This window comes from Mycobacterium persicum (genome assembly GCF_002086915.1).
Lineage (GTDB): Bacteria > Actinomycetota > Actinomycetes > Mycobacteriales > Mycobacteriaceae > Mycobacterium > Mycobacterium persicum.
Genome location: NZ_MWQA01000001.1, coordinates 2657152 through 2713763, shown reverse-complemented (window position 1 = coordinate 2713763; position 56612 = coordinate 2657152). Strand labels below are relative to the sequence as shown.

Below are 56612 nucleotides of genomic sequence, written 5' to 3'. Positions count from 1 at the left end.
CCGCGTACCACGACCGGGTCGTCATGCTGGTCGGGCCACGCGGCCGCGATGCGGCCGAACTGCTGGTCGGCGTCGACGAGATCGTGGAATGGCAGGCGCCTTGGGTGGATTTCGACTCGCCCGAGCTGACCGCCGCCCACGCGGAAGGGTTGGTCAAGCAGCTGCGCGACATCGCGCCGGCACGCTTGTACATCTTCACGTCGTTCCACCAGTCGCCGCTGCCGCTGGCGTTGCTGGCCAAGATGGCGTCGGTGCCCTGGGTCGGCGCGATCAGCACCGACTACCCCGGCGCGCTGCTGGATCTGCGATACCAGGCGCCCAGCGGAGTCCCCGAGCCGGAGCGGGCGCTGTCGCTGACCGCCGCGGCCGGTTGTCCGCTGCCACCCGGCGACGACGGCGCGCTGCGGATCCGGGCGCTCGATCCGCTGCCGAGCCGGCTGTCGACCCGGATCGGCCGGGACCCGTTCGTGGCATTCCATCCCGGCGCCGCCGTGCCGGCGCGGCAACCGAGCCAGGACCGCAGCGCGGCCATGGTGGCGGCGCTGGCCGGCGCCGGCTACCGCGTGGTCGTCACAGGTGGTCCCGGCGAGGCCGCGCTGGCCGCCGCGGTGGCCGGCGATGCGGCCGTCGACCTGGGCGGCCGGACCAGCCTGGCGGAATTGGCGGCGGTGTTCGCGGCGGCGCGCGTGGTCGTGGCGCCCAACACCGGGCCGGCGCACCTAGCCGCCGCCGTCGGAACCCCGGTGGTGTCGTTGTTCGCGCCCGTCGTCCCGGCCGCACAGTGGCGTCCCTACGGCCGGCGGGTCAGTGTGCTCGGCGACCAGTCCGCGCCGTGTCGCGCCAGCCGGGCCCGGGTCTGCTCGGTGCCCGGCCATCCCTGCCTGGACGGAATCAAAGACGCCGAACTGCTGGCTGCGGTGCGGTGGAGAGGAGGACCGCCATGATCGAAGTGCACTTCGACGCGTTGCGGGATGCGGTCGGCCGGACCAGTGCGCAGGCGCCGCGCCTGCGCAGGTGGGGCCGGCAGCTGGCGGGGGTGCTGAGCGGCGGCGGCCGGCTACTGGCATGCGGCAACGGCGGCAGCGCCGCCGAGGCCCAGCACCTGACGGCCGAACTCGTCGGACGGTTTCGCGACGAGCGGATCCCGTTGTCGGCCATAGCCTTACACGCGGACACCTCGGCGCTGACGGCCATCGCCAACGACTACGGCGAAGAGGAGGTGTTCGCCCGGGGAGTGCGTGCCCACGGCCGGCGGGGCGACGTGCTGGTGGCGCTGTCGACCAGCGGCAGCAGCCGAAATGTGCTGGCAGCCGTCAAGGCCGCACACGACCTCGACATGCTCACCTGGGGCCTGACCGGGCCGGCCCCCAACGTGCTGGCGTCGATGTGCCATGACGCGGTCACCGTGGACGCCCCGACGACGGCGACCGTGCAGGAGATCCACCTGCTGTTGGTACATGCGCTATGCATGGCGGTCGACGACGTGCTGCTGAGTTCGGAGAGAGCATGAAACCGCTTGTGATCATTGGTGATTCGATGCTCGACATCGATATAGACGGGTCGGCCACCAGGCTGAGCCCGGAGGCCCCGGTCCCGGTGGTCGACGCCGGGCAGCTGAGGCAACGGCCGGGCGGGGCCGGGCTGGCCGCCCTGCTGGCGGCGCGCACCGAAACGGGAGTGGTGCTGGTCACCGGGATCGTCGACGATGACGCCGGCCGGCAGTTGCAGGGCCTGCTGGCCGCTGCCGGGGTGCGGGTGCTGGGGCTGCCGATGCGCGGAACCACCGTGACCAAGACCAGGATTCGGGCGCGGGGACAGTCGCTGCTGCGCCTCGACGGCGGCGACGGTTCCCCGGTCAGCCGGCCGCTGGCCGACGAGGTCACCGAGGCGCTGGCCGGTGCCGGAGCGATCTGTGTGGCCGACTACGGCGGCGGTGTCACCGCGCTGCCGGAGATACGAGGAGTGCTGAGCCGGCTGGCACCGCGGATCCCGGTGGTCTGGGACCCGCATCCGCGTGGCGCCGCACCGGTGCCGGGATGTGTCCTGGTGACTCCGAATCAGCAAGAGGCACAGCACTTCTGCGGCGACAGCAGGGCCGGAGAACTGCTCCGCAGCAGATGGTGTGCGCAACTGGTGTGCATCACCCACGGCGAGCACGGCGCCTGGGTGTACGGAGCCGACGGCGACGCCGAGCACGTCAGGGTCCCGCAGCCGGCAGCGGCCGCCGGCGATGTCTGTGGAGCGGGCGATCGCTTCGCCGTCGCCGCGGCCACCGCCTTGGGAGCCGGGGCGGGGCCGATCGCCGCCGTGGTCGCCGCCGTCGCCGACGCCGCCCGCTTCGTGGCCACCGGCGGTGCGGCCGCGGTATCGACCCCCGTCCCGCGCGCTGTGTTGCCAACCGGCGCCCGGATCGAAGACCCCGCCGGCCTGGATCCGGCGGCGCTGGCCGAGCGGTTGCGCCGGGACGGCCGCACCGTGGTGGCCACCGGCGGCTGCTTCGACCTGCTGCACACCGGGCACATCAGGTTGCTGCGGCAGGCCCGCGAACTCGGTGACGCCCTGATCGTCCTGGTCAACTCCGACAAGTCGGTGCGCGCGCTGAAAGGCGACGGGCGTCCGGTGATGCGCGACGTCGACCGGGCGCGGGTACTGGGCGCCCTGGCCTGCGTCGACGCGGTGGCGATCTTCGACGAGCCGACTCCGGAGCGGCTGCTGGAAAACCTGCGTCCCGACATCTGGGTCAAGGGCGGCGACTATGCGCCGGCCGACCTCCCCGAAGCCGCCGTGGTGCGCCGCCACGGCGGTGAGGTGGTGATCCTGCCCACCGTGGCCGGCTACTCCTCGTCCCGGTTAATCGCCGCCGCGAGTTCGGGCGCTGGCCGTAACGAAAGGACCTGACATGACCGACGTGACGAATCCCCTTGGAGCCGTGCTGATCTCGGGAGGTTCCTCCGGACTGGGCGCGGCCACCGTCGCCGCGGTGGCTCGTCGCGGCGGCACGCCGCTGGTCATCGACAAGAAACCCCCGGCGGCCGACGTGCCGTACGCGGCCGCCGACCTGGCCGACACCGGCGCGGTCGCGGCGGCCGTCGAGTCACTGGCCGACCGGGTGGGCGGCCGGATCGCCGGGGTGTTCACCGCGGCCGGCATCGACTCCTGCGGCACCCTCGGGCAGGTACCCGCCAAGGAGTGGGAACAGGTGATCGCGGTCAACCTGGTCGGCACCGCGGCCGTCGTCCGCGCCACACTTCCCTACGTCAGGGCCAGCCACGGCCGCATCGTCACCTGTGCCTCCACCCTGGGCATCAAAGCGGTCAGTGACGCCACCGCCTACTGCGCCTCCAAGTTCGGTGTCGTCGGGTTCACCCGGGCCTTGGCGGCCGAACTGGCCGGGCAGGTCGGGGTGACGCTGCTGATTCCCGGCGGCATGTACACGCCGTTCTTCGACGGCCGCACCGAACAGTACAAGCCGCCGGCCGACGCCAAGCTCAACAAACCCGAAGACGTCGCGGCGACGGTGGTTTTCGCGTTATCCCAGCCACCCGGGTGTGAAGTGCGCGAGCTCGTGGTCTGCTCATCCACGGAGTCCTCGTGGCCGTAGCGTCGCCGGGCGCCACGGTCGTGGTGCTGCGGGCCCTCGGCCTCGGAGACCTGCTGACGGCGGTGCCCGCGCTGCGCGGGCTGCGCCGGCACTATCCCGGCGCCCGGATCACCCTCGCGGCGCCCGACGGCTATCGGGACCTGGCGCTGCTTACCGGTGCCGTCGACGACGTGTTGCCGACGGCGGGCCTGGGGGATGTGCGTCCGTTGCCGAAACCGCCCGCGCTGGCGGTCAATCTGCACGGCAGCGGGCCGGAAAGCATCGACCACCTCCTGAGATGGCGACCCGAGGCGGTGATCACCCATCGGCACCGTCGTCATCCCGAGCTGGCGGGACCGCCCTGGCGACGCGGCGCGCACGAGGTGGACCGCTGGTGCTCGCTGCTGCAATGGGCTGGAATCGCTTGTGAGCCAAGCGATGTGACCGTCCAGCGGCCACCGATCAGACACGGCCCCACCGGTGCGGTGGTGATCCATCCGGGGGCCTCGGCGGCGGCGAGACGGTGGCCGGCGGGGCGCTTCGCGGCCGTGGCCGCGGCACTGGCCGGCGACGGTCACCCCGTCGTGGTCACCGGATCGGCCGGCGAATCCGACCTGGCGCACGACGTCGCCCGGCGCGCGGGCCTGCCGTCGAACGCCGTCCTGGCCGGGGCGCTGGACCTGCCGAGGCTGGCCGCGCTGGTCGCCGACAGCCGGCTGGTGATCTGCGGCGACACCGGCGTCGGGCACCTGGCCGCCGCGACCGGCACCGCGTCCGTGGTGCTCTTCGGGCCCACCGCTCCAGCCCGCTGGGGTCCGCGTGGACCCGCGCCGCACGTCGCGCTGTGGGCCGGCGGCCTCGGCGATCCGCACGGTGACATGCCCGACCCGGGGCTGTTGCGCATCGATGTGGCCACGGTGCTCGAGGCCGGCCGGCGACTGCTGAAGGCGGCCGCATGAGTGCCCCGCCGCGAGTCGGCGTGGTCGGGGTCGGCTACGTCGGTCTGACCACCGCGGTCTGCATGGCCGCACGCGGGTTACCCACGATCGCCGTCGACATCGACGACGACAAGGTGCGGAAACTCTCGGCAGGAACACCGGTGATCGACGAACCCGAATTGCCGAAGTTACTGCGGGCCGGGCTTTCTCGTCGGTTGTTGAGCTTCAGCGCGAGTTTCGAAGTATTGGCCGACCGCGACGTCGTCTTCGTCTGCGCACCGACGCCAAGCGCTGGCGACGGACAGGCGGATCTGGGCGCGGTGCACTCGGTGGTCGACCGGCTCGCAGCTGTCCTTCGATGCGGCGCCATCGTCGCGCTGAAGTCGACGGTGCCCGTCGGGACTACCTCGACAGTGGCTAATCGACTGCGCGGCACCGGTATTCGAGTCGTATCGACACCGGAGTTCTTGCGCGAGGGACATGCCGTGCACGATTTCCGGAATCCGGACCGGCTGGTCATCGGCACCCTGGACGACGTTGCGGCGCAACGTGTTCGGGAGACATACGGCCCGGAGACCGAGCCGGTGTTGCGGATGACGCCGGAGAGCGCCGAGCTGGCCAAGTACGCCAGCAACGCCTTTCTGGCGGTGAAACTTTCCTACGCGAACTCGCTGGCGGCGCTGTGCACTCGGGTCGGCGCCGATATCGAGGACGTCACCGGCTGCATGGGCGCCGACCCCCGGATCGGAGCCGAATTCCTGCGGCCGGGCCCCGGGTGGGGGGGCTCATGTCTGCCCAAGGACACCGCGGCGCTGGTGCACACCGCACGCGGTCACGGCGTGTCCTTGGCCGAAGTCGAGGCGGCCCGGGTCACCAACGCCGTGCAGGCCGACCGGATTGCCGGCGCCCTGCGCCGCGCGCTGGGCCGTCCGTTGTCCGGCTGCCGGATCACCGCACTCGGATTGACCTTCAAGGCCAGGACCAGCGACACCCGGGATTCTCCCGCGTTGACAGCGTGCGCCGAGCTGGCCCGGGCGGGCGCACAGGTGATGGCTTACGACCCGCAGCTGGCCAACATCGACCCGGTGATCCTGCAACGGGCCGAGGTCACCGCCGTCGACGAACCTTACCGGGCCGCCAAGGCGGCCGACGGCATCCTGGTACTCACCGAGTGGCCGCAATTTCGCGATCTGGACTGGTATTCCATTGCCCGGGAGGCGCCCGCGGCCGTCGTCCTGGACACCAGAAACCTGCTGGATCCAGCAGGAATCCGCGCCGCCGGGCTGAGGTATCTGGGAAACGGCACGCCGCGGGGGTTCTGAACCGATGTTTAACTTTAACCGCGGTTTCACCGGGTAGGACCTGGGCTGGGGGATGCCGGCGCTCGGGACCGGCAAGCGTGGAGGACGTGTCATTGACTGATAACAGGGTCATACCCATTCGCCCGGCCGCACACAGTAGTGACCCACACTGGCGTGACCGAAGACCGCACCAGCGCGGCGAAAACTCGCCCGGCGGGTTGGCCCTGGTCACCGGTGCCAGCAGCGGCGTGGGTTTCGCCTTTGCGAGCCAGTTCGCCCGGCGCGGATACGACCTCATCGTCGTCGACTCCGTCGATGAGATCCACACGGCGGCGGACGCTCTCAGCGGTCTGGGCACCAACGTTCAGCCGATCCAGGTCGACGCGCGGCTCGCCGAGCGGCCCGACATGTTGTACCGGCGGGTGCGGGCGGCGCGGCAACCCGTGGTGGCGGCCGCGCTGAACTCACCGGTCGACGGCTATGACCCCGACGACAGCTTGGAAAACGTGCTGCAGGAGATGGTGGCCGGCATCGGGCAGACCATGAGACTGGCTCGGCTGCTGGCCGAGGAGATGGTTGTGCACGGCCGCGGCGGCATCATCTTGACCGTGTCGCCGGCCAGAGCCGCATCGCCCCACCCGGCTCGCTGGGATCACTCGGACCACTATGTGGCGCTGTACCGGGCCAGCGCGGCTTTTCTCAGAGACTTCGCCCAGACGCTGCAAGGCGAGTTGGGCCAGAGCGGGGTGCGGGTTACCACGATGCTGCCGGAACCGGTTGGCGCCGGCAGTTCCCGGATGCACCGCGCACTGGCCAGGGTGGATGTGGCTCTCGACCACCTCAGCCAGCTGGCCGGCGCCGCGTGGCATCCGCGGATCCTGGCGGAACTGGCGCGCCGGCTAATCCGCGATGACGCGAAATGGCTGGTACGCCAGATCATCTCGCCGTCGGGGGACGCGGTGTGACGCGGTGGGTGCTGTGGGGTGATGGGGCACATTGGGCGCACCCACCGCGTCACCGGGTGGAACGGGCAGCCGTGAGTCAGTTGCCGAAGCCGCCGCCCGGAGACGCGACGGTCATGGGTCCGCCGGGACCTGCGCCCAGGCGGCTGGCGGCGAAGTCGACGCCCTTGCCGATCATGCCGCCGTCGTCGGCGTAGGTGTTGTGCGCGGCGAAGTTCATGCCGTCGGAGCACACCGGGTCTTCGGGGGCGCAGACCTTGATGGTCTTGCCCTGGTAGGCCGGGCCGATGGTGACCGGCGGCTCACCGAGGAAGTTCATGGCCCGAACGTTGGGTGGTCCGAACAGCACGACGGCGGCGACGTGGTTGGCGACGTCGGGTGCCAGCGGTTTGGGCACGGTCGCCGGGTCGACGCCGTCCGGCACCGCCGGGGACGTGACGAAGCCCATCACCGCCGCGCCCTGAGAGTAACCGCCGAGCACCATTTTGGTGTTGGGGCAGCTGCCGGCGGTGGAGACGACGTGTGCGCCGGCGTCGCGGACGCCGTCGACGCCGGTGTCCCACTGGTCGCTGGCGGGGTAGTTGACCGCGTAGACGCCCATCGAGCGGGCGACCAGACGGGAGCGCAGGCCGTCGACGAAGGCCTGTCCGGTAGGGCCGACACCGGGTGGTTCGCCGGTGCCGCGGGCGAACACCACCTCGACGTCGGGGCACGATTGGGCGGAGGCGGTGGGGATGGCAGTAGCCGGCAGGACGGTAGCGCTGAGGACCCCTGCGGCGGCTGCCGCGGGACCGACGAGACGGACAATACGAGAGGCATTCATGCCGCAGGAAGTGCCCACCCATCCGCATACCCAAACCCTGAATTTTTCGGCGCCTCGGATCGGCCCCGAATCGACCCGGCCGTCGTCACTTCCGGCGGTTGAAACCCTGCGGGCCGGGGTACCCGCAACCCGGTTTGGTCGGTAGGGCGCGGCTTGGCCCGGCACCTGAGCGAGCGAACACCAATCCTGCGATGAAAGGAGCCGGGAATGGGCACCCAGAACAATCGGGACAATCGTTGGAAGCGTCGATTAACCGTCGCCGCAGTCACGGCCGCCGCGCTGCCGTGGCTGGTGGGTGTGGTCGGGGGCGAACCGAAGGCGCGGGCGGCCGCGCCGGAGTTTCTGCAAGTGCCGTCGGCGGGCATGGGCCACAACATCACCGTGGAGTTCCAATCCGGCGGAGCCCCGGCCGTTTATCTGCTCGACGGCCTGCGCGCCCGCGACGACCGCAGCGGCTGGGACATCGAGACCAACGCCTTCGACGAATATGCGGGTTCCGGCATATCGGTGGTGGCGCCGGTCGGCGGGCGGTCCAGCTTCTACTCCGACTGGTACGGATCGGCCAACGGCCAGACCTACAAGTGGGAAACCTTCTTGACCAGCGAATTGCCCGCTTACCTGGCGAGCAGGGGGGTGCGGTCGACCCGCAACGCCGTGGTCGGCGTCTCGATGTCCGGGTCGTCGGCGATGATCTTGGCGGCCTATCACCCGCAGCAGTTCGCCTATGCCGCCTCGCTGTCGGCCTATATGACGCCGTCCAGCGGAAACGGCCCGACGCTGATCGGATTGGCGATGAACAACGAAGGCGGGTTCAACCCGCAAGATATGTGGGGACCGACGGGCGGTCCCGGGTGGCAGCGCAACGACCCCACCGTGCAGGCCGGACGATTGGCCGCCAACAACACCCGGCTGTGGGTCTACAGCGGTAATGGCACCCCCTCCGAAATCGGCCAGGGCAGTATCCCGGGACAGGTCATCGAACAGGTGGTGCTGCAAAGCAATTTCGCGTTCAAAGATGCCTATACCGCTGCCGGCGGCCACAACGCCGTGTTCAACCTCGACAACAACGGCGTGCACAGCTGGGGCTACTGGGGAGCCCAGCTGGCGGCGATGAAGCCGGACATGCAGCGGACGCTGGGCGCCAGTGGCGGCGGGCAGACGTGACGCTCTCAGCCGCGTAGGCCGAGCCGGCCGGCCAGCATCAGGAATGCGGCCGCGAAATCGTTGTCGTCGGTGGCCTTCTCGAGGTGGTCCCAGTCCAGCTGTTCGCGCACCGCGCGGGCGGCCGGTATCAGGTCGGCGAAGTTGCAGTGATGTTCGGTCATGGCGCGCAACTTCTGGGTGAAGACCGTCGTGGGCGGCAATACCGGCATCGAAATGGCAAGCACCACACGCTCTTCGGCGCCGTCGAGGTCCGCCGGCCGCACCGGCTCACCGTTGACCCGGTGTAGCACGTCGACAACCCACTCGCCGTTGCGCGCCTTGAGCAGCCAGTCTTCCGGTGGGCGTTCGATACAGAAACCGGCGTCGGCGAGCGTGGCGGCCGCAGCCGCCACGTCGGCCTCGGCGACCACGATGTCGACGTCGTGACTGGGTTCCGGTGCGCCATAAGCCCATAACGCGTAGCTGCCGGCCAACGCGAAGTGCGGCCCGTGTTCCTTGAGGGCTGACGCGGCGTGGCGTAACGATTCCCGCAGCCCCGGGTACTCGGCACCGCCGGTGCGGCTGGTGGGCTCAGTCATTGTGGGTAGTGCATACCCTGCCGGAGTCGTCGGCAACCCGGCCGACCGTGACTGCCGGGGACTATCGGGCAGCCGTTTAATCACCCGCCGAAATCGGGTATCAGCAACGTATGTCACCCATAGCGCCGAGTTGCTACGCACGGGCCGCGGTGGTGACTTTCGTTCGCGACGGGCGGGTGCGCCCGTGACGGCTGGGCTGGTGGAGCATTGGCTGGAGTCGGGGCGGCTGGACTTGCCGCTGCCGGCCTCGGGGCGCACCGCCGAACGCTGGCAGCGCCTGGCGCAGTTGGCCGAGGAGGACATCGCGGCGGCCCGCATCGCCGAAGCCCATGTCGACGCCGGCGCCATTCTCAACGAGTTGGGCGGTAAGCCGCCGCAACCAGGTCAGCTGTGGGGCGTGTGGGTGGCCGAGTCCGCCGACGCGGTGCTGCGGGCCAGCCGCATCGCCGGCGACGAATATGTCCTCAACGGCATTAAGCTGTGGTGTTCGGGCGCCGGGTTCTGCACGCACGCGCTGGTTACCGCGGTGCTGGACGATGGCAAGCGGGGCCTGTTCGCGGTGACCGTCACCGACCCCGTCGTCAAACCCTTGCCGAGCACCTGGTGGAACCCCGGGATGGCCGGCAGCGACACCCGATCGGTGCAGTTCAGCAACGTCCATGCGATGGCGGTGGGGGAACCCGACGCCTACCCGAACCGGCCCGGTTTCTGGCACGCCGCGATCGGAGTGGCGGCGTGCTGGCTGGGCGGCGCCCGCCGGGTCGCCGACCCCTTGTACCGCTGCGCCGGAAGCCAGTCGGCCGACGCCTACGCGCTGGCGCATCTCGGCGCGGTCGACGCCGCGCTCGCCGCCGGAGAAGCGGTCCTGGCCAGCGCCGCGGAGCGGATCGACAGTGATCCGTTTGACCGGTCCGACACCGCGCAATTGCTGGCTCGTCGTGCCCGCGCCATCGTGGAACACGCGGTTGACGAGGCCATCACCCGGACTGGCCGCGCCCTGGGGCCGGGACCGCTGTGTGAGGACGGTCGCCATGCGCAGCGGGTCGCCGACCTGACCATCTACATCCGACAAAGCCACGCCGAGCGGGACCTTGCCGAACTAGGGCGCCTGGCCGGGCGACAACATTGCGGGCCGCGGCACCGGGCAAAGGCGCCCGAGCCGCGGCCATGCCGTTAGCCGACCGGTAGCCATGCGGGTGGCGACCTTCAACATCCTGCACGGCCGCACGGTCGGCGACGGGGTGGCGGTGCAGCGGTTGTGCGACTGCGTGCGCCGTCTCGACCCCGACGTGTTGGCGTTGCAGGAAGTGGACTGCGACCAGCCGCGATCGGGCCGGGCCGACCTCACCGCGGCGGCCGCCGAAGCCATGGGCGCGGTGGCGCATCGGTTTGTGGCCGCGATCTCGGGCACGCCCGGTGCGACGTGGATGGCCGCAACCGGCGATGAACAACCTGGGACCGCGGCGTACGGCATCGCGCTGCTGTCGCGCTTTCCTGCGGCCAGCTGGCAGGTGGTGCGATTGCCCCGCATTCCGGCGCGCTTCCCGATGTATCTGCCCGGGCCGGACAAGGTGATGATCGTTGACGAGGAGCCGCGGGCGGCCGTCATCGCTCGCCTGCATACGCCCTTGGGGCCGATCACGGTGGCCAATACCCACTTGTCGTTCGTGCCCGGCTGGAACCGGTGGCAGCTACGCCGCCTGGTTCACGACGTGCGCGGCTTCCCCGGACCGCGGCTGCTGACCGGGGACCTCAACCTGACTCCGGCCGCGGTGCGCCGATGGTCGCGGATGCGGCCGTTGGCAACGGCCGCGACGTTTCCGGCGTCCGCCCCCGACCGGCAACTCGACCACATCCTGACCGACGATCCCGGTCTTCGTGCCGGCGCGGCGGCGGCCGAGCTGATGCCGATCTCGGATCATCGGGCGCTGCTGGTGGACCTGGACCGGGCCTCGAAAACGGTGTTGCTCTAGTCAACGCGGGTCCCTGCGCCCGCCGCAATCACATCGTTCACATCGGGCCCAGGCCTAGGCGGTGCTCAGTTTGCCCACCTCATAGCGACAACTTTGGTGTGACGCCGCACCGATTTTGTCGCTCACAGTGGTCGTGGGGCTGCGTACCGGTGTGGGCAGATGGAAACCGCGTGCCGGTGCGGGTGGGTCGGCGGCTGGCGGGTACGACTGTGCGGTGGTGCCGCCGACCGTGCCGTCACGGCGGCCGATCGCGGGCGGTTACCGCCCTCCGTACACTCTCAAAGCCGTCATTGCACACTCGACACGGCAGTGCCGAAAACAGAGCCACGGTATGCGCAGGCGGCCAAGGCCGCGCAAGAGGACATCGTTGCCCAGCAGCTTCTACAGCCCCGACGGGTCACTCCTCTTGACTGCGCGCCTCCGCGCCGGTTTCTCCGCTGCCGAAGTCGTCGTCGGCGGAGCCGCGTCCGACGTAGCTGCCCTCGGCGTCGCGGCCGGCTCGCGACTTGGCGACATGTGGGTCGAACTCCACGTCGGACTCGGTTTTCTCGGACTGACGTCGTGTCATCTGGTTACCTCTCGGCTAATAGCTAAGCTAGAGCGCCCGCATTCCCCGGTTGGGCCGATCGCAAACGCTCACCGCAGACAGCGCTCCGCGGGCAGCAACGTGGCGCTCATGTTGCGTTCCATCATCTTCAGCGCGGCGGCGCCGAGCTCCTCGTCGATGTGCGCGACGGCATCGGCCGGGACCACGACGTCGTAGTGGCGCAGGTAGCCGTCGAGCGCGCTATAGAGGATGCACTGCTCAGTGACTTGACCGGCAAGCACGATGCGCCGGGTCTTCAGCCGATCCAGCAGATACTCCAGTGCGGTGGCATAGAACACGCTGTGGCGCACCTTGGTGATGATTCGGCAGCCGGCCTTCGGCACCAGCGGTTTGACCAGGTCAGGACGCTCGCCATCCAGCGCGGCCGAAATGATGGCACGATGGTCGGCGGTGAAGTCGCCGTGGTTGTCGTTGACATAGATCAGATCGACGCCGCGGTTGTGTTCGGCGTCGCCCACCAGCCCCACGAGCGGATCGATGATGGCCGCGACGTTGGTCGCCAGCTGTTCGGCGTCGGGATGGCGGTAGTCGTTGAACATGTCGATGACCAGCAAGGCGGTATCACTCACCGACCAGTGATACCCCGGTATGTGGCCGGCCACCCGGTTTGAGGGCCACAGGACGCTGGGTAGTCATTGGCAGCGACCTCACAGCCATCCGGCAGAACGATTACAGATTAGACGATGTGGAAATAGTTTCCATAGGCTATGGTGGTGGCCACACCGATATAGCTGGGGAGTTGAGCATGCTTGACACCGAAAGTAGCGCCGTTTGTGCTGGCCGCACGCCGCGGTCGATGGCCGGCGAGCGCGGCGCCAACGTGCCCGGTTTGGTGGCCGCGGGCATCTGGGCAGTCGGACTCGTCGCCGGCCTGGTGCTGCTGGCAACTGGGCATGAGGTGGTGGCCGCGGTGATCCTGGTGGTGGCCGTCATGTCGCCCTGGTTCGGGCTGGCAGTCTCACGCAGCCGAATCCCGGCTTATGGATCCGGGGAGCCCCAAACCATGCCCAACGGCTGGCACGGGATGGAAATCCCGGCCCGCTGAGTCGGCCTCTTTGGAGAGTTGACTATCGATCGACGCGCCTTGCAAGCGTCGGCAATTTCTTTCTGTTGACAGGTGTGGCCGATATCCGAATGGGGTATTGACTCTGCCACGGGGTGACCACAGCAGGTGAAACCCGGTCACTGCGCAGGAAGGAACGCACCATGCCGACCGCTAGCGATTACGATGCACGCCGTGTGTCCGACGCCGAGACCGCGGACGGTTCGGTTCTGCGCGAACTGACACCAGTCCTGCCCAAATTGTCCACTGCCGTCGCCGACGACGATCCGAACGAGGCGCCATTCTTCGAACTGCCGGGTGCGGATCTTTCCGGTGAAGAACTATCGGTAGCGGTGATTCCCCAGCGTGCCGACGAATTCACATGCTCACGTTGTTTCCTGGTGCAGCACCGCAGCCGGTTGCGCAGTTCGGCCGGCGAGCTTCCGGTGTGCGCCGACTGTGTGTGACCGGCTCGGCCGGTCTTGACCTGGCCGGCGGCGCCGTGTTGTGTCGTGGGCGTGGCTGCTTCACCAGATTTGGAGCCCGATTCGGAGCGTGATTTGGCCGGCCCACCGGACGTGAACCGCCGGCCACCGGGGCTGCCGGCCCCGCGCCCGTTTCGTACGGCTTGTGCGGCGGCGTATGCGGTTGCCTATCTGGTGGGCGGGGAACGCCGGATGCTGCGGCTGATCCGCCGCTACGGCCCGATCATGACGATGCCGATCCTCACCTTGGGAGACGTCGCGATCGTGTCCGATCCGGCGCTGGTGAAAGAGGTTTTCACCGCTCCCGCCGACGTCCTGCTCGGCGGCGAGGGCGTGGGCCCCGCGGCGGCGATCTACGGGTCCGGGTCGATGTTTGTGCAGGAGGAGCCGGAGCATCTGCGGCGCCGCAAACTCCTGACACCCCCGTTACATGGAACCGCCCTCAACGGTTACGTGCCGATCATCGAAGACTCCACCGGCGCGGCTATGCGCAGTTGGCCCGTCGACCGTCCGTTCGCGCTGCTGCCGGCGGCGCGGGCGCTGATGCTGGACGTGATCGTCAAGGTGGTTTTCGGTGTGCGCGATCCCGACGAGGTGCGGCGATTGGGCCGGCCGTTCGAACGTCTGCTGAACCTCGGTGTCTCGGAGCAGTTGACGGTTCGCTACGCACTTCGGCGCTTGGGCACATTACGCGTGTGGCCATCGCGGGCCCGGGCCTTTCGGGAGATCGACGACGTCGTCATGCCGCTGATCGCCCGACGGCGCGACGACCCGAGCTTGACCGAGCAACGCGACATCCTGGCATTGCTGATGTGCGCGCGCGGCGAGGATGGTAAAGGATTGTCCGACAACGAGATTCGCGACGATTTGATCACCTTGATGCTGGCCGGCCACGAAACCACCGCGACCACGCTGGCCTGGGTATTCGATCTCTTGCTGCACCATCCCGAGGCGCTGCGGCGAGTGCGAGACGAAGCCGTCAGCGGTGCGGACGCGTTCACCACGGCGGTGATCAACGAGACGTTGCGGATACGGCCGCCCGCGCCAGTCACGGCACGCGTTGCCGCCCAACCATTTCGCATCGGCGACTACCTCGTGGATGCCGGGACGCGCATCGTCGTCCACATCATCGCCATCAACCGCAATCCCGATGTCTATGACCATCCCAACGAGTTCCGGCCCGACCGATTCCTCGGGGTGCACCCGCAAACCTACGCCTGGGTGCCGTTCGGTGGTGGCGTGAAACGTTGTCTGGGAGCGGCTTTTTCGATTCGAGAGCTGGTCACCGTGGTGCACCTACTGTTGCGCGAGGGCGACTTCAGTGCCGTCGACGACCTGCCCGAGCGCATCGTGCGCCGCTCCATCATGCTGGCGCCCCGCCATGGAACCAGAGTGCGGTTCCGGCCACGGCTCCAAGAATCCGTTGAGAATCTTCCAAGCGCTGGCTCGGATGCTCGTCGGCAGTGACACGCGGCGACGAAGGGATACAGCCGAGATGACAACCACCCGCCCACTGTCGGTTGCCGGCGCCGCGCCGGAGCGTGCCACCAACGGCTATGCGTCGGCGGCGTTCGCGTTCAGCGTCGTGGGGGCGCTGGTGTTGAGCGTCGTTTGCGCCGTCACCGCATTGGTTCAGATCAAGAATCCCGAAGAGGGCCGGGGACTGGCGATCGCCGGGCTGGCGATCTCCGCGGGCTGGGTCGCGCTACTGTTCGCGCTGGCCCATGCGCACGTCATCTAAACGGTATCGGCATCTTTGGAAAAGGGGGAAGCGATGCAGGTCGTGGTGATTGGTGGCACGGGCATCCTGGGGTCGCAAGTGGTCGAGAAGCTGCGGGAACACGGTCACCAGACGGTGGCGGCATCGCCCAGCACCGGTGTCAACACGCTGACCGGAGCGGGCCTCGCCGACGCTCTGAGCGGGGCCGACGTCGTTGTCGACGTGTCGAACTCACCCTCCTTCGACGACGATCCGGTGATGGAGTTCTTCACGAAGTCGACCACCAACCTGGTGGCCGCCGCGCGGGCGGCCGGCGTCGGGCACTACGTCGCGGTGTCGATCGTCGGCTGCGATCAGCTGCCCGACAGCGGTTACCTGCGGGCGAAGGTCGCCCAGGAGAAGCTCATCGAAGAAGCGCGGCTGCCCTACTCGATCGTGCGGGCCACCCAGTTCGCGGAGTTCACCGACGCCATCGTGGCGTCGATGACGGTCGGCGACGAAGTGCGCGTCCCGGACGCGCTGATCCAGCCGATCGCCGCCGCCGACCTCGCGGCTGCGGTGGCCAGGGTGGCGGAAGGCAAGCCGCTGGGTGGCATCGAGAATGTCGGCGGGCCGGAGAAGATCTCGTTCGAGCAGATGGCCCTCGACGTCCTGGCGCGCCAAGGCCAAGCCAAGACTGTCGTCGTCGATCCCGATGTCGGTTACTTCGGAACACCGCTCGCCACGAATAGCCTGGTTACCGCATAGGCGCCGGAACGCCGTTGTCGAGTCGGGGTGGCGGGATTTGAACCCACGGCCTCTTCGTCCCGAACGAAGCGCGCTACCAAGCTGCGCCACACCCCGCTTGAAGCCACGACAGCCTATCGCACCCGCCCGTCGACTCGCCAAACCGCCGGCTCAGGGTCCCAGGTGCAGGAGCGTTCGAACTCGACCAAGGCCCGGGCCGGACCGCTCGGATCGAGCCCCTGCGCACCGACCCAGTCGTCGTCGAAGTAGGTGTCGGCGTAGCGGTCGCCGCTGTCGGCGAGCAGGGTGACCACCGAGCCGCTGCCGCCGTCGGCGACCATCTCGGCGAGCAAGCCGAACGCTCCCCACAGGTTGGTGCCCGTGGACGGCCCCACCCGGCGTCCCAGCACGCTACTGACGTGGCGGGCGGCCGCGATCGACGCGGCGTCGGGGACCGACACCATGCGGTCGACCACGCTGGGCAGAAACGACGGCTCGACCCGCGGCCGGCCGATGCCCTCGATCCGCGACGACGCGGACATCACGACGTCGGACCGACCTTCGGCGTATGCGGGGAAGAACGCCGAATTTTCCGGGTCCACGACACACAACCGGGTCGCGTGCCGCCGATAGCGGATGTAGCGCCCGATCGTCGCGCAGGTTCCGCCGGTTCCGGCACCGACCACGATCCAGTCCGGGACGGGGTGCTTCTCCTCGAGCATCTGCGCGAAGATCGACTCGGCGATGTTGTTGTTGCCGCGCCAGTCGGTGGCGCGCTCGGCATTGGTGAACTGGTCCAAATAATGACCGCCGGTTTCGGCTGCGACGCGTTCCGCCTCGGCGTAGACCTGACTGGAATTCTCCACGAAATGGCAACGGCCGCCTTGCGATTCGATGAGTGCTACCTTGGCGGCGCTGGTCGCCGCCGGCATCACCGCGACGAACGGCAGGCCCAGCAGCGACGCGAAGTAGGCCTCCGATACCGCTGTCGAACCCGACGACGCCTCGACCACCGTGGTGTTCTCCCCGATCCAGCCGTTGCACAGCGCATACAGAAACAACGACCGCGCCAGCCGGTGTTTGAGGCTGCCGGTGATGTGTGTGGTCTCGTCCTTCAGATACAGCGCGACGTCAGCATCGGCGCACCAGGCCGACGGCAGGGGGTAGCGCAGCAGGTGGGTGTCGGCGCTGCGCCGGGCATCAGCCTCGATCAGCCTGATCGCGTTGTCTGTCCAATCGCGGGACAGGCTGCGGACGGCGATGCGGGTCCGGTCGTTCAACGCACCGAGACCTTGGGCTGCGAACGGCCCAGGTTCCTGTTCGAGTCCCGGCCGCCCATGGGGCTGGCGATCAATGTCAACAGGGTCGCTTCCGGCCGGCAGCAGAACCGCGCCGGCGCGAACGGCGAAGTCCCGATGCCGGCGGAGACATGCAGCCGCATGGTCGCGCCCCACTGGGATGCCCCTTTGGCCCGCGTCCGGTCCAGCCCACAGTTGGTGACCAGGGCCCCGTAGAACGGCAGGCACAGCTGTCCGCCGTGGGTGTGGCCGGCCATCACCAGCTGATAGCCGTCGGCGGCGAAGCGGTCCAGCACCCGAGGCTCCGGTGAGTGGGTCAGTCCCAGCCGCAGGTTGGCGACCGGGCTCGCCGGGCCCGCGATCGTGTCATAGCGGTCCCGATCGATGTGGGGGTCGTCCACGCCGGCTGCGGTGATATGCAGCCCCGCCACCTCGAATTCGCGACGGTTATGGGTGAGGTCGAGCCAGCCGCGCTCGGTGAACGCCGCTCGCAGATCCTGCCACGGCAGCGGTTCGCCGTGGACGCGGTGGCCCGGGTTGATCAGGTAATTGGCCGGGTTCTTCAGGCGCGGCCCGAAGTAGTCGTTGCTACCGAAGACGAAGACGCCCGGCCGGTGCAGCAGGTCGCCCAGGGCCTGCACCACTGCCGGCACCGCCTTGGGATGCGCCAGATTGTCGCCGGTGTTGACCACCAGGTCGGGTTCCCAGCTGGACAGCTCGCGCAGCCAGGCCTGTTTACGGCGCTGGCCGGGCAGCATATGCAGGTCGCTGATATGTAGGACCCGCAGCGGTGTGGACCCAGGACTCAGCACGGGCATGGTGATCTCGCGCAGCACGAACGCGTTGCGTTCGATGAGCGCCGCGTAACCGATCCCGGCGACGATCGAGCCGAGCGCGACGGCACCGGTGCGTAACAGGACGGGCGAAACAGCCATGCAGGCAGCCTACTGCCGGTCGCCGACTGATCGCTTGTGTCTAGCGCAACAACCCTACGGAGGCGGCGGCGGAGCCAGCAGTGGAATGGTGATCGGCGGCAGCCCGGGGATCTCGATAACCTGCGAACCGATCGGAGCCGGCGGCCCGTCCTCCGGCGGCGGCGGCGGTGGCGGCGGGATGCCGTTACTGATTTGGATCGTGACGATCGAACCCGGAATGGTCTGGCCGCTGGGCGAGGTTCCGACCACTTCGCCGTACTTGGCGCTGCTGTTGACCGAGTTGGGTTGGTCGGCGACCTGGAAACCGGCGTCCCGTAGGCGCTGGCGCGCCTGGTCCACATCCAGCCCGGCCACGCTCGGCACCCGGGAGGCCGCCGATCCTTCGACATACCGCGGATCGGTGGGCGGCAGGTGCACCTCGCCGAAGTTGTTGGCGATCGGCTTCATGGCGGTGAACCACGTCCGGGCCGGCTCGTTGCCGCCGTAGAGGTCACCGTTGCCGCAATGGCGCAGTGGGCCGGAACACAGATCCGTCGGCGACGTCGAGTCGTCGTAGATGTAGTTCGCCGCCGCGTAGCGATTGGTGAAACCCACGAACCCGGCGGAGCGGTGCGCCTCGGTGGTGCCGGTCTTACCCGACATCGGCAGGTCCCAGCCCGCGGCGCCGGCCGAGCCGGCTGCCGTGCCGCTACCCACGGCGTCCTTGCTCATCGCGTTGGCCAGGGTGTTGGCCAGACCCTCGGGCACCACTTGTTCGCAGGTCTCGGTGGTGACGGAAACCTGGTTGCCGTTGCGGTCGATCAGCTTGTCGATCGGGTTCGGCGGGCACCACACGCCGCCGGAGGCCAGCGTGGCCGCGACGTTGGACAGTTCCAGTGCGTTGACCTCGATCGGACCCAGGGTGAACGACCCGATGTTCTGGCGTTTGACGAAGTCGGCCAGGCTCTCGTTGCTGTCGGGGTTGTAGTCACGCGCGGTGCCGGGATTGGCGTAGGACCGCAGGCCGAGCTTGATGGCCATGTCGACCGTGCGGCTCACCCCGACCTGCGAGATCAGCTTGGCAAAGGCGGTGTTGGGGGAGGTGGCCAGCGCGTCGGTCACGTTCATCGATCCGCGGTAATTGCCGGCGTTGATCACGCACCAGGTGTCCTTGGGACAGCCTTTGGCTCCGCCGCTGCCCAGCCCTTTGGCCTGGAATCGGGGTGGCACGTCGAGTTGGGCGTTGATGCCCATACCCATGTCGAGCGCTGCGGCCGTGGTGAAGATCTTGAAAATGGAACCCGCGCCATCCCCGACGAGTGAGAACGGCTGGGGCCGCATGGTTTCACCGGCTTCGGTGTCCAGGCCGTACTTGCGGTTGCTGGCCATCGCCAGCACCTTGTGTGAATCCTTGCCCGGTGCGATGACGCTCATCACGCTGGAGATGCCGGCCAGGTTCGGGGGAGCGAATTTGTCGACCGCCGCCTTGACCGGGACCTGGACGTCGGGGTCCAGTGTGGTGCGGATGAGGTAGCCGCCCTTGGCCAGCTGGTCCTTGCTGATCCCGGCGCGGGACAGGTACTCCTGGACGTAGTCGCAGAAGAAGGCACGGTCACCGGCGGCAATGCAGCCGCGGGGCAATTCGTTGGGTTGCGGCAACACTCCCAGCGGCTGCGCCTTGGCGGCACGCAATGCGTCGGCCTCTTGCGGGATGTTCTCGATCATGGTGTCGAGGACCAGGTTGCGCCGGGCCAGCGCGCCCTCGGGGTTGGTGTAGGGATTCAGCGCGCTGGTCGATTGCACCATGCCCGCCAGCAGCGCTGCCTGTTGCCAGTTCAGATCCGAGGCGTTGATGCCGAAGTACGTCTGCGCCGCGTCCTGCACACCGAAGGAGTTGTTGCCGAACGACACCAGGTTCAGGTACCGGGTCAGAATCTCGGGTTTGGTGAAGGTCTTGTCCAGGGTGAGCGCCATCCGGATCTCGCGCAGCTTGCGCGCCGGAGTGGTCTCGACGGCTGCCCGCTTCTCGGCGTCGGTTTGGGCGGTGACCAAGAGTTGGTAGTTCTTGACGTACTGCTGCTCGATGGTGGAACCGCCGCGAGTGTCGAGATCCCCGGAGGCATAGCCGGCGAGTCCGGTGAGGGTGCCTTTCCAGTCGACGCCGTTGTGGTCGGCGAAGCGCTTGTCCTCGATGGAGACGATCGCCAACTTCATGGTGTTGGCGATCTTGTCGGAAGGCACCTCGAACCGGCGCTGCGAGTACAGCCACGCGATGGTGTTGCCCTTGGCGTCGACCATGGTCGACACGGCCGGAACCTCGCCCTGAAGGAGCTGAGCCGAGCCGTTCGCCACTACCTCAGAAGCGCGATTGGACATCAGCCCCAGCCCGCCTGCGAAGGGGAACATCAGTGCCGTGGCCACGACGCTGGCCAACACACAACAGCCCGCGAGCTTGAGCAGGGTAAGCGCCACCGGGGGGCGATCGGACATGCGTACTACAGTAGCGGCCCCTTGTCACGCCCCCGCGCCGTGAGACTGAAAAAAATTCTTAGGAAAGCGGTGACGGCGGCGCCCGCGCCGCCCCGGCGCTTATTTTGCGCGTGCGTCACAGGTCAGGGACCTAATCGGGGACCGAGGGGGTGCTTTTCCCCCGGCCGATCGCCAGAAGTCGGGACGCGCGTCCCAAAAAAAGCGTTATCAGACTGTTGCGCAATTGCCACCTGACCACCTAACTTATAAGCGCAGTGAGATTCAGGTAACACCGATGTGCACAGTGTGTCTTAGGTCGCAACATCGGCTGGTACCCGAGGAGGGCGGTCGCGGCTAGCGGCCGGGAGGAAGGGATCAGCTCGTGTCAGGAACACGTCCGGCCGCTCGAAGGACAAACCTCACGTCGGCGCAAAACCTCCTCCGCAGCGCCGATGCGGAGGAACGGATCAACTGGGTGTCAAAAGCGCTGTGCAGGGCGACGGACCCGGACGAACTCTTCGTCCGTGGCGCCGCGCAGCGCAAAGCCGCGGTGATCTGCCGTCACTGTCCGGTAATGCAGGAATGCGCGGCCGACGCACTTGACAACAAGGTCGAGTTCGGGGTGTGGGGCGGCATGACCGAGCGTCAGCGCCGAGCACTGCTCAAGCAGCATCCTGAGGTGGTCTCGTGGTCGGACTACCTCGACAAGCGCAAGCGTCGCAGCGTCGGTTAAGGCTCTCGGATAGGGGGTGCAGGCGAGCCGGCCGGCCCCTTGTTCCCCATTACGATTTTGTTACTGAGTCGGCGTCCCTGGCTCTAATTGTCTTGTGCCCAATAGGAACTGGCGCGTGCGTAATAGCGCGGTTTTCTCACTGTAGCGTTGTTCGGCGCGGTGGGGGCCGGTTTCGCGAATCTGCTGGGAGTCGTAGGCGTCGACTGTGAGTCGTAGGCGTCCAGTGTGCGGCAGGGGCGGAAATATCCGGCTCAGACTCAACTGGCCGCGCCCCGGATTCACGGTCGACGCCCTCGGCACACACTCGATGCCGCGGGCCGGCTTCTCAGCGGCCTGTGGCGCGGGCCGCTTCGTCGCCGACGGGAGCGATCTGGTCGGCGAGCGCACGCAGCGCATCCAGGTCGGAGACGTCGAACGGCAGCGACGGGACCCCGACGACGGGCACGTGTGGATTGGCCCCGGTGAACCGGGACAGCAGCCGGATCTCTCGCTTGGCCGTCTGCCCGCGGTCGGCATGGATCCGCAGCACCGCTGCCGCCAGCGACGCCACCTCCGACTCGCCGTGCTGCTCCTCCAACGTTTCGGTCGCGTCGATGGCCCGCTCGACGGGTAACGCGCACAGCATCGGGTGAGTGCGGTTCAACACCAGCCCCGCCAGCGGCATGCCTTCTTCGGTCAGCCGGTCGACGAAGAACGACGCCTCACGCAGCGCATCGGGCTCGGCCGCAGACACCACCACGAACTGGGTACCGCGCCGTTTGAGCAACGCATAAGTTCGGTCGGCCTTCTCCCGGAAACCCCCGAATGTGGCGTCCAGCGATTGCACGAATGCGGCGGCATCGCTCAGCATCTTCGAACCGAGCACCGTAGACATCGCCTTCATAGCCAAACCCATAACACCCGTCACCAGCCGGCCGATACCTCTGCCCGGCGCCAGTAGCAGCCGCCACAACCGGCTATCCATGAAGCTGCCCAAGCGTTTTGGCGCGTCCAGGAAGTCCAGCGCGTTGCGCGACGGCGGGGTGTCCACCACGACCAGATCCCAGCGATCCTGCGCCAGGAGCTGGCCCAGCTTCTCCATGGCCATGTACTCCTGGGTGCCGGCAAGTGATGTGGCGACGGTCTGGTAGAACTGGTTGTCCAGAATCGATTGTGCGCGTTCGGATCCGGAGTATTGGACCACCATCTCGTCGAAGGTGCGCCGCATGTCGAGCATCATCCCGTGCAACTCGCCGGGCACCTCCGGGGCCAATGGCACCCGTTGCGGTGTGTTACCCAGGTCGTCGATACCCAGGGCCTGGGCCAGCCGCTTGGCCGGGTCGATCGTCAGGACGACGACGGTGCGGCCATATTCGGCTGCGCGCAAGGCAATTGCCGCGGCAGTTGTGGTCTTGCCCACACCGCCGGCTCCGCAGCATACGATAACCCGATTGGACGTATCGGCCAGGATCGCGGCCATATCAAGGGTTTTCGGTACAGTGCTCATCGAACTCCCTGCTGCGCAAGCGATTCCGAAAGCTCATACAAGCTGCCCAAGTCGACACCATCGGAAATCGTCGGTAATTCCAGCCGCGGAACATGCAAGGCGTCAAGTTGCTGCGCGGTTTCGGCGCGTGCACTGATTCGGCTGGCGTGCTGGATCGTCTCAGTCAGCAGACCGGCGAAATCCGTTGCCGCCAGCTCGATTCCGGCCATTGCCAAACCGGACCGCACCGCGTCGGCGTCGACATCGCCCTCGGCGGCCTTCGCGAGGTCCTCGGCACTCAGGTAGGCCGGAATATTGCGGTTGACGATGACGCTGCCGATCGGCAATTGCATCTCGGCAAGCTCCTCGATCGCCTCCAGGGTCTCCTGCACCGGCAGCGCTTCCAGCAGCGTCACCAGATGGATAGCGGTCTGATCGGAGTGCAGCAACCTCACCACCCCTTCGGCCTGCGAATGCACCGGCCCGCCCTTGGCCAGATCGGAGACCGCCTTGGTGACGTCCAGAAAGCGCGCGATGCGGCCCGTCGGCGGTGCGTCGACGACGATCGCGTCGTAGGCCGGGTTCTTGGTCCCCTTGTTGAGGCGGACCACCGTTTCCTTGATCTTGCCCGTCAGCAGCACATCGCGAAGGCCGGGCGCGATCGTCGTCGCGAACTCGATGGCACCGACACGTCGCATTGCCCGGCCCGCGATGCCCAGGTTGTAGAACATGTCGAGGTATTCCAGGAACGCGGCCTCGATATCGATTGCCAGTGCGTTCACCTGCCCGCCGCGCTCGGCGGTCGCGATCTTGACCTCTTGATAGGGCAGCGGCGGGACATCGAAGAGCTGCGCAATCCCTTGGCGCCCTTCGACTTCGATGAGCAGCACCTTGCGGCCTCCGGCTGCCAGTGTCAGCGCCAGTGCGGCCGCGATGGTGGATTTCCCGGTGCCGCCTTTGCCGGTGACAAAGTGCAAGCGGGCCTTCGACAGGCGCGACGGCCAGCCGACGGAAGGACCGTCGTGAGGTGTGTTCGCCACCATCGCATGCTAGCCCCACCACTTCGCTCGGCCGCCGGGCTGGCCGGAGCTCGTCAACGGGGGCGGATAAGCTGCCGTCATGACCCAACCCTCCGCATGGGAGTACGCGACGGTTCCGCTGCTCACGCACGCCACCAAACAGATCCTCGACCAGTGGGGAGCCGACGGCTGGGAGCTCGTCGCGGTGTTGCCGGGGCCAACCGGCGAGCAGCACGTCGCCTACCTGAAGCGCCCGAAGTAATGGACGCAAAATCCCGGCTCGCGCAACTGGGCATCACGCTCCCGGAGATGGTGGCGCCGCTGGCGGCCTACGTGCCGGCGGTGCGCACCGGCAACCTCGTCTACACCTCGGGGCAGTTGCCCTTCGAGGCCGGAAAGCTGGCCTGCACGGGCAAGGTGGGCGCCGACATCACGCCGGAGGAAGCCAAGGCCGCGGCGCGCATGTGTGCGCTCAACGCGCTGGCGGCGGTGAATTCACTGGTGGGTCTGGACGCGGTGACGAGGGTGGTCAAGGTGGTCGGGTTCGTCGCCTCCGCGCCGGGCTTCCACGGTCAGCCCAGCATCATCAACGGAGCCTCGGACCTGCTTGCCGAGGTGTTCGGCGACAACGGCGCGCACGCGCGTTCGGCTGTCGGCGTATCCGAGTTGCCTCTGGGCGCACCCGTCGAAGTCGAGCTGATCGTGGAGGTCGGCCAGCGGCCGTGACCGCGCCGCTGACCCATCCCGCCTACGGCCGGCTGCGGCCGGTCACCGGCACGGCATCGGTGCTGGTAGCCGACAATCCCGGGCTGATGACGCTGGAGGGCACCAACACCTGGGTGCTGTGCGGACCGGGCAGTGACGAGTTGGTCATCGTCGACCCTGGGCCGGGCGACGACGAGCACCTCGCCCGGATCGCCGCGCTGGGCCGTATCGCGCTGGTGCTGATCAGCCATCGCCACGGCGACCATACCGACGGCATCGACAAGCTGGTCGAGCTGACTGGGGCGCCGGTACGCGCCGCGGACCCGCAATTTCTGCGCGGCGATCACGGGGTGCTGGGCGATCGCGAAGTGATCGAGGCCGCCGGGCTGGAGATCACGGTGCTGGCGACCCCGGGTCACACCGCCGACTCGCTGTCGTTCCTCCTCGACGATGCGGTGCTGACGGCCGACAGCGTGCTGGGCCGCGGCACCACTGTTCTGGACAAGGACGACGGCAGCCTGACCGACTACCTGGAATCGCTGCATCGGCTGCGCGGTCTGGGTCAGCGGACCGTCCTGCCCGGGCACGGGCCGGAATTGACCGATGTCGCGGCCGTCGCGCAGGGGTACCTCGCGCACCGGCAGGAGCGGCTCGCGCAGGTGCGCTCGGCGCTGCGGGACCTCGGCGACGATGCCACCACCCGCCAGGTCGTCGAACACGTCTATGTCGACGTCGACGAGAAGCTCTGGGATGCCGCCGAATGGTCGGTGCAAGTGCAACTGGACTATCTGCGAGCTCCGTAGCGCGAGAAGACGCAGAATCACACACGAATCGCGGCGGTGATGCGAGTCTGCGTCTGCTCGGCGGAGCTAGCGAGCGCGGCGCGCCAGGCGTTCGGAGTCGGAGATCAGCACGCTCTTGCCCTCCAACCGGATCCAGCCGCGGTGCGCGAAGTCGGCCAGCGCCTTGTTCACCGTCTCCCGCGAAGCCCCGACCAGCTGGGCGATCTCCTCCTGAGTGAGGTCGTGGGTGACCCGCATCGCGCCGCCCTCCTGGGTGCCGAAACGCTGGGCGAGCTGCAGCAGCTGCTTGGCCACCCGGCCGGGCACGTCGGTGAAGATGAGGTCGGCCAGATTGTTGTTGGTGCGCCGCAACCGGCGGGCCAACACCCGCAGCAGTTGCTCGGCGATTTCCGGACGATCGGCGATCCACGCCCGCAGCGCGTCGCGGTCCATCGAGACCGCCCGCACTTCGGTGATGGTGGTCGCGCTGGATGTTCGCGGCCCGGGGTCGAAGATCGACAACTCGCCGAACATGTCGGACGGGCCCATGATGGTCAGCAGGTTCTCCCGGCCATCCGGCGAGCGGCGCCCGATCTTCACCTTGCCCGCGACGATGATGTACAGCCGATCGCCCGGCTCACCTTCAGCGAAAACCGTGTGTCCGCGGGGGAAGTCAACGGGCTGCAGCTGCTTGGTCAGTGCCGCGACCGCGCTGGGCTCAACCCCTTGGAAGATTCCTGCCCTTGCCAGGATCTCGTCCACGTTGCCTCTTCAGCTTTCCAACGAAGTGATACGGGCAGGCCGTCCCTCTTGACCAGCGCCGGTGTACAGGTTAGGCCAATCGGTACGACGTGCCAACGCTACACACGATTGACGTGTCGAGTCGCCTGAACCCGGGAATGGATGTGTCGGGGGGCAGCGCGGTACGGATCGGCGTGATGCTTGCCGGTGAGGGCCCTGGTTGTGGGGGCCTCGGTCAGGGCCGGCGCCTGGCGTCGATGCAGATAAGCCAGCGCCTCCGGCATGCCCTCGCGGGCCAGCCGGTGCACATCGACGGCCTGAGCTTGTTCGAGAAACTCGGCAACGTCCGAAGCGGTCACGGTATCGCAGGAAAGCGCTTGCTCTAGCCGACCAAGGCCGAGGGTGGTCAGCATCAGCAACGCCGGAACGCACGCCACCAGCAACCACGACACAAGGAGAGTAAACATGGCCTTGCATCAACACGAGGTCTCGGTCAGATCACGAAATCAGTACTCTGTCGTAGGTGACAGCGGCAAAGTCGTCCGGGCCTACCCGGCCTACACCAGCCACGCCCGCCGCCGACGTCGCCGAGCGTTGGTCCTCTGAAACCCGCACCGCCTTGGTGCGCCGCGCCCGGCGGATGAATCGTCAACTGGCACAAGCCTTTCCGCATGTGTACTGCGAATTGGACTTCACCAATCCGCTCCAGCTCGCGGTGGCGACCATCCTCTCGGCGCAAAGCACCGACAAACGGGTGAACCTGACGACGCCGGCGTTGTTCGCGAAATATCGGACGGCGCTCGACTACGCCAAAGCGGACCGCACCGAGCTGGAAAACCTCATTCGCCCCACTGGTTTCTTCCGTAACAAGGCGAACGCGTTGATCGGCCTCGGGCAAGCTCTGGTCGAGCGGTTCGACGGCGAGGTGCCCGCCACCATGGTCGAACTGGTGACGCTGCCGGGGATTGGACGCAAGACCGCCAACGTGATCCTCGGGAACGCCTTCGGCGTCCCCGGGATCACCGTCGACACCCATTTCGGGCGATTGGTGCGGCGCTGGCGCTGGACCGCCGAAACCGACCCGGTAAAGGTCGAACACGCGGTCGGCGAACTGATCGAACGCAAGGAGTGGACCGTGCTCAGCCACCGGGTGATCTTTCACGGCCGCCGGGTGTGCCATGCCCGTAAGCCCGCGTGCGGTGTCTGCGTGCTCGCCAAAGACTGCCCTTCCTTCGGACTCGGCCCCACCGAGCCGCTGCTGGCCGCAGCTCTTGTCCAGGGCCCCGAAACCGAGCATCTGCTGGCCCTTGCCGGCCTGTGACCTCGCGACTGACCTCAACCCGCTGGACCATCGCGGTCCTGGCGGTGGTCGCCACCCTCATCGTGGCGCTGGTCGCCCAACTGCGCGACGACTCCCCAAGCACCGCAACCCAACAGGCGCCCGCGGCGCGAGACCACCGCGATGCCGACACCGCCGCGGCACTGGCCGGGCCGCGGCGACGCGCCAACCTGCCGCCCTGCCCGGTCGCCGGTGACGGCCCGGGCTCACCGGCACTGAGCGGCGTGGCGGTGGAATGCGCGGCCGACGGTTCGGCAGTCGACGTGGCCCGGGCGCTGGCCGGGCGGCGGGTGCTGCTCAATCTCTGGGCGTACTGGTGTGCGGAGTGCATCGCCGAACTGCCCGCGATGGCCGAATATCAACAACGGGTCGGGCCCGACGTCATGGTGGTGACGGTGCATCAGGACGAGAATGAGGCGGCCGCGTTGCTGCGGTTGGCCGATCTGGGTGTTCGATTGCCGACCCTGCAGGACGGCCGCCGTAAGGTGGCGGCAGCATTGCGGGTGGCGAATGTGATGCCCGCGACAGTGCTGTTGCGGCCGGACGGTAGCGTGGCCCAGACCCTGCCGCGCGCTTTCGCCAGCGCCGAGGAGATAGCGGCCGCGGTCGGAGATAAGGCGTGGTGAGCGGTTGGAGAGATGGCGGGCAGGTGCACCCGTCCAGCCCGACAAGGAGGCGCCGGTGAACGCTGGGGTTGCCCTGACGCCCGAGGTCGGCCCGTCCTGGCTGCGCCCGTTGGTCGACAACGTGGACCGGGTGCCCGACGCGGTCCGGCGGCGGCTGCCGGCCGACATGCTGGCCATGGTGGCGGCGTCCCGGGCTACCGCATCCCTGCGTCGCAATCAACGCGAAGCGGCCGTTCTGGTGCTGTTCTCCGGTCCCGAGTCCGGACGGGCCGACGGCGGCGTTCCCGACGACGCGGACCTGCTGCTGACGGTGCGGGCGTCGACCTTGCGTCACCATGCCGGTCAGGCGGCCTTCCCCGGCGGTGCATCCGATCCCGGAGACCAGGGTCCGGTGGCCACCGCCTTCCGGGAAGCCCATGAGGAGACCGGACTCGACCCGGCCAGGCTGCACCCACTGGCCACCATGGAACGCACCTTCATCGCTCCGTCGCGATTCCACGTCGTCCCGGTGCTGGCGTATTCGCCCGATCCCGGACCGGTGCACGTCGTCAACGAGGCGGAAACGGCCATGGTGACCCGGGTTCCGGTGCGCGCCTTCGTCAATCCGGAAAACCGGCTGATGGTGTACCGGCGGACCCTGAGCCGGCGCTGGGCCGGGCCGGCGTTTCTGCTCAACCACATGCTGGTGTGGGGATTCACCGGACAGGTGATCTCGGCGGTGCTCGACGTCGCGGGGTGGGCCAGGCCCTGGGACACCAGCGATGTCCGCGAACTGGACGACGCGATGGCGCTGGTCGGCGAGCAGGGTGGACTGCGATGAACTCGATGAATGCCATGACCCCGTCACAATGGCTCGACATCGCGGTGTTGGCGGTCGCTTTCATCGCGGCGATCTCGGGCTGGCGCTCCGGTGCGCTGGGCTCGACGCTGTCGTTTGCCGGCGTGCTTTTGGGCGCGATCGCCGGAGTGCTGCTGGCGCCCCACATCGTCACCCACATCGCGGCCCCCCGGGCCAAGCTGTTCACCGCGCTGTTTCTGATCCTGGGACTGGTCGTCGTCGGCGAAGTCGCAGGTGTGGTGCTGGGACGGGCGGTGCGCGGCGCGATCCGCAACCGGCCGGTCCGGGTGATCGACTCGGTCATCGGGGTGGCGGTGCAGCTGGTCGTGGTGCTGACGGCGGCGTGGCTGCTGGCGACGCCGCTGACCCAGTCGAAGGATCAGCCGGAGTTGGCGGCGGCGGTTCGCGGGTCACGGGTGCTCGCCGAGGTCAACGAGGTGGCGCCCACCTGGCTCAAGACGGTGCCCAAGCGGCTTTCGGCGCTGCTGAACACCTCGGGCCTGCCGCAGGTGCTGGAGCCGTTCAGCCGCACCCCGGTCATTCCGGTTGCCTCGCCCGACCCGGCGCTGAGCGATAACCCGGTGGTGACGGCCACCGCGCCGAGCGTGCTCAAGATCCGCAGCCTGGCGCCCAGTTGCCAGAAGGTGCTGGAGGGCAGCGGCTTCGTGGTCGCGCCCGAGCGCGTGATGACCAACGCGCACGTGGTCGCCGGGTCCAACAGCGTGCAGGTGTACGCCAGCGGCAAACCCCTGGACGCGACCGTGGTGTCCTATGACCCTTCGGTCGACATCGCGATCCTGGCCGTCCCGCACCTGCCGCCGCCGCCACTGGTGTTCGCCCAAGAAGAAGCCAGAACGGGCACCAGCGTTGTGGTGCTGGGCTACCCCGGCGGTGGCAACTTCACCGCGACGCCGGCCCGGATTCGCGAGGCCATCAAACTCAGTGGTCCCGACATCTACCGCAACCCGCAGCCGGTCACCCGCGACGTCTACACCATCAGGGCCAACGTGGAGCAGGGTGACTCGGGCGGGCCGTTGATCGACCTCAACGGTCAGGTGCTCGGCGTGGTGTTCGGCGCGGCCGTCGACGACCCGGACACCGGGTTCGTGCTGACCGCCGGTGAGGTGGCCAGTCAGCTGGAAAAGATCGGGGCCACCCAGCGCGTCGGCACCGGGGCCTGCGTCAGCTGAGCCGGTGCACCTGATCGAGGAACCGCGCCAGCTGCCGGTTGACCTCCTCGGGCGCTTCTTCATGGCAGAAATGTCCGGCGCCGGAAACGGATACGTAGCGCCCGTGCGGTGCGTAACGCTGAGTGCGCTCGACCGGATCGGCCAGCACGTAGGGATCGGCGTCGCCGCGTAGGTGCAGCAACGGCACGCCGAGCTGCCGGCGCATCGACTTCATGAAGCGCCGGCCTTCGCCGCGCAGCTGACTGCGCACCGCCCAACGCTGATACTCCAGTGCCGAGTGCGCGGCAGCCGGTATCCGGATGGCCTGCCGCAGATAGCCGATGGTCTGCGAAAAGTCTTCAGAGGCAACCCATTTGGCGCTGCTGCGAATGCGCATCAGGCGCTCGATTTCGGCCGCGTCATGTCGGGTCAGTAGGCGCTCGGGCCACAGCGGCACCTGGTAGCGCAGCAATGTCGGCAACAGCGCGCGGCCCTGGTCTCGCCTGGTCAGGGTCGACCGTCGCAGCGCGGCCGGGTGCGGTGAGCTGATCAGCGCGATGGACCGCACCAGCCGGGAGTGCAGCAGCGCGGTGGTCCAGCAGGCGAGCCCGCCGTCGGCGTGACCGACCAGCGTCGCCGAGGAGTGTCCCAGCGCGCGGATCAATCCGGCCGTGTCACCGGCCAGGGTCCAGCCGTCGTAGCCGCGGGGCGGTTTGTCGCTGCCGCCGTAGCCGCGCAGGTCGACCGCGACCACCCGGGCACTCGTGAGCCCGCGCAACTGGTGACGCCACGACCACCAGAACGAACCGAACCCGTGCAGCAGCATCACCAGGGGCCGTGCCATGGCCGGTATGACCGGGTCCGTCGCGTCGGGGTCGGTCGGAATGGCCTCGACGACATGGAACCGGATGCCGTTGGCGTGCACGTCCAGATGCCGCCATGGCCCGTCGATGCGGGTCATCGACGGATCTGGCGCCGGCACTTACCAACCCGACGGATCGGTGGGCGTGTTGCCCTCGGGTACCGCCGCAGGGCGGGTCACGGCCGGGGTCTTCTCATGGCCCGGCATGAGCGCGGTGCGAGTCTCCTTCACCGACTCGATGGTCTGCCGCGGTCCCCGGATCCGGCGGACCTTCAGGAAACCCAACAGGGCGAGCACCACGGTGGTCACCACCATGAGGGCGAACACGATCAGGAACGCCACCCAGCGCCACAGCCAGGAGTCGAGCAGCTCGGCGAGGAAGAAGAACAGGAAAAAGGTCGAGTAGAACAGCACCACCAGCGCGGCGATGAAGAACACGCTGCCGGTCAGACCCTTCTTGACGTCGCGAGTGATCTCGGCGCGTGCCAGTTCGACCTCGGCCCGCACTAGCGTCGACATCTGGGCGGTCGCGTCTTTGATCAGGTCGCCGATCGACGGTTCACCGGGCCGGGCGTGCGGATCGGCCAACGGAATCGTGGTCAGCGTGCTGGGCACACCGGTCTGGCGATCAGGTTTGCTCACAGACGATCCTCTCGCGTTGACGGGCCACGGTTTCGCGGTAGTCGCGGTTTATGTTGCCATGCGCTCCGGGTGCCGGACGAGGCCAGCCAAAGACCGTGAGTCACCGGGCGGTTTCAACCTATTAAATTGACGGTCAGCGGCCACAACTAACCGCATCGGACGTAGTCTGACGATCATCTACACTGGCGCATCTGTCCTTGATGTCCGGTGATGTCCGGAAGATGTCCAACCACCGACGGGAGTACCACTTTGCAGACGGCGCACCGCCGCGTCACCGCGGCGACCGTGGCCGTGTTCCTGGCTGTTGGGTTTCTTCCCGCGGGCACCGCGGCCGCTGACGACAAGGTTGCGTTGGGCGGCGGCGCGGGCATCGTCGTCAACGGGGGGACGTTGTGCACGTTGACGACCATCGGTCACGACAAGAACGGCGACCTCATCGGATTCAGCTCCGCGCACTGCGGTGGTCCGGGCGCGCCCGTCGCAGCCGAGGGTGCGGAGGCGAAAGGCATCGTGGGCACCATGGTGGCCGGCAACGACACCCTCGACTACGCGGTGATCAAGTTCGATCCGGCCAAGGTGACGCCGGTGGCCGACTTCAACGGCTTTGCGATCAACGGCATCGGCCCCGATCCGACGTTCGGCCAGATCGCCTGCAAACAAGGACGATCCACGGGCAACTCGTGTGGGGTCACCTGGGGTCCGGGGCAGGACCCGGGCAGCATCGTGATGCAGGTCTGCGGCGGCCCCGGGGACTCCGGGGCGCCGGTCACGGTCGACAACCTGCTGGTCGGGATGATCCACGGAGCCTTCAGCGAGAGCCTGCCCAGCTGCGTCACCAAATACATTCCGCTGCATACGCCGGCGGTGGTGATGTCGATCAACGCGGACCTGGCCGACATCAACGCCAAGAACCGGCCGGGCTCGGACTTCGTCCCCATCGGGGGCTGAGCTATTTCGCGGCTGTTTCGCGAGCTGAACGCCGCTGATTTGGTGACTCGGATTCCGCCGCTTCCGAACGGGTTTGGTGGGTCCAGGAACAACAGTAGGGTCTTATCCACCTGACTTCAGGCGGATAAGACCCTACTGGTTTGTCGACGAGGTCAGTCGATAACAGTGTCGGCGTGGAACGCGGGGGCCGTGTAGGCGCCCTCGGTTTCGCAGAACAGCAGTTCATGTGCCATGTGGTTCTCTCCTTCAGCCAAAGTGAAGAACTGTCTGTGGCTCTTCCCATCCTCTGGCGTAAGAGCTTGCCAGTTGTCGGGAAACGGAACATCCCCTGAATGGTTGCCGATTAGGGGGAATTTAGGGGGAATGTCTACCCCACGGTCTGGGGGATGCGATGTCCCCCGATCGGGGGACATGGATAGGGCCGCGACTGCTTTTGGCCCGGCCGCTGAGCACCTCCGCCGAGCCCGTAGTCATCGCCGGTCCCGAGAAAGCCGGAACCCACCCCCGGCGCTCGCCCGAGCCGTCGATGCGAATGAAGCGGTTCGGCGGCTAAACTCTATCGCGGCGATGTCGGGCGTGCTGAGCACACGTGTTGTATGTCGGTTGCGATGATCTAGGTGGAAAGCAAATGGCATGGGTCCGGATCATTGCCGGGGCTCTTCGTTGGACATGCCCCGCGTTGATTTGTCGAAGCAGTCGGACGCCATTCTCCCGACATGCCGGTACCTAATGCCTGAGTCCACCAACCTGCAGAACGGCATGCCGGGTGGTGAGCAGTCGCTCGCGCTGACCCGTGGGCAGCTTGATATATGGCTTTCGCAGGAGACGAATGGCTCGGGAAAGCCTTGGCAGGCAAGCCTTTTCGTGGTGATCGGTGGCGTCGTCGAGCCAAGCCTGATCGAGCGCGCGGTCAGACAGGCGGTCGCCGAGTGCGAGCCGCTGCGAGCCGGAATTTTCGAGGTGGACGGACATGTGTATCAGAAGCTTGCGGACTATCCAGCTGCCGCGGTCCCGTTCTTCGACCTGAGTAGTTCGCGGGACCCGGTTCAGGAAACGTACCAGCTGGCCTCGTCCATGCAGCGCCAGCCCATGGCCTGGACTGGGCCATTATTCCGATTTGCGTTATTCCGTACAAGCCCGAATCAATTTTACTTGTTTGTCTGTCTACATCATATCGTTGTTGACGGATTTAGTTCTGTCATGTTCGTCAGTCGAATTGCGACGATCTACTCGGCCATCGTGTCCGGGCTAGCGGCTCCGGAATGCTCTTTCGGCACGCTGCGCGATCTTGTCAGTACCGAATTAGCGTACGAGGCTTCCAGAAGGTATCGAGAAGACCTGCGGTTTTGGAAAGAGAACCTTCCGCCACACCGCGGGCCGGTGAACTATCGGTACGTGGATGCCGGTGACGGGGACGATGATTACTTCGCGTCGGCGCCGGTGGCACTGGACGCTCAGGCCGTGCAGAGAATCGACGATCTGTCGCAGACGTTAGGCGTCAGCCGACGATCGGTGATCGCGGCGGTGTGCGGACTCTTGGTACAGAGCTGGGACCACAGCGGACCCGAGGTAGTGCTCGATTTCCCGGTAGCCAGACGCACCAGTGAAAGGTTGAAGACGATTCCGGGGATGGTTGCCGGGGTGGTTCCGCTGAGGTTGACGACACCGCCAACCTCTTCCGTTGGCGAACTGTGCATCCAGGCGGATTCACAGATACGCCAGGTCGTTCGGCATCAACGGTTCCCGGTGCAAACTCTCAGCGGCCCGCTTCGTGGAGTTGCGCTGAATTTCTTTCCGTCCACGACGGTTCCGCAATTCGGCAATGCGCCGGCTTCGCTGGTGTATACGAACTTCGGCCGTGGGGATCGGTTCGGGTTGTTCTTCATGAACGAGGACAACCGGCTGTTTCTCAGCACCGCAGGTCCCGGCGCGCCGTCGGCAGATTTCGAGGGCGCCGCTCTGGCCGCCAGACTGGCGCGGCTTTTCACCTTCATCACCGCCGACCCGGGACGGCGGTTGTCATCGATAGACCTGCTCGACCAATGCGCGGACCGCCACATTCATGCCTGGAGCAATCGTGCTGCGCTGACAATCCCGGCTGCTCCCAGTCCCTCGATCCCGGCGTTGTTCGCCGCCCAAGCGGCGCGGACAGCTGATGCCGTCGCCGTGACATCCGCGGACTGTGTATTGACCTACCGGCAACTCGACACGGCCAGCAACCGACTTGCGTCCCGGTTAGCCGACCGCGGAATAGGCCCCGGTGATGTGGTGGCGGTGCTGTTGCCACGCAGCGGCCGCGCCATCGTGGCAATCCTGGCGGTCCTCAAAGTGGGAGCCGCCTACCTGCCGATCGACCCGGATCACCCCCGCTCCCGCATCGCTTTCCTGCTCGGGGACACCGCACCACTGGCCGTTCTGACCACTGGTGACCTGACCGCGCTCGTGGACGGCCACGACGTTGCGCTCATCGACGTCGACGCCCCCGCTATCGCCGCCGCCGACACCCCGCCAGCGCCCGACGCTGACGAAATCGCCTATGTGCTTTACACTTCCGGCACCACGGGGACGCCCAAAGGGGTGGCGATCACCCATCGCAACATCGTCCAGCTCGTCACCTCGGCACCACTCAGCGCCCAAGCCGAACCCACGGTGACGCAATGCCATTCCTATGCTTTCGATTTTTCCGTATGGGAAGTCTGGAGCGCACTGTTACACGGCGGGCGCCTGCTGGTGGTAGGTGAAGACGTAACCATATCCCCCAACGATTTTCACGCTCTGCTGGTGGCGGAAAATGTTACCGTACTGACCCAGACGCCCTCAGCCGTCGCGGCCTTGTCGACGGATGGGCTGAGCGGTACAACACTCGTGGTTGGCGGTGAACCGTGCACCGCCGAAGTGGTGGACCGCTGGGCGCCCGACCGGGTGATGGTCAATGCCTACGGCCCAACCGAATCCGGCGTCTGTGTCTCCATCAGCACACCACTGACTGCCGGTTCCGGGGTGGCGCCCATCGGACGGCCGCTGCCGGGGACCGCGCTGTTTGTATTGGACCCGTGGTTACGGCAAGTGCCCACCGGGGTGGTGGGGGAAATATACGTTGCGGGAAGCCAAGTGGGGCTTGGTTATTGGCGACGCCCCGGGTTGACGGCGTCACGGTTTGTGGCGTGCCCGTTCGGCGGGACGGCAGCGACGGGAATTCGTATGTACCGCACCGGCGATCTGGCTTGTTGGGGCGCCGATGGTCAACTGCACTACAAGGGTCGCTCCGACGAACAGGTGAAGATCCGCGGCTATCGCATCGAGCCTGCCGAGATCGCCACTGTGCTAGCGCAGTCACCCGGAGTGGAGCATGCGGTCGTCATCGCACGCGAAGATCGTGTCGGCGAGAAACGGCTGGTGGGGTACATCACCGGCGCTGCCGACCCGAACGTGGTCCGCGCCGGGCTGAAAGACCGCCTGCCCCATTACATGGTTCCGGCAGCCATCGTGACGCTCGGGCAGTTGCCGGTGACAGTCAACGGGAAACTCGACGTTGCCGCGCTGCCCATTCCGGACTACACCGCTGACCGATACCAGGCGCCGACGACACCGGTGGCCGAAATCGTGGCCGGAATCTATGCGGGGGTCCTCGGCATGGAACGCGTCGGCGCCGACCAATCATTCTTCGACCTGGGCGGTGATTCGCTGTTGGCGATGCGAGTGGTGGCAGCAGTCAACACCACTGTGGGCGCGGACCTGTCCGTGCGGGTGTTGTTCGATGCCCCGACCGTCGCCGAACTGACGCCGCATATCAGGGCCGGATCGGCTGCGTCGCTGCCTCTGGCGGCGGTTGAGCGGCCCGAGAAGGTGCCGTTATCCCTTGCCCAGCACCGCATGTGGACCGTCATCCAGTCGCAGGGCCCGTCGGCCGTGTTCAACATCCCCTGGGTGTCCGAGTTGCATGGCCCGCTCAACGCGGAGGCGTTGCGACAAGCCTTGGCCGACGTGGTGAGTCGTCACGAACCCTTGCGCACCGTTTATCCGGCCGTAGACGGCATACCGCATCAAGTCGTATTGCCGGTCGAGCACGCGCGCTTGTGCTGGGAAGTCGTCGATGCCACCGCGTGGACGCCCGATCGGCTCCGCGACGTTGTCGCCGCTCAAGCCCGCCACCACTTTGACATCGCCGCCGAGATGCCGCTGCGAACCCGGTTGTATCGCGTGGCCGACGACCAGCACGTGTTGGTTCTCGTGCTGCACCACATCGCCGCTGACGGCTGGTCGCTGGCCCCGCTGACTGCCGATCTCGGCCTGGCCTATCGCAGTCGATGCGCCGGGCAGATCCCCTCCTGGGAACCGTTGCCCATCCAATACATCGATTTCGCCCTGTGGCAACGCGCATACCTGGGTGATCCGCAGGATCCCGACAGCAGGATCGCCGCGGACCTCCGCTACTGGGCGAAGGCGCTTGCGGGCATGCCCCCGCCTCTCGACTTGTCGCCGGGCCACCCCGGCGCCACTTCGCACGACAACCGCGGCGACACGGTCGCTGTGCAGTGGCCGGCCGCATTGCACCGCCAGATCACCCAAGTGGCCCGCGAGCACCGCGCCACCAGCTTCATGGTCGTCCAGGCGGGCTTGACCGCCCTGCTGGCCCTGCTCACCGGTCGCGACGACATCGTGATGGGCATCGTGGTCGCCGGCCGCGGCCACCCGAGGCTCGATGATTTGGTCGGCATTTTCGTCAACATCATGTTGCTGCGCACCGAGGTGACCGGTGACCTCGACTTCGCACATTTGCTGGACCAGGTGCGCACCCGCGGCCTGGAAGCGTTCGACCATCAGGACATGCCCTATGGAGTTCTCGTCGAGCGGATCAACGCCGCTCGCTCGGCACCCCCGGGGGGGCTGACTCACGTCGTGCTGGCGTGGCAGAACAACAAGCCCGCCGAGCTGGTATTGGGCGAGTTGGACGTCACCCCCGTTTCGGTGCACACGAAAACCGCGCGAATGAATTTCCTGTTGTCGCTTACCGAACAATTCACCGATACCGGTGAGCCCGCCGGGATCAGCGGGGTGGTTGAATATCGCACCGCCGCCTTCAGCCCCGCGGTTATCGAAACCGTCATCGAGCAGTTGGAAATGCTGTTGACGTTGGTGACGGCCCACCCACAGCGGCCGTTGTCGTCAATCACCGAACTCGATCTCGCATCCCGTTAATACCGCGGCGGCTTGGTGGTCCGGAGCGCGTCGAACGTGACGGCTATTTCGCGGCCCGGATCGCTTCGAACACACCGGGATCCAACAGCGTCGACGTGTCACCCAGTTCCCGGTTTTCGGCGACGTCGCGCAGCAGCCGGCGCATGATCTTGCCACTGCGGGTCTTGGGGAGCTCCGGCACCACATGGACCTCGCGGGGCCGGGCGATCGGCGAGATCTCCCGGGCCACTTCGGAGCGCAATTCTTCGACGGTCCCGTCGTGCGGTTGGTAGTTGGCCCGGAGCACGACGAACGCGCAGATGGCCTGGGTGGTGGTCTCGTCGGTAACCCCGACCACGGCCGCCTCGGCCACCCCGGAATGACCGACGAGCGCCGATTCCACCTCGGCGGTGGAGATGCGGTGCCCGGACACGTTCATCACGTCGTCGATGCGGCCCAGAATCCAGATCGCGCCGTCGGGATCGATGCGCGCGCCGTCCCCGGCGAAGTAATAGCCCTTGTCGGCGAATTTCGACCAGTAGGCGTAGTGGTAGCGCGCGGGGTCACCCCAGATGCCGCGCAGCATCGACGGCCACGGCTGGTCCAACACGAGATAACCGGTGACGTGCTCGTCGCCGTCGGTGTCCGGGCCCAGCGGGTCGCCGTGGTCATCGACGATCTTGGCCGAGATGCCGGGCAGCGGCGTCATCGCCGACCCGGGCTTGGCCGCGGCGACACCGGGAAGCGGCGAGATCATCGACGAGCCGGTCTCGGTCTGCCACCAGGTGTCCACGACCGGTGTGCGCCCGGCGCCGATCACTTCGCGGTACCAGCGCCACGCCTCGGGGTTGATCGGTTCGCCGACCGACCCGAGCAGCCGCAGGCTTGACAGGTCGTGCGAGTCCGGGATCTCGCGGCCCCATTTCATGAACGTCCGGATCAGTGTCGGAGCGGTGTAATAGATTGTGACACCGTATCTTTCGATGATCTGGAAGTGCCGGTGCTCGTCGGGTGTGTTGGGGGTGCCCTCGTAGAGCACCTCGGTGACCCCGGCGGACAGCGGTCCGTAGACGCCGTAGGTGTGGCCGGTGACCCAGCCGATGTCGGCGGTGCACCAGAACACGTCGGTTTGCGGCTTGACGTCGAAAATAGTGTGCATCGTGTAGCAGCTCTGGGTCAGATAGCCGCCGCTGGTATGCAGGATGCCTTTGGGTTTGCCGGTGGTGCCCGACGTGTAGAGCAGGAATAGCGGCTGCTCGGAGTCGAACGCTTCCGGCGGGTGTTCGGCTGCGGCCGGGTCGACGATGTCGTGCCACCACAGGTCGCGATCGTCGTTCCAGGACACGTCAATTCCGGTGCGCCGCACCACCACAACGTGTTCGACCGGGCTGTCGGGGTCGTTGACCGCCTCGTCGGCGGCGTCCTTGAGCGGCATCGGCTTGCCGCGCCGGTACTGTCCGTCGGTGGTGATCAGCACCTTGGCTTGGGCATCGGCGATCCGGGCGCGCAGTGCGTGTGCGGTGAAACCGCCGAAGACGACGGTGTGCATGATGCCCAGCCGAGCGCAGGCCAGCATGGCGATCACGGCCTCGGGGACCAGCGGCATGTAGATGGCGACCCGGTCGCCGGCGACCAGGCCGAGGCCGGTGAGCGCGTTGGCCGTCTTGCACACCTGGGTCAGCAGATCCGAATACGTCAGGGAGCGGCGGTGATCGGTGGGTTCGCCCTCCCAGTGGATGGCGACCCGGTCACCGTCGCCGGCTTCGACGTGGCGGTCCAGGCAGTTGTAGGCGACGTTGAGTTTGCCGCCGACGAACCACTTGGCGAACGGCGCGTCCGACCAGTCCAGCACCTCGGTGAACGGGGTCGCCCAGGACAGCAGGCCGGCCTGTTTGGCCCAAAAGCCCAGGCGGTCTTGCTCGGCCTGGCGGTACAAGTCCTCGCGGGCGTTCGCCTGGTCGACGAAGTGTTGCGGCGGTGGGTAGGCGGACGGGACTTCGGTCTCGGTCACTCTGTCGAGCCTAGCGCTGCGCGAATGCGGCCGGACCGGCCGAGGCTGTCCGGCTAGGGCTAAGCCGACTCACCGGGTTGCGGTGCTGCCTCGGTGATGGGGTGCACCTGCAATTGGCAGGCACCGATGGTGGCCGGCACGGTGAGCACCACCGGGGTGTCGGGAGGGTTGACGAGCAGGTCGGTGTAGGTGGGGCATTGGCTCCCGCCGGCGTCGACGGCGATACTCTCCACGATGCTCTGCGCCTGGTGCGACAGCGACACGGTGACCGTGGGCGGCACCGTGACACCGGCTGGCAAGCCGCCCATGTACCCACGCAGCGTGGGCTGGGCATGAATGAGGGGCCCGCCGGCGCCCGAGTCGACGCCGGGGTAGCCGGTCAGCGTGCACGGCACCGCGCCGCCGGCAAGGCTGAATATCAGGTTCAGCGCGCGGTGGCCCACAGCGGCCTGGCCCGGGGAGGTGGTCACGGCGATGCGCTCCGCCCGGCACGGCGTCGGTTCGTCGTTGCTGTCAACCGGCGCGGCCCATGCGGCGGGGCCCGGCATGGTCGCGGCCCAACTTGTTGCGGCCATCGCGAAGGTGGCGATCATTCGGCGGGCACATCGCCGCGCCGGGCGCCCCTGGGGTGCATGCACGACGGTGATTATCCGGGAAAGACACCTCGATTACCGCAAATCACGAGATTCGGTGGCCCGCCCGCCCGCCGCGTCGCGTGCCGACCATCGTCAGTGGTCGGCTCACCGGCCATCGGGGAGGCGAGAACCCCGGTGCCCGAATCGAATTCCGCACCGCGGGATCCCTCGGACGTTCTCGGACCGGCACTGGCCAGGCGTCCGAAGATCGCCAGCACACCCAACGTCAGCAGCACCGTGCCGATGACGATCAGCGTGGTGCCCGGCGATCTGCCCCGGTTTGGCGGTTGGGGTGGTCGTGGGACACCGGGTCGCGGACGACCGCGCGAGCGTTGCTTCAGCCCGACGATCAGCACAATCCATCCCACCGTGGGAACCACGAGCGCCACCGTCAAATACGCCGCCTGAAAGGCGCCCCCGTGCGCGGCGAGAGATGTGACGGTCATCCGCGGGATTCTAGGATGTCGGGGCTCGTCCCGGCGCGCATTGGACGTCAAACCCGAAGGGCACTGCCGGCTTGCCGACGCGCGCCACCGCGGCGTCCGGGCCCCGCATGATTGGCGGGGCCGCACGCTTTAGGGTCGCTGTCATGGTGCGCGCCGCGCTGGCCTGGCTGGCCACAGTAGCCTCCGTGCTGCTGGTGGCAGCCGGTGTGACGGCGTGCGGCGGCGGCCTGCTGAGCCCCGATGTGGTGTTGGTCAACGGCGGGGAGCCGCCCAACCCGCTGATCCCGACCGGCACCAACGACAGCAACGGCGGGCGCATCCTCGATCGGCTGTTCGCCGGCCTGGTGTCCTACGACGCCACCGGCAAGCCGTCACCGGAGGTGGCCCAGTCCATCGAAACCACCGACAACGTCAACTACCGAATCGTCCTCAAACCCGGCTGGAAGTTCAGCGACGGCTCACCGGTGACGGCCCACTCGTTCGTCGACGCCTGGAATTACGGCGCCCTGGCCGCCAACGCCCAACTGCAGCAGCAGTTTTTCAGCCCGATCGAGGGATACGACGAGGTGGCCGCCGGCGACGCGCAGCGGACCACCATGTCCGGGTTGCGGGTGTTCAACGACCTCGAGTTCAGCGTGCGGCTCAAGGCGCCGACCGTCGACTTCGTGTTGCGCCTGGGCCACAGCTCGTTCTATCCGCTGCCCGACACCGCATTTCGTGACATGGCGGCGTTCGGCCGCAATCCGATAGGCAACGGCCCCTACAAGTTGGACAACGGTGCCGACGGTCCGGCGTGGGAACACAACGTCAAGATCGATCTGGTGCCCAACCCCGGTTATCACGGCAACCGGCAACCGCGAAACAAGGGTTTGCGGTTCGAGTTCTACGCCAACCTCGACACCGCCTATTCGGACCTGTTGTCCGGCAATCTTGATGTGCTGGACACGATTCCGTCGAGCGCCCTCACCATCTACCGGCGTGACCTCGGTGACCACGCGACCAGCGGGCCGGTGGCGGTCAACCAGTCTCTGGACACCCCGCTGCGGCTACCGCACTTCGGTGGTGAAGAGGGCCGGCTGCGCCGGTTGGCGTTGTCGGCGGCCATCAACCGTCCGCAGATCTGTCAGCAGATCTTCAACGGAACCCGCAGCCCCGCCCGCGATTTCACCGCCCGCTCACTGCCGGGGTTCGACCCGAACATACCCGGTAGCGACGCGCTGGACTTCAACCCCGAACGGGCCCGTCAGCTTTGGGCCCAGGCCGACGCAATGTCGCCGTGGAGCGGCCAATACGCCATCGCCTACAACGCCGACAGCGGCCACCAGGAGTGGGTCGACGCGGTGGCCAACAGCGTCAAGAACGTGTTGGGCATCGATGCCGTCGGCGCGCCGCAGCCAACGTTCGCGGGTTTCCGCACCCAGATCACCAACCGCACCATCAACTCCGCATTCCGCGCCGGCTGGCAAGGGGACTATCCCTCGATGATCGAGTTTCTCGCGCCGCTGTACACCACCGGCGCCGGCTCCAATGACGTCGGCTACTCCAGCCGGGAATTCGACGCGGCGCTGGCCAGAGCCGAAGCCGCGCCCACCCTGCGTGAGGCCGACTTGCTGGTCAACGACGCGCAGCGAATCCTGTTCCACGACATGCCCGTTGTTCCGTTGTGGGACAATATCGCCGTCGTCGGATGGTCGACCGAGGTGAGCAATGTCCACGTGACCTGGAACGGTCTGCCCGACTACGAGAACATCGTCAAGGCCTGACATGGGTTGGTACCTGGTGCGGCGGATCGCGGCGATGGTGCCGGTGTTCCTCGGCGCGACGCTGCTGATCTACGCCATGGTGTTCCTGTTGCCGGGCGACCCGCTGGCCGCGATGGCCGGAGACCGGCCGCTGACTCCCGCCGTGGCCGCGCAGCTGCGCGCCCGCTATCACCTCGACGACGCGTTCCTGGTGCAGTACCTGCGCTACCTGGGCGGTGTGCTGCGCGGCGATCTGGGCCGCGCCTATTCCGGTCTGCCCGTCAGTTCCGTTCTGGCGCATGCCTTTCCGGTCACCATCAGACTGGCGTTGATCGCGCTGGTGGTGGAGGCGGTGCTGGGTATCGGCTTCGGCGTGATCGCGGGTCTACGCCAGGGCGGGCTGTTCGACGCCTCGGTGCTGATCACCGGGCTCATCATCATCGCGGTCCCGATATTCGTGCTCGGCTTTCTCGCGCAGTTCCTGTTCGGCGTGAAGCTGGGGCTGGCGCCGGTGACGGTGGGGGGGCGGGCGACGTTGGGCCGGCTGTTGTTGCCCGGGATCGTGTTGGGTGCGGTGTCTTTCGCCTATGTGGTGCGGCTGACCCGTTCGGCGGTCGCGGCCAATGCCCACGCGGATTACGTTCGCACCGCCACCGCCAAAGGGTTGTCGCGGCCACGGGTGGTGGCGGTGCACATCCTGCGCAACTCTTTGATCCCGGTGGTGACGTTTCTTGGCGCGGATCTGGGTGCGCTGATGGGCGGAGCCATTGTGACCGAAGGCATCTTCAACATCCACGGTGTGGGCGGCGTGCTGTATCAGGCGGTCACCCGACAGGAAGCCCCGACGGTGGTGGCGATCGTGACGGTGCTGGTGGTCATCTATCTGATCACCAATCTGGTGGTCGACCTGCTGTATGCCGCCTTGGACCCGCGGATCCGATATGGCTGAGCCCGGCCGGTTTTGGCTCGACAGCTGGCGCCGGCTGCGCCGGCGGCCGAAGTTCGTCGTCGCCGCCGCCCTGATCCTGCTCATTCTCGTCGTTGCGGCGTTTCCGGGTCTGTTCACCGGCGCCGACCCGACCTACGCCGATCCCGGTCAGAGCATGCTCGCGCCGTCGGCCGCGCACTGGTTCGGCACCGATCTGCAAGGCCACGACATCTACGCGCGCACCGTCTACGGAGCGCGGGCATCGGTGATGGTGGGACTAGGCGCGACCTTCGCGGTGTTCGTCGTGGGCACCGCGCTGGGTGCGCTGGCCGGCTTCTACGGCGGCTGGCTGGACGCGGTGATCTCGCGGATCACCGACGTGTTCTTCGGATTACCGTTGCTGCTGGCCGCGATCGTGCTCATGCAGGTCATGCACCACCGCACGGTCTGGACGGTGATCGCCATCCTGGCGCTGTTCGGTTGGCCCCAGATCGCCAGAGTGGCGCGGGGTTCGGTGCTCGAGGTACGCGGCAGCGACTACGTGCTCGCGGCTAAAGCATTGGGGCTGAGCCGGTTTCAGACCCTGCTTCGGCACGCGCTGCCCAATGCCGTCGGTCCGGTAATCGCGGTGGCCACCGTCGCGCTGGGCATCTTCATCGTCACCGAGGCCACACTGTCCTATCTTGGGGTCGGACTGCCGCCGTCGGTGGTGTCGTGGGGCAGCGACATCAATGTCGCGCAGATGCGGCTGCGGGCGGGCTCGCCGATCCTGTTCTATCCGGCCGGCGCGCTGGGGATGACGGTGCTGGCTTTCATGATGATGGGCGACGCGCTGCGGGACGCCCTGGACCCGGCCTCGCGAGCGTGGCGGGCATGAGCGCCGGCGCGCCGCCGTTGTTGTCGGTCGAGTGCTTGGACGTCAGGTTCGGCGCGGACGAGCCGGCGCTGCGCGGTATCGACCTGACGGTCCTTCGCGGTCAAACCGTGGCGGTGGTGGGCGAATCGGGATCGGGCAAGTCCACCCTGGCCGCGGCGATCCTGGGCCTGCTGGCGCCCGGTGGGCGAATCACGGCCGGCCGCATCGTCTTCGACGGGCGCGAGCTCACGGCGTCCGACCGGCGGCTGATGCGCGCGATCCGCGGCCGGGAGATCGGCTACGTGCCCCAGGATCCGATGACCAATCTCAACCCGGTCTGGAAGGTCGGCTTCCAGGTCCGGGAGGCGTTGCGGGCCAACACCTCCGGTCGCGATGCCCGACGGCGGGCGGTGCAGCTGCTCGGCGAGGCCGGCATGCCGGATCCGGGTAGCAACGCCCAGCGCTATTCACACCAATTGTCCGGCGGCATGTGTCAGCGGGCCTTGATCGCCATCGGGCTGGCCGGGCGGCCGCGGCTGCTGATCGCCGACGAGCCGACGTCGGCGCTCGACGTGACCGTGCAGCGTCAGGTCCTCGACCATCTGCAGCGGCTCACCGACGAACTGGGCACCGCGCTGCTGCTGATCACTCATGATCTGGCGCTGGCGGCCGAGCGGGCCGAGTCCGTGGTGGTCATCAACCGCGGGGTGGTAGCGGAATCCGGTGCGGCACAGGGTATTCTGCGCAACCCGCAGCACGAGTACACCCGGCGGTTGGTGGCCGCCGCTCCGTCGCTGACGGCGCGACGGCCGGCACCCAACCGTGCGGCACTGAGCCGGCCGCAGCCGCCCGGGCCAGCCGATGACATCGTCGTCGTCTCGGAGCTGACCAAGACCTACCCCCAGGTGCGGGGTGTGCCCTGGCGGCGTACGGAGTTCCGTGCCGTCGACTCGGTGTCGTTTCGGCTGCGGCGGGGAAGCACGTTGGCAGTCGTCGGCGAATCCGGATCCGGCAAATCCACCCTGGCGCGCATGGTGCTCGGTCTGCTGCAGCCGACGTCGGGCACGGTGGTCTTCGACGGCGAGGACATCGACGGGCTGGACCGGGCCCGCGCATTCGCATTTCGCCGGCGGGTGCAGCCGGTGTTCCAAAACCCCTACAGCAGCCTGGATCCCCGGTATTCGGCGTTTCGCTGCATCGAGGAACCGTTGCGTATCCATCGGGTCGGGGACCGCAGCGAACGCCGCCAGGCGGTGCGCGAGTTGCTCGACCAGGTGGCGCTGCCGTCGTCGGTGCTGGACCGGCTGCCCCGGGAACTGTCCGGCGGTCAACGCCAACGGGTCGCGATCGCCCGGGCGTTGGCGCTGCGGCCCGAGGTGCTGGTGTGCGACGAGGCCGTATCGGCGCTCGACGTGCTGGTACAGGCCCAGATCCTGGATCTGCTGGCCGAGCTGCAGGCGGGCCTGGGCTTGAGCTACCTATTCATCAGTCACGATCTGGCCGTCATCCGGCAGATCTCTGACGACGTGCTGGTGATGCGCGCCGGCCGGGTGGTCGAGCACGCCACCACCGACGAGGTCTTCGCCCGGCCACGCCACGAATACACCCGGCAGTTGCTGGAGGCCATTCCCGGGGCCACGGCGGCGTCCCGTTAGGTTGGGAACCTGTGACGGGTGACCCGCTGGCTGCGTTGATGGAGTTGCCCGGCGTCGCCGACGCCAGCGACCGCGCCCGCGCGGCGTTGGGCCGCGCCCACCGGCACCGGGCCAACCTGCGGGGGTGGCCGGTCACCGCCGCCGAGGCGGCGCTGCGGGCGGCGCGGGCTTCCTCGGTGCTCGACGGGAGTCCGGCCCGGCTGGACGACCTGGCCGAGGCCGGTGCCGCCGGCGACCCCGTGTTCGGGGGAGCGCTGCGGGTGGCACAGGCGCTGGAGGGCGGCGGGGGCCAGCTGGTCGGTGTGTGGCAGAAGGCGCCGCTGCAGGCACTGGCCCGCCTGCACACGTTGGCGGCCGCCGGCCTGGTCCACGACGACACGTTGGGTCGTCCACGGGCCGAGGCCGGGATCGGTCGTCGGCTGGAGTTGCTCGCCGAACTGATGACTCGTCCGACGCAGGCGTCGGCACCGGTGGTCGCCGCAGTCGCACACGGAGAACTGTTGACGCTCAAGCCCTTTGGCCATGCCGATGGCGTGGTGGCGCGCGCGGTGTCGCGGCTGGTGACGATCGCCACGGGACTGGACCCGCACGGACTCGGGGTGCCGGAGGTGAGTTGGATGCGGCAACCCGCGAGCTACCGTGACTCCGCGCGCAGATTCGCCGACGGCAAGCCCGACGGTGTGGCGGCCTGGCTTGTGCTGTGTTGCCGGGCGCTGACGGCCGGGGCGCACGAGGCACTATCGATCGCCGAGGCATTGCCGCGCAGATAGCTGGCGGGACTACACAGGACTACAAAAGCGAATTATTCGCAGAAATGCGAAGCGGGCGGCGACCGAAGGATTCGAATCGCCGCCCGCCAACACGGTTCTCGGTTACCAAGCGTGCATTTCGGGGCTGCGTGGGTTGGCCTCGGCGCTTTTGCGACACTTCCGGCTGCAGCCCCACCCAAAGGACCGTCGCTACCATCTGCACTTCGCAATTACGCAGGCCCGCAACACTTCTGCCATTATCGCGGCTATGACTCCGCGTGGGTGCCGGGAACCGTGCTGGGCGCCCGGGTCGGGAGAACGAACCTTCTCTTCCGGATCGACCTTGGCCTCACCGGGCTTCCGTGACTCCATTTGTACTACTAGACCCTGACCACAGCAAGGCCTAATTGCGTGAAAATTCTGTGACAACTTTTGATTGTGGCCCAAGGTGTTTGCTATCGAGACGATTGGTGACACTGGGACACCAGTGCCGCATGGTCGCGGAGGTTAAAAAGCGAAGCGGCGCAGCAGCGCGTAGCTGACTGCTCCGGCGGCCAGTGCACTGACTCCCACCGCGGCAGTGGTGGCGATCGCCGCGCCCGACGGGGCCGGGATCCGGTCGCGCAGGGAGACCGGCCGGGAGAAGGACAACACCTGCCAACCGCGGTCGACGGCGAGTTTTCGTAAGCCGCGATCGGGGTTGACCACCGAGGGGTGGCCCACGGCCTCGAGCATCGGCAGGTCGGTGATCGAGTCGGAGTAGGCGTAACAGTGTTCCAGCGGGTAGCCCTCGCGGGAGGCCAGCTCGCGGATCGCCTGCACCTTGCCCGCGCCGTAGCAGTAGAACGCGACCTCACCGGTGTACTTACCGTCTTGCACCACCATCCGGGTGGCCATCGCGTGAGTGGCCCCCAGCGCGCGGGCGATCGGCGCCACGATTTCCTCACCCGAGGCGGAGACCACCACGACGTCACGGCCGCACAGCTTGTGGGCGGCGATGAGGTCGGCGGCTTCGGCGAAGACCAGGGGAGTGACGATGTCGTGCAGCGTCTCGTTGACGATCGACTTCACCTGTTCCACGTCCCACCCGGTGCACATGTTGGTCATGTGGACACGCATCCGGTCCATCTGGTCGTGGTCGGCGCCGGAGAGCAGGAAGATGAACTGCGCGTAGCTGGACTTGAGCACGGCGCGGCGGTTCAGCAGCCCCTGCGCGAAGAAGGGTTTGCTGAACGCCAGTGTGCTGGACTTGGCGATGATGGTCTTGTCCAGGTCGAAGAAAGCGGCGGTGCGCACCTCTGCGGGCGGCGCGTCGGCTGACCGGGGTGAGGTTTGCTGCGGGGCGGCCGGGTCGGGTACGGTCACCAATCCAGCATAGGTTGGCGCCCGGCACGCCGTGATCTTGTGTCCGAAGGGCTCCATGACAACAAATGTTGTCGCTTTGTGCGCCACGTTTACACGGCTCAGGCCGTATTTTTTCGCTTGTGCAATTACTTGCGTGAATGCCATCTGGCATGTGTATAGTAAGCATTACTCGGCCCTGAGCCGAGGGTGCATCAGCCCGACCCCCCGGGGCTGAAGCACGACGACCTCCGCCTCCTCCCCCCCTGGCGGGGGTCGTCCCTTTTCTGGGGCAAATCTGCGGGACGCGGCATCGAGCCCGGCTCGATAGACGTTGCGGAGACCTTCGCGAAGCCTCCGGTCCGCATCCGATGTGAGCGGGCGGCCGGCGTGATTATGCACAGCCGCGTCCCTATCCACAGATTGCGCTGCGGGACTGGTGTCCAACACCGGCGGCCCCGCAGGGTGGGGGAGTGACCCAATCCCTTGGTCCCGGAGTGTTGGCGATGTTGACCGCCGGTGAACTGCGCGACGAGTTGGACCGGATCGCCGCAGCCGTGGGTGTGCGGGTTGTCCACAGCGGATCGGTGACCAGAAAGACCTGGTCCGCAGCGGCCGCAGTGGTGCTCGACGAAGCGGCGGCCGAGCGTTGTGGCCGGATTGCCCTGCCGCGGCGTTCCCATGTCTGGGTGCTGACCGGCGACGAACCTGTCACGGCGACCTGGACGGTGGCCATCGCCGTCGGCGCCGAGCGGGTGCTGCGGATGCCCGAGCACGAACACGAACTAATCCGCGAACTCGCCGACGCCGCCGCATCGGCGCGCGACGAGGGCATCCGCGGGAAAGTCGTCGCCGTCATCGGAGGCCGTGGGGGTGCCGGGGCATCGCTGTTCGCGGTCGCCCTGGCCCACAGTGCCGCCCAGGCGCTGCTGATGGACCTCGATCCGTGGGGAGGTGGCATCGACCTGCTGGTCGGCGGCGAATCAGCACCCGGCGTGCGGTGGCCCGACCTGGCCTTGCAGGGTGGCCGGCTGCATTGGTCGGCCGTATCTGAGGCCTTGCCGAGACATCGGGGGATCAGCATGCTTTCGGGCACCCGCCGCGGTTGCGAGTTGGACGCCGCGCCGGTGGAAGCGGTCGTCGACGCCGGCCGGCGCGGCGGAGTCACCGTGGTCTGCGACCTGCCCCGGCGGATGACCGACGCGAGCCACGCCGCATTGGACTCCGCCGACCTCGTCGTCCTCGTCTGCCCCAGCGATGTCCGGGCCTGCGCGGCCACCGCCGCGATCGTTCCGGTGCTGACCGCGATCAACCCCAACCTGGGGCTGGTCGTGCGCGGGCCGTCACCCGGGGGATTGCGAGCAGCGGAGGTCGCCGACATCGCCGGCGTCCCCCTGCTGGCGTCGATGAGAGCTCAGCCGCGCCTCGCCGGGCAATTGGAACACGGTGGCCTTCGATTGCGACGGCGATCGGCGCTGGCCGCGGCGGCCCGGAGGGTCCTGGCGGCGTTGGGACATCCGCAGGGCGGGCTGAATGGCAGGGCCGCGTGACCGGATCGTTGATCGAACGGGTCCGCGAGCGGCTGGCTACCGAGTCCGCACCGCTGCGTCCCAACGTGGTCGCCGCGGCGATCCGCGCCGAATCCGGCGGGATGCTCGGTGACACCGAGGTGCTCGCCAACCTTCGAGTGCTGCAGACCGAACTGACCGGTGCCGGCATTCTCGAGCCCCTGCTATGCGCCGACGGCACCACCGACGTCCTGGTCACGGCGCCTGACGCAGTGTGGGTTGACGATGGAAACGGTCTGCGGCGCAGTGAGATTCGGTTCAGCGACGAGGCGGCGGTGCGGCGATTGGCGCAACGGCTGGCGCTGGCCGCGGGTCGCCGCCTCGACGACGCGCAACCATGGGTGGACGGGCAGCTGAGCGGGATCGGCGCCGCCGGGTTGACGGTACGCCTGCACGCGGTGCTGCCGCCCGTGGCGGTCGAGGGCACCTGCTTGTCACTGCGGGTGCTGCGGCCCACCACGCAAGATCTGACGGCGCTGGCCGCCGCGGGCGCGATAGCACCGCAGGCCGCCGACCTGGTCACCCAGATCATCGCCGCTCGCCTGGCTTTCCTGGTGTCCGGGGGCACCGGCGCCGGAAAAACAACCCTGCTGGCTGCCATGCTGGGCGCCGTCTCCGGCGCCGAGCGAATCGTCTGCGTCGAAGACGCCGCCGAGCTGGCTCCCCGGCATCCGCACCTGGTCAAGCTCGTCGCCCGATGCGCGAACGTCGAAGGCGCCGGTGAGGTCACGATGCGCCAACTCGTCCGGCAGGCACTTCGGATGCGGCCCGACCGCATCGTCGTCGGCGAGGTCAGGGGAGCCGAGGTGGTGGACCTGCTGGCCGCCTTGAACACCGGCCACGACGGAGGCGCGGGCACCGTGCATGCCAACAACCCCGGTGAGGTTCCCGCCCGGTTGGAGGCCTTGGGCGCGCTCGGCGGCCTGGACCGTGCGACGTTGCATAGCCAGCTGGCCGCCGCGGTCCAGGTACTGCTGCACGTCACGCGCGATCAGGCGGGTCGACGCCGGCTGACTGAGATCGCCCTACTGCGCCGAACCGACAGCGGCCTGGTCCAGGCGATGCCGGCATGGCATGCCGAATGCGGATTGGCCGACGGCGCAGCCGATTTGCGCAGCTTGCTACAAAGCCGGATGGCAGCATGAACGGCCTCGCGGTGGCGTCGCTGACGTTGGCTTCGGCGCTTGTGGTCGCGCCGTCGCCGCCGCGGCGGTGGCTTATCTGTCGTTCCTTCCGTCGACAAGGTCCGCTGCGAGCACGGTGGGTTCTCTGGGTCGGCGGCGGTGTCCTTGTAGGCGCCGTCGTGGCGTTGCCGTTGACGACCGTCCTGGCCGTCGCGGTGGTGGGCCTCACGGCGACCCTGCGTTACCGTCGTCACCGTCGCCGTCGGCGCGCCATCGGGGAAGCGAAGTCGCTGGAAGCAGCTCTGGATGTGTTGGTCGGCGAATTGCGGGTGGGCATCCATCCGGTGCGGGCGTTCGGCACCGCCGCCGACGAAACCGAGGGTGCGGTTGCCGCATCCATGCGCGCCGTGGCGGCGCGGGCCCGACTGGGTGCAGACGTCACGGGCGGCTTGCGCGCGGCTGCCGGGATGTCAGCTCTGCCCAGCCACTGGGAGCGACTCGCCGGATACTGGCAACTTGCCAGCGATCACGGCCTGGCCATCGCCACCTTGATGCGAGCTGCCCAACGCGACATTGTTGAGCGGCAACGTTTTTCGGCAAGCGTGGCATCGGGGCTGGCCGGCGCGCGCGCAACCGCGAACATTCTGTCCGGCCTGCCCCTGCTCGGGGTGTTGCTCGGTCAGCTGATCGGGGCGCGACCGTTGAGCTTCCTGCTGAACGGGCACGCGGGCGGATGGCTATTGGTGGTTGGTGTTGCGCTGGTCTGCGCGGGACTGTTGTGGTCGGACCGGATCACCGATCGGGTGGCGCCATGAGTACCGCGGCAGTGTTGCTGGCCGCGGCGTTGTTGGCCGGAGTGGGCCCGACGGTGGTTCGGGCCCGCGCCGGGACGCCGTCTCGCGCGCCTCGGATGCGGCCGCGGCCGGCGCAAGACCGGGATCCGCTGGCCTTCTCGTCCAGCCTGGACGTGCTGGCGGTGTGCCTGGCCGCGGGCATGGCGGTGTCCGCTGCCGCGGCCGCGACGGCCCCCTCGGCGCCCCCGCGACTGGCGCAGCAGTTATCCCGCGCCGCCGACTTGTTGACGTTAGGGGCCGACCCGTCGATCGCCTGGTCGCTACCGCCGGACCTGCCACCCGGCGCCGCCGATGCGCATCTCGATGCGCTGTTGCGGCTGGCGCGGCGCTCGGCGTCCTCGGGCGCCGCGCTGGCCGACGGCGTCGCCGCACTGGCCGCGCAGTCCCGCCAGGACGCCGCGCACGCGGCCACCGCCGGCGCCCAACAAGCCGGGGTGCTGATCGCCGGTCCGCTGGGACTGTGCTTTCTGCCGGCTTTCGTATGTCTTGGCCTTGTCCCGGTGGTGGCCGGGTTGGCCGGAAAAGTACTTGACTCGGGTCTGATGTGAAGTCGCAACGAAAGGAATGCATTGGTGGCCAACATATTTCAGGTGATGACGGCACGCATGGCGATGCTGGTGACCGACGAGTCCGGCATGTCCACCGTCGAGTACGCCATCGGGACCATCGCCGCGGCGGCATTCGGCGCGATCCTCTACACCGTTGTCACCGGCGACTCGGTGGTGTCGGCGCTGAACCACATCATCGGCCGCGCGCTGAGCACCAAGGCTTAGCGTCGAGTGCCGGATCGAGCACCGTCGAGGCGGCTCTGGCCATCGCCACCTTGGTCGTGGTGCTGGTGCTGTGCATGGCCGGTCTCACGGCGGTGTCGATGCAGTTGCGTTGTATCGACGCCGCCCGTGAGGCCGCTCGACTGGCCGCGCGCGGGGATCAACATTCGGCTGTCGATGTTGCCCGGCGAATCGCTCCGCCGGCGGCGCGTATCGAGGTGCGCCGAGACGGCGAATTCCTTGTCGCGTCGGTTGTCGCTCGGTCAAAGCTATTGCCTACCTTGGATATTGCGGCTAAGGCGGTGGCGGCTGCGGAGCCGCGATGATGGTGGCTCGGCCACCGTGCTCGCGGTCGCGATGGTGGGCGCGCTGCTGTGGGTCGCCGGGGCGGGCGCCTATCTGGGCTCGGTGGCCGTGGCGCGGCATCGTGCGCAGGCGGCCGCCGATCTGGCCGCGCTGGCGGCGGCCGCGCGGTTACCGGATGGTGGCCCCGCAGCCTGCGCACGGGCAACGGCCGTGGCGCAGGCGATGGGGGTGGGCGACGCCGCCTGTGCGGTACGGGACCTCGATGTGGTGATCACCGTCGAGGTTCCGGTGGCTTTCGCCGGCGTGGCCCGGGCCGCCGCGCGGGCGGGGCCGATCGGCAGCAAATGAGTCGCGGTGGGGCGCAGCCTGTTGGACCGCTACGTCAAGCCGTCAATGCCGTTGGCGCCGAACAGTTCGCCGCCGGCGCCGCCGGTGCCGGCAAGGCCCATCTGGGTGCCCGTCCCGGCGTTGCCGCCGTTGCCGCCGTTGCCGATCAGCCGGGCGTCACCCCCGTCGCCGCCATTGCCGCCGGTGCTGCCCGCGGCCGAGGTAATCCCGCCAGCCCCACCGTTTCCGCCGTTGCCGATCAGCCCGGCGTTGCCGCCGAGCCCGCCGGCCCCGCCGTGGCCCGCAACGCTGAAGCCGCCAAACCCGCCGGTTCCGCCGCCGCCGCCGTTGCCGAACAGGATGCCGGCCTTGCCGCCGGATCCACCCGCGCCGCCGCTGAGGCCGGCCGCGCCGCCGTCGCCGCCGTCGCCGCCGCTGCCCCAGAGCAGGCCGACCCCACCGGCCCCACCGACTCCGCCCGTGTTGTGACCGACTCCACCGTCACCGCCTCGACCACCGGCCCCGAACAGCCCCGCCGTACCGCCGGCCCCGCCGTCCCCACCGGTGGCGGGTTGTCCGTTGCCGCCGTCACCGCCGGCCCCACCGGCGCCGTAGAACAGACCCGCTGAACCGCCGGTCCCACCGGCCGCACCGTTGGTGCCGCCGGTCCCGCCGTCCCCGCCAAAGCCGCCGTCGCCGAAGAGGCCGCCGGCGCCGCCGGCACCGCCGACGCCGCCGTCCCTGACCAGGCCGGTTCCGCCGCCGCCGCCAAAGCCGCCACTGCCGAAAAGACCGGCGGCGCCGCCCGCCCCGCCGACGCCCCCGTCCTGACCGCCGTTGCCGCCCTTGCCGCCCGCGCCGCCGGACCCGCACAACGTCCCGCCGTCTCCGCCGGCCCCACCCGCGCCACCGACGGCATCGTCGGCCTGCCCGCCGTCACCGCCGGCGCCGCCTGCGCCGAGCAACCCGCCGCTGCCACCGCTACCGCCGGCACCGGCGATGTGGTGAGCGCTCACACCGCCCACGCCGCCCCTGCCACCCGAGCCGAGCAATCCGGCCGCACCTCCCGCTCCGCCGGCGCCGCCGTTGCCGTCCAATGAGCCCCCGCCGGTCCCGCCGTCGCCGCCGTTGCCGAACAACCCGCCGGCTCCGCCCGCCCCTCCGTTGCCACCCGGCAGCCCGAAGCCGCCGACGCCACCGGCGCCGCCGACGCCGAACAGCCCGGCTGCCCCGCCGTTACCGCCGTTCTGGCCGGGCGCGCCGGAGCCACCGGAGCCGCCGTTGCCGATCAACAACCCGCCGGGTCCGCCGTCTTGGCCGGTACCGGGCGCCCCGTTGATACCGTTGCCGAACAGCGGGCGCCCCCACAGCGCCTGGGCAGGCGAGTTGACGATATTCAACAGACTCTGACCGGCATCGGCTTCCGCGCCGGCATATGATGCCGCGGCGGCCGCCAAGGTTTGGGCAAATTGGCTATGGAACTTCGCCGCTTGTGCGCTCAGCACCTGATAGGTCTCGCCGTGCGATCCGAATAATGCGGCGACGGCAACTGACACCTCGTCCTCGGCTGCGGCCAGCAACCCAGTGGTCCGGGCCGCTGCGGCGGCGTTCGCGGCGCACAGCGACGAACCGAGATGCGACATCTCGGCCGCGGCCGCCGCGAGCGTCTCCGGAGCCGCATTCACCAACGACATTCCGTGCCTTCCTTGAAGTTCCGAAACGTAGGGTATCGGGCCCGGACCGCGGCCGGATGGTTTTGACGTCCAGAACGAAAGACGTTGTCCCGTTTGTCAATAAGAAGTCGAACCTGGCTGCCGTTTCGGCGGTCCGGGGCTCGTGCAGGCCGGATCGCCAACACCTTCGTGACGGTCAGGTCGAGTTGCGCACGGCCGTCGGCGATCCGGCGTCGGCGAGTTCGGCGGCGGTGGGCAACCGCAATGAGATCAGTCCGGCGAAGGTTTCCGGCTCCAGTTCTATCCGGTTGACCGTGACGTGCACCGGCACCCAATCGGTGTCGTTGCCGGGAAGCCGCAGCACGCCGCTGGTGGCTCCGTTAGCGAATTCCATTGTCATCGCGGTGATGAGCTCCTGGTCGTCGGGATGCACGCGCGGCTTGTCGGGCTCGTTGGCCCGCCAGTCGTAGAACGGGCACGGCTCGTCGAGCCACTTCAACAGGGTCCAGGTGTTCAGGTCGACCAGCGCCCGGTGGACCCCGGCCTGCGCGAGTCCGTCGAGAATCTTCTGCGCCAGGTCGTCGACCGGCACCAGCGGGCCTTTGAGTTCGGCCCGCCAGTTGATCGCTCGTGCGACCAGGTGGTGCCGGCCGTCCGACCCCGGCTCCAGCGCGCTGCGCGCGGTGAAACCCAACCTGATCGGGTTTCCTTGCCAATCGGTGAGATCCCAAGTGCTGCACAGTGTTTGGCCAGGCTCAGGCTTGACCACCATAGCCAGCACCCGGGTTTCGTTCGGACTGAGTTCGCGCGACGGCAAGTCCTCGGCGAAAGCCCTTCCGTAGGTGACCTCGACGTCGGGATTCTTGCCGCTGTTGAGCAGCGACTCGCGGGTGTCGGTGGCCACCCCCAGGGTCAGGTCCCACTTCAGCGGGCCCGGGATAGGCCGCTCCGGTGGTTCCGCGTCGGCGGGACCGATCCACACCTGCACGCCGTGCACCCGGCCGTCCGACATCACAACGGGTTCGGTGCAGATGACACGATCGCTCTTGGGGGTAATGCTGCTGAGGCTCTGACCGGTCTGCAGCGACTCGGCGATCGCCGTGCGGACGGCCGCGAGATGGGGACTGCGGCGCAGGAACGTGGTGATCGGAACCAGGTTCTTGAGCTGACGCCCCTGGGCGACGACGGCCGGTTCGTCCCCCAGCGTTTCCACGAGCAGCCAGTCGTGGGTCATAGGCGCAGTCTACTGACCGCGCATCCAAGTATCGCGGCGGGTAGCCGCTGATCACCGGAATCTTGTTGCGGCGACGGCAGATACGTGCGCCAAAGATGGGTCGTGGCCAGGCGCCCGGCGCCGTTCAGGGCAGTCCGTTCAGTCCGTCCAGGCCGATCAGTGTTCCGCCGGTGCCGGCCTTGCCGCCGGTGCCGTTACTGCCGACCCCCACGGTGGCGCCGCCATTGCCACCATTGCCGCCGTTTCCGATCAGCTGCGCGTTGCCGCCGTTGCCGCCGTCGCCGCCGTCGAACTCGCTATCGGCGCCTGCCCCGCCATTGCCACCGTTGCCGACCAGGCCGGCGCTACCGCCGTTACCGCCGTTACCGCCGTCGTCGGTGGCGCTGACGCTGCCGTTGCCGCCGTCGCCGCCGCTGCCGTAGAGCATGCCGGCGTTGCCGCCGTTGCCGCCGTTCGCGCCGACTGTGCCGCCGATGGTCGCGCCGGCGTCGCCGCCCGCCCCGCCGTTGCCGGCAAACATGCCCGCGTTACCGCCGGCACCACCGTTCCCGCCGTTGGCGATGTCCGGGGTGGTGCCGCCGGTGCCGCCGGCGCCGCCGTTGCCGACCAACAGGGCGGTGCCACCGGCCCCGCCGGTCCCGCCGTTGGGGCCGCCACCGCCGGCGCCGCCGGCTCCGCCGGTAGCGAACAGACCGCCGGTTCCGCCGACCCCACCGGTACCGCCGGTGTCGCCCAACCCGCCGGTACCGCCGACGCCGCCATTGCC

At 68.0% G+C, this 56612-nt stretch carries 55 protein-coding genes, 1 tRNA gene and 2 pseudogenes (1 of these 58 running past the window's edge); 37 read left to right on the top strand and 21 right to left on the bottom strand.

The window, feature by feature from the left end:
- From B4U45_RS12315 to B4U45_RS12285, 7 genes are all read left to right on the top strand, one after another.
- Positions 1-944, top strand: partial view of a glycosyltransferase family 9 protein gene (locus B4U45_RS12315; RefSeq protein ID WP_241780274.1) — the 3' portion only. Its footprint begins 88 nt before the window's first position; only the last 944 of its 1032 coding nucleotides appear in the window; the start codon falls outside the window, past its left edge; the stop codon is at positions 942-944.
- Positions 941-1510, top strand: a complete 570-nt coding sequence (locus B4U45_RS12310; protein WP_075547821.1) for a D-sedoheptulose-7-phosphate isomerase — start codon at positions 941-943, stop codon at positions 1508-1510. The genes B4U45_RS12315 and B4U45_RS12310 overlap by 4 nt, the downstream gene beginning before the upstream one ends.
- Entirely contained in the window at positions 1507-2898 is a 1392-nt protein-coding gene (locus B4U45_RS12305; protein ID WP_075547822.1) for a PfkB family carbohydrate kinase, read from the top strand. The genes B4U45_RS12310 and B4U45_RS12305 overlap by 4 nt, the downstream gene beginning before the upstream one ends.
- 1 nt (position 2899) lies before the next feature.
- A complete protein-coding gene (locus tag B4U45_RS12300; protein WP_075547823.1) occupies positions 2900-3601 on the top strand; it encodes an SDR family oxidoreductase in 702 nt (233 codons plus the stop codon).
- Positions 3592-4539 carry a glycosyltransferase family 9 protein gene (locus B4U45_RS12295; RefSeq protein ID WP_075547824.1) on the top strand — a complete coding sequence of 316 codons (948 nt, stop codon included), beginning with the start codon at positions 3592-3594 and terminating at the stop codon, positions 4537-4539. Before B4U45_RS12300 ends, B4U45_RS12295 begins: the two co-directional genes overlap by 10 nt.
- The gene (locus B4U45_RS12290; protein ID WP_083154249.1) at positions 4536-5840 is read left to right on the top strand and encodes a UDP-glucose dehydrogenase family protein; all 1305 of its coding nucleotides are present in this window, start codon (positions 4536-4538) and stop codon (positions 5838-5840) included. Before B4U45_RS12295 ends, B4U45_RS12290 begins: the two co-directional genes overlap by 4 nt.
- A 92-nt stretch (positions 5841-5932) precedes the next feature.
- Entirely contained in the window at positions 5933-6784 is an 852-nt protein-coding gene (locus B4U45_RS12285; protein ID WP_158006357.1) for an SDR family NAD(P)-dependent oxidoreductase, read from the top strand.
- A 76-nt stretch (positions 6785-6860) separates the two neighbouring features.
- Here B4U45_RS12285 and B4U45_RS12280 read toward each other — a convergent pair whose 3' ends face one another.
- Entirely contained in the window at positions 6861-7622 is a 762-nt protein-coding gene (locus B4U45_RS12280) for a cutinase family protein (protein ID WP_075547886.1), read from the bottom strand.
- A 189-nt stretch (positions 7623-7811) separates the two neighbouring features.
- Here B4U45_RS12280 and B4U45_RS12275 point away from each other — a divergent pair, with 189 nt between their 5' ends.
- Positions 7812-8768, top strand: a complete 957-nt coding sequence (locus tag B4U45_RS12275) for an esterase family protein (protein ID WP_075547827.1) — start codon at positions 7812-7814, stop codon at positions 8766-8768.
- Positions 8769-8773: 5 nt separating this feature from the next.
- Here the strand turns inward: B4U45_RS12275 and B4U45_RS12270 are convergent, their stop codons facing one another.
- Positions 8774-9346 (bottom strand): hypothetical protein, encoded by a 573-nt coding sequence (locus B4U45_RS12270; protein WP_075547828.1) that lies wholly within the window; start codon positions 9344-9346, stop codon positions 8774-8776.
- A 184-nt stretch (positions 9347-9530) separates the two neighbouring features.
- On the opposite strand from B4U45_RS12270, the gene B4U45_RS12265 reads away from it, so the two are divergent.
- Positions 9531-10523: an acyl-CoA dehydrogenase family protein gene (locus B4U45_RS12265; protein ID WP_075547829.1), complete on the top strand. Its 993-nt coding sequence runs from the start codon at positions 9531-9533 to the stop codon at positions 10521-10523.
- Positions 10524-10536: 13 nt separating this feature from the next.
- A complete protein-coding gene (locus B4U45_RS12260) occupies positions 10537-11319 on the top strand; it encodes an endonuclease/exonuclease/phosphatase family protein (RefSeq protein WP_075547830.1) in 783 nt (260 codons plus the stop codon).
- Positions 11320-11716: 397 nt separating this feature from the next.
- On the opposite strand, the gene B4U45_RS12255 is transcribed toward B4U45_RS12260, so the two are convergent.
- Both B4U45_RS12255 and B4U45_RS12250 read right to left on the bottom strand, forming a co-directional pair.
- Positions 11717-11887 carry a hypothetical protein gene (locus tag B4U45_RS12255; protein WP_089025095.1) on the bottom strand — a complete coding sequence of 57 codons (171 nt, stop codon included), beginning with the start codon at positions 11885-11887 and terminating at the stop codon, positions 11717-11719.
- A 68-nt stretch (positions 11888-11955) separates the two neighbouring features.
- Entirely contained in the window at positions 11956-12495 is a 540-nt protein-coding gene (locus B4U45_RS12250) for a cysteine hydrolase family protein (protein ID WP_075547831.1), read from the bottom strand.
- A 248-nt stretch (positions 12496-12743) separates the two neighbouring features.
- Here B4U45_RS12250 and B4U45_RS30410 point away from each other — a divergent pair.
- The 5 genes and pseudogenes from B4U45_RS30410 to B4U45_RS12225 all read left to right on the top strand — a co-directional run.
- A pseudogene (locus tag B4U45_RS30410) lies at positions 12744-12869 on the top strand (hypothetical protein); the annotation flags it as partial.
- Between the two features lie 263 nt (positions 12870-13132).
- Positions 13133-13435, top strand: coding sequence for a DUF4193 domain-containing protein (locus B4U45_RS12240; protein WP_075547887.1), 303 nt, complete (start codon positions 13133-13135; stop codon positions 13433-13435).
- Between the two features lie 15 nt (positions 13436-13450).
- Positions 13451-14920 carry a cytochrome P450 gene (locus B4U45_RS12235; protein WP_116671270.1) on the top strand — a complete coding sequence of 490 codons (1470 nt, stop codon included), beginning with the start codon at positions 13451-13453 and terminating at the stop codon, positions 14918-14920.
- A 28-nt stretch (positions 14921-14948) separates the two neighbouring features.
- Positions 14949-15194, top strand: a complete 246-nt coding sequence (locus B4U45_RS12230) for a hypothetical protein (protein WP_075547833.1) — start codon at positions 14949-14951, stop codon at positions 15192-15194.
- 33 nt (positions 15195-15227) lie between these two features.
- On the top strand, positions 15228-15920 hold the full coding sequence (locus B4U45_RS12225) for an SDR family oxidoreductase (protein WP_083154252.1): 693 nt from the start codon (positions 15228-15230) through the stop codon (positions 15918-15920).
- A gap of 22 nt (positions 15921-15942) precedes the next feature.
- On the opposite strand, the gene B4U45_RS12220 is transcribed toward B4U45_RS12225, so the two are convergent.
- From B4U45_RS12220 to ponA2, 4 genes are all read right to left on the bottom strand, one after another.
- A tRNA-Pro gene (locus B4U45_RS12220) sits at positions 15943-16016 on the bottom strand.
- Between the two features lie 17 nt (positions 16017-16033).
- Positions 16034-17179: an L-cysteine desulfhydrase Cds1 gene (gene cds1, locus B4U45_RS12215; protein WP_075547835.1), complete on the bottom strand. Its 1146-nt coding sequence runs from the start codon at positions 17177-17179 to the stop codon at positions 16034-16036.
- Positions 17176-18132, bottom strand: a complete 957-nt coding sequence (locus B4U45_RS12210; protein WP_075547836.1) for a metallophosphoesterase — start codon at positions 18130-18132, stop codon at positions 17176-17178. The genes cds1 and B4U45_RS12210 overlap by 4 nt, the downstream gene beginning before the upstream one ends.
- Before the next feature lie 54 nt (positions 18133-18186).
- Positions 18187-20601 (bottom strand): transglycosylase/D,D-transpeptidase PonA2, encoded by a 2415-nt coding sequence (gene ponA2 / locus B4U45_RS12205; protein WP_075547837.1) that lies wholly within the window; start codon positions 20599-20601, stop codon positions 18187-18189.
- A 361-nt stretch (positions 20602-20962) separates the two neighbouring features.
- Here ponA2 and B4U45_RS12200 point away from each other — a divergent pair, with 361 nt between their 5' ends.
- Positions 20963-21313: a WhiB family transcriptional regulator gene (locus B4U45_RS12200; RefSeq protein ID WP_023368611.1), complete on the top strand. Its 351-nt coding sequence runs from the start codon at positions 20963-20965 to the stop codon at positions 21311-21313.
- Between the two features lie 325 nt (positions 21314-21638).
- Here B4U45_RS12200 and bagB read toward each other — a convergent pair whose 3' ends face one another.
- Both bagB and bagA read right to left on the bottom strand, forming a co-directional pair.
- On the bottom strand, positions 21639-22799 hold the full coding sequence (gene bagB / locus B4U45_RS12195; RefSeq protein ID WP_075547838.1) for an ATPase BagB: 1161 nt from the start codon (positions 22797-22799) through the stop codon (positions 21639-21641).
- Complete coding sequence (bagA, locus tag B4U45_RS12190) at positions 22796-23821, bottom strand: ATPase BagA (protein ID WP_075547839.1); 1026 nt, start codon at positions 23819-23821, stop codon at positions 22796-22798. Before bagA ends, bagB begins: the two co-directional genes overlap by 4 nt.
- Positions 23822-23897: 76 nt before the next feature.
- Between bagA and sp36 the strand changes: the two genes are divergently transcribed.
- From sp36 to B4U45_RS12175, 3 genes are read left to right on the top strand one after another with little or no spacing between them, the layout of a single operon-like run.
- Positions 23898-24059, top strand: a complete 162-nt coding sequence (gene sp36, locus B4U45_RS12185; RefSeq protein WP_023368608.1) for a Sp36 family protein — start codon at positions 23898-23900, stop codon at positions 24057-24059.
- Positions 24059-24523: a RidA family protein gene (locus tag B4U45_RS12180; protein ID WP_075547840.1), complete on the top strand. Its 465-nt coding sequence runs from the start codon at positions 24059-24061 to the stop codon at positions 24521-24523. The genes sp36 and B4U45_RS12180 overlap by 1 nt, the downstream gene beginning before the upstream one ends.
- A complete protein-coding gene (locus tag B4U45_RS12175; protein ID WP_075547841.1) occupies positions 24520-25305 on the top strand; it encodes an MBL fold metallo-hydrolase in 786 nt (261 codons plus the stop codon). The genes B4U45_RS12180 and B4U45_RS12175 overlap by 4 nt, the downstream gene beginning before the upstream one ends.
- A gap of 66 nt (positions 25306-25371) precedes the next feature.
- On the opposite strand, the gene crp is transcribed toward B4U45_RS12175, so the two are convergent.
- Together crp and B4U45_RS12165 are read right to left on the bottom strand one after the other, a co-directional pair.
- Entirely contained in the window at positions 25372-26046 is a 675-nt protein-coding gene (crp, locus tag B4U45_RS12170) for a cAMP-activated global transcriptional regulator CRP (protein WP_036362963.1), read from the bottom strand.
- A 98-nt stretch (positions 26047-26144) separates the two neighbouring features.
- The gene (locus B4U45_RS12165) at positions 26145-26492 is read right to left on the bottom strand and encodes a hypothetical protein (protein ID WP_075547842.1); all 348 of its coding nucleotides are present in this window, start codon (positions 26490-26492) and stop codon (positions 26145-26147) included.
- Positions 26493-26665: 173 nt separating this feature from the next.
- On the opposite strand from B4U45_RS12165, the gene nth reads away from it, so the two are divergent.
- From nth to marP, 4 genes are read left to right on the top strand one after another with little or no spacing between them, the layout of a single operon-like run.
- On the top strand, positions 26666-27346 hold the full coding sequence (gene nth, locus B4U45_RS12160) for an endonuclease III (RefSeq protein WP_075547843.1): 681 nt from the start codon (positions 26666-26668) through the stop codon (positions 27344-27346).
- Positions 27343-27990, top strand: coding sequence for a TlpA family protein disulfide reductase (locus B4U45_RS12155; RefSeq protein ID WP_075547844.1), 648 nt, complete (start codon positions 27343-27345; stop codon positions 27988-27990). Before nth ends, B4U45_RS12155 begins: the two co-directional genes overlap by 4 nt.
- Before the next feature lie 55 nt (positions 27991-28045).
- The gene (locus tag B4U45_RS12150) at positions 28046-28810 is read left to right on the top strand and encodes an NUDIX hydrolase (protein ID WP_075547845.1); all 765 of its coding nucleotides are present in this window, start codon (positions 28046-28048) and stop codon (positions 28808-28810) included.
- 14 nt (positions 28811-28824) lie between these two features.
- On the top strand, positions 28825-30018 hold the full coding sequence (marP, locus tag B4U45_RS12145; RefSeq protein ID WP_089025098.1) for an acid resistance serine protease MarP: 1194 nt from the start codon (positions 28825-28827) through the stop codon (positions 30016-30018).
- On the opposite strand, the gene B4U45_RS12140 is transcribed toward marP, so the two are convergent.
- Positions 30011-30979 carry an alpha/beta fold hydrolase gene (locus B4U45_RS12140; RefSeq protein ID WP_075547847.1) on the bottom strand — a complete coding sequence of 323 codons (969 nt, stop codon included), beginning with the start codon at positions 30977-30979 and terminating at the stop codon, positions 30011-30013. The genes marP and B4U45_RS12140 overlap by 8 nt on opposite strands.
- Complete coding sequence (locus B4U45_RS12135) at positions 30980-31501, bottom strand: phage holin family protein (RefSeq protein WP_075547848.1); 522 nt, start codon at positions 31499-31501, stop codon at positions 30980-30982.
- Positions 31502-31750: 249 nt separating this feature from the next.
- On the opposite strand from B4U45_RS12135, the gene B4U45_RS12130 reads away from it, so the two are divergent.
- Both B4U45_RS12130 and B4U45_RS12125 read left to right on the top strand, forming a co-directional pair.
- Positions 31751-32449 (top strand): chymotrypsin family serine protease, encoded by a 699-nt coding sequence (locus tag B4U45_RS12130; protein ID WP_075547849.1) that lies wholly within the window; start codon positions 31751-31753, stop codon positions 32447-32449.
- 729 nt (positions 32450-33178) lie between these two features.
- Positions 33179-37648 (top strand): non-ribosomal peptide synthetase, encoded by a 4470-nt coding sequence (locus B4U45_RS12125; protein ID WP_075547850.1) that lies wholly within the window; start codon positions 33179-33181, stop codon positions 37646-37648.
- A gap of 43 nt (positions 37649-37691) precedes the next feature.
- On the opposite strand, the gene acs is transcribed toward B4U45_RS12125, so the two are convergent.
- The 3 genes from acs to B4U45_RS12110 all read right to left on the bottom strand — a co-directional run bounded on the left by acs (position 37692) and on the right by B4U45_RS12110 (position 40719).
- On the bottom strand, positions 37692-39638 hold the full coding sequence (gene acs, locus B4U45_RS12120; protein WP_075547851.1) for an acetate--CoA ligase: 1947 nt from the start codon (positions 39636-39638) through the stop codon (positions 37692-37694).
- A 59-nt stretch (positions 39639-39697) separates the two neighbouring features.
- On the bottom strand, positions 39698-40186 hold the full coding sequence (locus tag B4U45_RS12115; RefSeq protein ID WP_082275486.1) for a DUF4232 domain-containing protein: 489 nt from the start codon (positions 40184-40186) through the stop codon (positions 39698-39700).
- A 98-nt stretch (positions 40187-40284) separates the two neighbouring features.
- On the bottom strand, positions 40285-40719 hold the full coding sequence (locus tag B4U45_RS12110; RefSeq protein WP_075547852.1) for a hypothetical protein: 435 nt from the start codon (positions 40717-40719) through the stop codon (positions 40285-40287).
- A gap of 143 nt (positions 40720-40862) precedes the next feature.
- Here B4U45_RS12110 and B4U45_RS12105 point away from each other — a divergent pair, with 143 nt between their 5' ends.
- Genes B4U45_RS12105 through B4U45_RS12085 form a run of 5 tightly spaced genes read left to right on the top strand, consistent with a single transcriptional unit; the run spans position 40863 to position 46670 of the window.
- Entirely contained in the window at positions 40863-42482 is a 1620-nt protein-coding gene (locus B4U45_RS12105; protein ID WP_075547853.1) for a peptide ABC transporter substrate-binding protein, read from the top strand.
- A gap of 1 nt (position 42483) precedes the next feature.
- Positions 42484-43410, top strand: a complete 927-nt coding sequence (locus B4U45_RS12100) for an ABC transporter permease (protein WP_099224247.1) — start codon at positions 42484-42486, stop codon at positions 43408-43410.
- On the top strand, positions 43376-44266 hold the full coding sequence (locus B4U45_RS12095) for an ABC transporter permease (protein ID WP_371687271.1): 891 nt from the start codon (positions 43376-43378) through the stop codon (positions 44264-44266). Before B4U45_RS12100 ends, B4U45_RS12095 begins: the two co-directional genes overlap by 35 nt.
- Complete coding sequence (locus B4U45_RS12090) at positions 44263-45900, top strand: dipeptide ABC transporter ATP-binding protein (protein WP_075547856.1); 1638 nt, start codon at positions 44263-44265, stop codon at positions 45898-45900. Before B4U45_RS12095 ends, B4U45_RS12090 begins: the two co-directional genes overlap by 4 nt.
- Before the next feature lie 11 nt (positions 45901-45911).
- Positions 45912-46670 carry an oxidoreductase gene (locus tag B4U45_RS12085; RefSeq protein WP_083156030.1) on the top strand — a complete coding sequence of 253 codons (759 nt, stop codon included), beginning with the start codon at positions 45912-45914 and terminating at the stop codon, positions 46668-46670.
- A 486-nt stretch (positions 46671-47156) separates the two neighbouring features.
- Here the strand turns inward: B4U45_RS12085 and B4U45_RS12080 are convergent, their stop codons facing one another.
- Complete coding sequence (locus B4U45_RS12080) at positions 47157-48014, bottom strand: HAD-IB family hydrolase (RefSeq protein WP_075547890.1); 858 nt, start codon at positions 48012-48014, stop codon at positions 47157-47159.
- Between the two features lie 482 nt (positions 48015-48496).
- Between B4U45_RS12080 and ssd the strand changes: the two genes are divergently transcribed.
- From ssd to B4U45_RS12050, 7 genes are all read left to right on the top strand, one after another.
- Entirely contained in the window at positions 48497-49540 is a 1044-nt protein-coding gene (ssd, locus tag B4U45_RS12075) for a septum site-determining protein Ssd (protein ID WP_122526514.1), read from the top strand.
- On the top strand, positions 49537-50703 hold the full coding sequence (locus tag B4U45_RS12070; RefSeq protein ID WP_075547859.1) for a TadA family conjugal transfer-associated ATPase: 1167 nt from the start codon (positions 49537-49539) through the stop codon (positions 50701-50703). The genes ssd and B4U45_RS12070 overlap by 4 nt, the downstream gene beginning before the upstream one ends.
- Positions 50700-51497, top strand: a complete 798-nt coding sequence (locus B4U45_RS12065; protein WP_075547860.1) for a type II secretion system F family protein — start codon at positions 50700-50702, stop codon at positions 51495-51497. The genes B4U45_RS12070 and B4U45_RS12065 overlap by 4 nt, the downstream gene beginning before the upstream one ends.
- Entirely contained in the window at positions 51494-52084 is a 591-nt protein-coding gene (locus B4U45_RS12060) for a type II secretion system F family protein (RefSeq protein WP_075547861.1), read from the top strand. Before B4U45_RS12065 ends, B4U45_RS12060 begins: the two co-directional genes overlap by 4 nt.
- 45 nt (positions 52085-52129) lie before the next feature.
- Entirely contained in the window at positions 52130-52309 is a 180-nt protein-coding gene (locus B4U45_RS12055; protein WP_075547891.1) for a DUF4244 domain-containing protein, read from the top strand.
- Positions 52310-52383: 74 nt separating this feature from the next.
- Complete coding sequence (locus tag B4U45_RS29240) at positions 52384-52632, top strand: TadE family type IV pilus minor pilin (RefSeq protein WP_099225693.1); 249 nt, start codon at positions 52384-52386, stop codon at positions 52630-52632.
- A 16-nt stretch (positions 52633-52648) separates the two neighbouring features.
- A complete protein-coding gene (locus B4U45_RS12050) occupies positions 52649-52960 on the top strand; it encodes an Rv3654c family TadE-like protein (protein WP_075547862.1) in 312 nt (103 codons plus the stop codon).
- Positions 52961-52989: 29 nt separating this feature from the next.
- On the opposite strand, the gene B4U45_RS12045 is transcribed toward B4U45_RS12050, so the two are convergent.
- The 3 genes and pseudogenes from B4U45_RS12045 to B4U45_RS12035 form a co-directional block, all read right to left on the bottom strand.
- On the bottom strand, positions 52990-54633 hold the full coding sequence (locus B4U45_RS12045; RefSeq protein WP_219859407.1) for a PE family protein: 1644 nt from the start codon (positions 54631-54633) through the stop codon (positions 52990-52992).
- A gap of 175 nt (positions 54634-54808) precedes the next feature.
- Positions 54809-55846, bottom strand: a complete 1038-nt coding sequence (locus B4U45_RS12040) for a PAS domain-containing protein (protein WP_075548935.1) — start codon at positions 55844-55846, stop codon at positions 54809-54811.
- 124 nt (positions 55847-55970) lie between these two features.
- A pseudogene (locus B4U45_RS12035) lies at positions 55971-56612 on the bottom strand (PE family protein); the annotation flags it as partial.

What these genes read in the sequence shown, in the direction of transcription:
- B4U45_RS12310 (WP_075547821.1), top strand. Translation starts at nt 941, where the DNA reads ATGATCGAAGTGCACTTCGACGCGTTGCGGGATGCGGTCGGCCGGACC.
- B4U45_RS12305 (WP_075547822.1), top strand. Translation starts at nt 1,507, where the DNA reads ATGAAACCGCTTGTGATCATTGGTGATTCGATGCTCGACATCGATATA.
- B4U45_RS12300 (WP_075547823.1), top strand. Translation starts at nt 2,900, where the DNA reads ATGACCGACGTGACGAATCCCCTTGGAGCCGTGCTGATCTCGGGAGGT.
- B4U45_RS12290 (WP_083154249.1), top strand. Translation starts at nt 4,536, where the DNA reads ATGAGTGCCCCGCCGCGAGTCGGCGTGGTCGGGGTCGGCTACGTCGGT.
- B4U45_RS12275 (WP_075547827.1), top strand. Translation starts at nt 7,812, where the DNA reads ATGGGCACCCAGAACAATCGGGACAATCGTTGGAAGCGTCGATTAACC.
- B4U45_RS12270 (WP_075547828.1), bottom strand. Translation starts at nt 9,346, where the DNA reads ATGACTGAGCCCACCAGCCGCACCGGCGGTGCCGAGTACCCGGGGCTG.
- B4U45_RS12260 (WP_075547830.1), top strand. Translation starts at nt 10,537, where the DNA reads ATGCGGGTGGCGACCTTCAACATCCTGCACGGCCGCACGGTCGGCGAC.
- B4U45_RS12255 (WP_089025095.1), bottom strand. Translation starts at nt 11,887, where the DNA reads ATGACACGACGTCAGTCCGAGAAAACCGAGTCCGACGTGGAGTTCGAC.
- B4U45_RS12240 (WP_075547887.1), top strand. Translation starts at nt 13,133, where the DNA reads ATGCCGACCGCTAGCGATTACGATGCACGCCGTGTGTCCGACGCCGAG.
- B4U45_RS12230 (WP_075547833.1), top strand. Translation starts at nt 14,949, where the DNA reads ATGACAACCACCCGCCCACTGTCGGTTGCCGGCGCCGCGCCGGAGCGT.
- B4U45_RS12225 (WP_083154252.1), top strand. Translation starts at nt 15,228, where the DNA reads ATGCAGGTCGTGGTGATTGGTGGCACGGGCATCCTGGGGTCGCAAGTG.
- B4U45_RS12210 (WP_075547836.1), bottom strand. Translation starts at nt 18,132, where the DNA reads ATGGCTGTTTCGCCCGTCCTGTTACGCACCGGTGCCGTCGCGCTCGGC.
- ponA2 (WP_075547837.1), bottom strand. Translation starts at nt 20,601, where the DNA reads ATGTCCGATCGCCCCCCGGTGGCGCTTACCCTGCTCAAGCTCGCGGGC.
- bagB (WP_075547838.1), bottom strand. Translation starts at nt 22,799, where the DNA reads ATGAGCACTGTACCGAAAACCCTTGATATGGCCGCGATCCTGGCCGAT.
- bagA (WP_075547839.1), bottom strand. Translation starts at nt 23,821, where the DNA reads ATGGTGGCGAACACACCTCACGACGGTCCTTCCGTCGGCTGGCCGTCG.
- sp36 (WP_023368608.1), top strand. Translation starts at nt 23,898, where the DNA reads ATGACCCAACCCTCCGCATGGGAGTACGCGACGGTTCCGCTGCTCACG.
- B4U45_RS12180 (WP_075547840.1), top strand. Translation starts at nt 24,059, where the DNA reads ATGGACGCAAAATCCCGGCTCGCGCAACTGGGCATCACGCTCCCGGAG.
- B4U45_RS12165 (WP_075547842.1), bottom strand. Translation starts at nt 26,492, where the DNA reads ATGTTTACTCTCCTTGTGTCGTGGTTGCTGGTGGCGTGCGTTCCGGCG.
- nth (WP_075547843.1), top strand. Translation starts at nt 26,666, where the DNA reads ATGAATCGTCAACTGGCACAAGCCTTTCCGCATGTGTACTGCGAATTG.
- marP (WP_089025098.1), top strand. Translation starts at nt 28,825, where the DNA reads ATGACCCCGTCACAATGGCTCGACATCGCGGTGTTGGCGGTCGCTTTC.
- B4U45_RS12125 (WP_075547850.1), top strand. Translation starts at nt 33,179, where the DNA reads ATGCCTGAGTCCACCAACCTGCAGAACGGCATGCCGGGTGGTGAGCAG.
- B4U45_RS12115 (WP_082275486.1), bottom strand. Translation starts at nt 40,186, where the DNA reads ATGCCGGGCCCCGCCGCATGGGCCGCGCCGGTTGACAGCAACGACGAA.
- B4U45_RS12110 (WP_075547852.1), bottom strand. Translation starts at nt 40,719, where the DNA reads ATGACCGTCACATCTCTCGCCGCGCACGGGGGCGCCTTTCAGGCGGCG.
- B4U45_RS12105 (WP_075547853.1), top strand. Translation starts at nt 40,863, where the DNA reads ATGGTGCGCGCCGCGCTGGCCTGGCTGGCCACAGTAGCCTCCGTGCTG.
- B4U45_RS12100 (WP_099224247.1), top strand. Translation starts at nt 42,484, where the DNA reads ATGGGTTGGTACCTGGTGCGGCGGATCGCGGCGATGGTGCCGGTGTTC.
- B4U45_RS12095 (WP_371687271.1), top strand. Translation starts at nt 43,376, where the DNA reads ATGCCGCCTTGGACCCGCGGATCCGATATGGCTGAGCCCGGCCGGTTT.
- B4U45_RS12090 (WP_075547856.1), top strand. Translation starts at nt 44,263, where the DNA reads ATGAGCGCCGGCGCGCCGCCGTTGTTGTCGGTCGAGTGCTTGGACGTC.
- ssd (WP_122526514.1), top strand. Translation starts at nt 48,497, where the DNA reads ATGTTGACCGCCGGTGAACTGCGCGACGAGTTGGACCGGATCGCCGCA.
- B4U45_RS12065 (WP_075547860.1), top strand. Translation starts at nt 50,700, where the DNA reads ATGAACGGCCTCGCGGTGGCGTCGCTGACGTTGGCTTCGGCGCTTGTG.
- B4U45_RS12060 (WP_075547861.1), top strand. Translation starts at nt 51,494, where the DNA reads ATGAGTACCGCGGCAGTGTTGCTGGCCGCGGCGTTGTTGGCCGGAGTG.
- B4U45_RS12055 (WP_075547891.1), top strand. Translation starts at nt 52,130, where the DNA reads ATGACGGCACGCATGGCGATGCTGGTGACCGACGAGTCCGGCATGTCC.
- B4U45_RS29240 (WP_099225693.1), top strand. Translation starts at nt 52,384, where the DNA reads ATGGCCGGTCTCACGGCGGTGTCGATGCAGTTGCGTTGTATCGACGCC.
- B4U45_RS12045 (WP_219859407.1), bottom strand. Translation starts at nt 54,633, where the DNA reads ATGTCGTTGGTGAATGCGGCTCCGGAGACGCTCGCGGCGGCCGCGGCC.
- B4U45_RS12040 (WP_075548935.1), bottom strand. Translation starts at nt 55,846, where the DNA reads ATGACCCACGACTGGCTGCTCGTGGAAACGCTGGGGGACGAACCGGCC.